Origin of the sequence: Escherichia sp. E1130 (genome assembly GCF_005781065.1) — a bacterium.
Taxonomy (GTDB): Bacteria; Pseudomonadota; Gammaproteobacteria; order Enterobacterales; family Enterobacteriaceae; genus Escherichia.
Window position 1 is genome coordinate 1 of record NZ_VATL01000029.1, and the last position, 57671, is coordinate 57671.

Sequence of the window (57671 nt, forward strand, 5' to 3'; positions counted from 1 at the left end):
GCATTTCATGCAGCGGAAAATGTTTAGATTCAGCGATGGTGGAAATAGATTTTGTACCAAAACGTGAATCGAGTAGTTCCGACCTTAAATCCGTTACTTGCTTCTTATCCATTTCAAACTCCTTAAAATGATTGGATCGCAATAAAAAAGTAGGATTTATCGATAAAGTAAGCAAGCTCAATGGTCTGGGTTTTAAATAACAAAATCCTAATCTTGTTTGGTTTTTGACAATAATTGCATTATGTTTTTTTAAGTAAAAACAAAAGGATGAGCAATATACTAATGATAATTTCGATCTTTTTAGCGTTATTTTAATGTGTTTTTTTACCTGCCGTTATTATCACGTAAAAATTAGCCAATAAAATATCATTATTAGTTAGTGGTTAATTTTTGTTGAACGTTTTTAAAGATTATCGAATAAAAAAGATATAATTACCAGAATCCCCGCCAACATTGTTCGTGGGGTAAGTTGTTATTTCGGCAGTAATACTACGATACAGGTAACTGCGTGAAGGAGTTGTTGCCCTGGATGTAAGCTGATTTTTACCCTACGTGTCATATGGACGTTCACTTATTATCTTTGAAGGCCAGGCAAGATAACGTCAATACGGCGTTGGGGATCGTTTACACGCCAACTTCCGAAACTGATAAGTCTTCCTTTTAATTAATAGTGTAAAATTCAGGTATAACTCTGACAGGAGGAAATATGCGTAAATACATCACCAGCAGCGAATGGGCGCTTTTTTTTAATGCTATAACGGGTACGCGAAATGAAATCCGTGATAAAGCATTGCTACATATAACTTACATTCATGGACTTCGCGTCAGTGAGTTGATAGACCTTAGACTGGGAGATCTTGATATGACTGAAAAAATTGTTTTTATTAGGCGTCTGAAAAATGGATTATCAACTTCACATCCATTACAGCCAGAAACAATAGAATTATTGCAACGCTGGTTCCTGATTAGAAAAAGATACGCTAAAGGTAGTCAGGATGATTATCTTTTTCTGTCAAGCCATGGAAAAAAAATTTCCAGACAATGGATTTATAAACTCTGCGCACGATATAGTCAGCGTGCGGGTCTGAGAATTAAGGTTCATCCGCACATGTTGCGTCATGCCTGTGGTTATGCTCTTGCTAATCAGGGACTGGATACCCGTCTGATTCAGGATTATCTGGGTCACAGGAACATTCATCATACTGTACTGTATACGGCCAGTAATCCAGGTCGTTTTCATCGGGTCTGGCGCAGTTAAATTTTTACGCAAGGAGTGAGGAATTGCATATCCATAATATTTTTATTATCTGTTCTGTGAAATAGTGTATATATAGGTCCTCTTTTTAAAACACATTTATTAATACACAGCGCCCCCATGGCATCATATATATGAAAATCAAAAATCTCTTTGTATGTCCCAGTAAATTCCTGGCTGGCATATAAACCATCAGGAAGAAGTGTCTCTGGTAGGGAAAAACTGTTTATTTCTTTAAAAGTATAAATTAGTTCAGAATCTGTTTCTCTGGAGGGTATCATTTCACCTGAAATCATAAAATCAGACATTTCATTAACAGGATCATAAATTGATACTATGGACTGAAAAAGGTTACGGTTATAAATAAAATGATCGCCGCTCTGGGTATGGATAAAGTCCATTCCCAGATTCACAGGCATTTTAAGGTTTGGAACAGAAGGATGATTGCCCTCAGCTATCTCAATCATTCTGAATTTTGTGCACAGTGTGGTTCTGTACAATACGGGCTGGGCATACTGCATATCCCAGGCATCCGCATTGCGATACTGTACTGGTGACACCTTGAACTGTTGCCTGAAAGCACGGGAAAAAGCCTGGGGCGAACTGAACTCATACATTAGTGATATATCTGTTATCCGGCGACTGGTATGACGCAAAAGTAAAGCGGCAAGTGTTAGTTTTCTGCGACGTATGTATTGCGCCACACTGATCCCCGTTACATCCTGAAACAGTTTGTACAACCAGCGTTCTGAATAGCCTGAACGTTCAGCAAGAACTTTTACTGACAGTGAGCTGTTCAGATTCCCTTCGATAATTCCCGCCAGTTGCTGGATTAAATTCATTTGCTGTACCTGTGGGTCCATGCCAGTTGACTGTTCTTAAGAGCAATCGGTGTTTTATTCTGCTTTCCTGACTTTAGCACGTTTAGCCATAGCCTGATGGGGGCATCGTGTCACTCTTGACCGCTCTGTTTCATCTGACCGGAGCCATTAATGTCTTCCCGAAAATTTCTTACTCACCATGAAGTCAGCCTTTTGCTACAGGCGGTGCTGAAGGGGCGCCACCCGGAACGTGATGCCTGCATGATACTTCTTGCCTTTATCCACGGACTCAGGGTCAGCGAAATGCTTTCGTTACGTCTTGCTGATCTTGAGCTCGAGTCCCGAAAACTGTGCGTCCAGCGCCTGAAAAACGGCTTCAGCACTGTGCACCCCTTACTGACTGAAGAAGTACAATGTATCAGGAACTGGCTCAAAGCCCGGGAAACTATGAAATTACCTACAACAGAAGAAGAGAGGGACTGGCTGTTTATTTCCAGATCAGGGCGTCCGCTTACCCGTCAACGATTTTATAACTTGCTGGCTGAAGCAGGAAGAAATGCCGGGCTGGCTGTTGCTGTCCATCCACATATGCTGAGACATGGGTGTGGTTACGCGTTGGCTGATAACGGCATCGATACACGCCTGATTCAGGATTACCTGGGACACCGGAATATCCGGCATACGGTGATTTATACAGCTTCAAATTCGGCCCGCTTTGAACGGTTATGGAAGCCGTCAAAAAGGGCGAAAAAGCAACTTTTTGACCCAAACTGTAAACTGCCTGTATTGCGGTTGCAAATGTTAAAAAACACATGTTATGCAAACAACAATTAATTAAAGATCATTTGATTTAAATCAATAAAACCCCCGTATCAATTCCCTTCTGTAACAATATGGCATTGATGTCTGTCAGTTTTCTAAATTTTCCAAAACTCCATCAATAGTATAAATAGCCAAAAACATCACATAACTAAGAAAATAAAACCAGATAAAAGCAAAAATTTAGTTTTTTAATCCAATGTTGTCAAAATGGGTCATTTTGACAACAACAGATCCTCTTCTTGTGCACCTGTATTGCGCATTACTCAGCACTGATAACCCGACACAAGCGGCAACAGATGTCTGTTGTCATTATTGGGGGGAGGGATGTCAGTGCTTCTTAATTCATACTTCTGACGGAGAGATATTCAGGTGGCGGGTATGCCTGAGAGACGCAGACGAATAAAGAGACATTTTTTCTGTCCTGAGTGTGTTCAGGACATGCAGGCTCGACCACTGTATATCATCGTGACCTTCTGGGGGATGCGAACCGGCAGGTTACTGACAGTTGAGGCGGTCAGCCGGGAGTTTCATATACCCCAGAGAACAGCAAAAAATATTCTGTATTACATTGAGCACGAGGGACGAAACCATATCCGCAGCAGGCGCTTCATACAGAACGAACCGACAACGGGACGAAGACGCGCTCTGCGGATCCTGGATATACAGGATCCGCAGGAAATCCCGGCAAGTTCAGGGGCAGAACTGGATGTTCTGTTGGAACCTGTTGCCCCCGCAGCAAAGCAGTCACTCAGGCCACAGACAAAATTTCAGAAACTACGTCAGTGGATGGTATCGAGAAAACAGAATGAACAGGCTCCTCTGGAGCTGACAGAATACGGATGAAACAGATATTTTTGATGAGTCAGTGTCAGTACACCCGCCTCGGGCTTTTTGCAGTGATGGAAAGTGCCGGGCAACATGCTGTTCAGGTTATTTCCGTGGAAACACCGGAGCAGATTGTGTCGCATATTCTGTCTGATAGACACCTCCCCGGGAAACAGCGTGTCATTGTGGTAGATCTCACCTGCTATGAGTCATCAGTGACTGTGAGGGCGCTGTGGTTTTTGTGGAATCTGTCAGTCCTTTATTCTGAACGCCACGAACTGAGAGGGACTCCATGCATTTTATTTGGCTATCAGGGAGGGCTGAATAATATCAGATATCCTTTTACCTGGATTTCTCCGTCACAAAGCTTTCATCAATTGAAAAATATTTTTCTGCGCATTCTGGCCGTGCCTTCTCGCTATATAAGCAGTGGGTATAGATTTCAGCGTTTAAGTGCTAATGAGCGACATGTGATAAATGCACTTCTTGGCGGTGAAACTGTAAGTGATATTGCAAAGCGTATGCAGATACATTACAGCAATGTGTGTTACTACCGACAAAAGGCGATATTTAAAATCGGTCTGAGAAACCGGAATGATATTGCATGGATTATGAACAGGAAGTTTTTGTAAGCGCTGTAACAGTACGTACTGACCGGATACACTTCCGAAATTGATAAGTCTTTCCGCACGTAAACTGTAAACTAACTCCTGCGCGTAGCCGGAAGTAATGCAGAGAGCATTTCATCGGCAACGACTAAAGTCGTTTTAACCATAATGGAATGCGCGAGGTGTGACATCGTGAGAATATCATATGTGAACTCCTCTCTGCTATTACAGAAGAATATCAGAACCGTGCGATGGGTGTTACTCATCATAAGAAAGACACTTCAGTTATATTTTTAGCGTACTCATCGTGCTTTTCAACGCTTATATATTTTTGAAGGTGAAAATATGTCAACGCTGAAGAATACATTTTTTATCCCTCCGCCTGATACGCCAACGCAGGCAGGGCCTGAAAATATTTTTTATGACTTTAATGATGGTGCACGTGTATTGCTTCCTGAAGGGAAATGGCACGTGCGTCTGCTGGATGCGGATTCAGAAAATATTCTTTTCTGCTGCGATGTGGATAAAGGCTGGGTAACCAGCAGTAAGAAATATTTCGTGCGCTTTCGTATTCAGGTATTCCGTCAGGGGGAAGAAACGCCCCTGCTGGATGAAACACTGAAACTGAAAGACCGGCCTGTACTGATTTCATTCCCGACCGGTACGCTAGGCGATTTGCTCGGCTGGTTTCCTTATGCGGAACGCTTCCAGTCCCTGCATAAGTGCAGTCTGGAATGCACGATGGCGCAGGACATTATTGATCTGCTGGCGCCTCAGTATCCGCAGATACAGTTTTCCACGCCGGATAAGCCGCGCACGGTGGCGCCTTATGCCACGTATCGCGTGGGGCTTTATTTCGGTGGCGATACAAACAATCAGCCGGTGGATTTTCGCAAGGTCGGTTTCCACCGTTCTGCAGGCTACATTCTGGGCGTTGACCCGCGTGAAGCCCCCGTCCGGCTTGACCTGTCCGCGCCCCGGGTTATCCAGGAGCCTTATGTGTGCATCGCCACACAGTCCACCTGTCAGGCGAAATACTGGAACAACGGCACTGGCTGGAGTGAGGTCATCGCACACCTGAAATCACTGGGTTACCGGGTGCTGTGCATTGACCGGGACGCCCACTATGGCCAGGGCTTTGTCTGGAATCACATCCCGTGGGGAGCCGAAGACTTTACCGGCAAGCTACCGCTGCAGGAGAGGGTGAACCTGCTGCGGCATGCCAGTTTCTTCATCGGCCTGCCAAGCGGTCTGTCATGGCTGGCCTGGGCTACCCGTATTCCGGTGGTGCTGATAAGTGGCTTCAGCCTGCCCAACAGCGAATTTTATACCCCATGGCGGGTATTCAACTCCCATGGCTGTTATGGATGCTGGGACGATACATCGCTGAATTTTGACCACCACGATTTTTTGTGGTGCCCGAGACATAAGAATACTGACCGGCAATTTGAATGTACCCGGCTGATAACCGGCGCCCAGGTCAAGGGCGTCATCAATAAACTTCACCGTTCTTTAACTGAGCAGGGTGTTGAGGACACTCTGGAGAAAGGAGTAAGCAATGAATAAGGTTTATAACACTGTCTGGAATGAATCCACCGGGATGTGGGTGGTCACTTCAGAACTGACCCGTAAAGGAGGCCGGCGCCCCCGGCAAATCAAGCGTACCGCGCTGGCAGGGCTGATTGCCGGTTTGCTTTTGCCGTCACAGCCTGTACTGGCGGCCTATGAGAATCAGACCGTCAATAGAGGTTCAGAGCTGATAGTTTACAAGGGGAACAGTGCGATCAATACCACAGTTAATGATGGTGGTTCTATGCATGCTAATGGGAATGTCATTAGTGCAACTATTAACAGTGGCGGGATAATAGACATCACTTCAGGCGGCGTCGGTACCAACATCATCGTTGATGGAGGCAGATTGGCCGCCGGTGCTTCTTATAGAAGTGGCGGCACCGTTATTGACACCATTATCAATAATGGCGGGCAACTTGAGGTCTTAGGCCAAAACACTACCAATATGATTGCTGGTAGTGCCATCGGTACTACTATTTTTAATGGCTATATGTATGTCAAATCAGGAGGATCTGCTACCGACACTACAATCAATAGCGGCGGGATGATGTTTGTTGGTGACGGTAGGAAGGTATCTATAGCAATCAAAACCATGCTAAACGACGGAGCACTTTTTAGGGTAGCTTCGAATGGAAGTGCACAAGATACCTCCATTAACAGTGGTGGGGTTCAGATTGTAAGTTCTGGTGGTAGTACAACCAGCACCACGGTCCACAGCGGCGGTGTGCTTCAGGTGAACGCCGGTGGTTCTGCCTCGCTGGTTACCCAGAACAGCGGTGGGGCTATCGTGACCAATACCAGCGCTGTTATAGACGGGACTAACCAGAATGGCAGCTTCAGTATTGCCGCAGGCAGTGCCAGCAATATGTTGCTTGAGAATGGTGGTTCTCTCGCTGTACTCAATGGGCATCAGGCCACAGGTACCACTATTAACAGTGGTGGAGATATGATGGTCGAGGGCATCGCTACTGACACAACCATTAACAGCAATGGCTTACTGCATGTATCCAGCGGCGGTAGTGTCACTGGCACCATCGTTAATAACGGTGGCCGCGAGAATATCAATTCAGACGGCAGTGCTACGAGCACTACCCTTAATAGTGGTGGTATCCAGGCAGTCTCCAGCGGCGGTGTTGCCACGAGCACCCTCGTTAACAACGGAGGGAGCCAATATGTCTACAGCGGCGGCAATGCGTTGAACGCCTCTGTTAATGACGGTGGGCGTCAGTTTGTCTCCAAAGGCGGTATCGCCATTGCTACTTCTATTAATAGCGGAGGTCGCCAGTATGTACGTATCGGCGGCAGTGCCACGGACACCGTAATTAACAATACTGGGCGCCAGTTTATCTCCAGCGGCGGCAGTACCACTAACACTACAATTAATTCCGGTGGGGGGCAGTATCTCTACGGCGGAAATGCCACGAAAACTACTGTTAACAACGGCGGACGCCAGTACGTCTCCAGTGGCGGCAGTGCCACTGACACAATCGTTAACAGTGGTGGACGTCAGCATGTTTACATCGACGGTAATGTCACAGAAACGACTATTACAAGCGGCGGCATGCTACAGGTTGAGGCCGGAGGTTCAGCCTCTAAGGTTACCCAGAACAGTGGCGGGGCTGTTGTCACCAATACCAGTGCAGCCGTGAGTGGTACCAACGATAACGGCAGCTTCAGTATCGCTGGCGGCAGTGCAGCCAATATGCTGCTGGAAAATGGTGGATACCTGACGGTGTTTGACGGTCATCAGGCCAGCGATACGATGGTTGGCAGTGACGGTACGCTGGATGTCCGCAGCGGCGGTGTGCTCTACGGCACCACCACCCTGACTGATAAAGGGACGTTGGTCGGTGACGTAGTCACAAACGAAGGCAACCTGTATTACCTCAACAACAGTGCTGCGACTTTCGCAGGCACCCTGACGGGGACCGGTACCCTGACGCAGGAAGGCGGTAGCACCCGTTTCAGCGGCCTGTTGTCTCAGGACGGTGGGATTGTCCTTCAGAGTGGCGGGGCCATGACGATGGATGCCCTTAAGGCGAACGCTAATGTGACGACACAGTCAGGCACCACCCTGACGCTGGATAACGGGACCATCCTGACGGGGAATGTTGCGGGGGACAACACCGGTGCAGGTGACATGGCGGTTAAAGGTGCTTCTGTCTGGCATCTCGATGGTGACTCCACTGTCGGCGCATTAACGCTGGATAACGGGACCGTTGATTTCCGTCCGTCAACAACCACGCGCATGACGCCAGCCTTCCAGGCGGTATCGCTGGCGCTCGGGAGCCTATCGGGTAGCGGGACGTTCCGGATGAACACGGATATTGCATCACATACTGGAGATATGCTGAATGTCGTGGGCAATGCCAGCGGTAACTTTGTGCTGGATATCAAAAACACCGGTCTGGAGCCAGTATCTGCTGGAGCGCCGCTTCAGGTGGTGCAGACTGGTGGCGGTGATGCCGCTTTTACCCTGAAAGGCGGGAAAGTCGATGCCGGTACCTGGGAATACGGCCTGAGCAAGGAAAATACCAACTGGTATCTGAAGGCTGATACTCCGCCTCCGGTTACTCCGCCGACCAGCCCGGATGCTGGTAACAACCCGGATGCTAGTAACCCGGGCACAGGTAACCCGGATGCAGGTAATCCAGGTACAGGGAATCCGGATGCAGGTGTATCGTCTCCAGTGCGTCGCACAACAAAATCGGCCGACGCGGTACTGGGTATGGCGACCGCACCGGCATACGTCTTCAACAGCGAGCTGGATAATCTGCGTTTCCGCCATGGTGATGTGATGCAGAATACCCGTGCACCAGGGGGCGTATGGGGTCGTTATACCGGGTCAGACAACCGCATCAGCGGCGGGGCCAGCTCGGGCTATACCCTGACTCAGAACGGTTTCGAAACCGGCGCCGATATGGTCTTTGACCTGGGTAACAGCAGTTTAGCTGTAGGTACTTTCTTCTCTTACAGCGACAACAGCATTAAACATGCCCGTGGAGGAAAGAGTAAAGTCGACAGCACCGGTGGTGGCCTGTACGCAACCTGGTTTGATAATGACGGCTACTACGTGGACGGTGTGCTGAAATACAACCGCTTTGATAATGAGCTGCGTACCTGGATGAGTGACGGTACGGCGGTGAAAGGGGATTACAGCCAGAACGGTTTCGGCGGTAGCCTCGAAGCGGGCAGAACCTTCGGTCTGAATGAGAATGCATGGGCGCAGCCATACGTGCGGACAACGGCATTCAGGGCGGATGAGAAGGATATTCACCTGAATAACGGTATGAAGGCCAAAGTCGGTGCGACCAAATCCCTGCAGGCTGAGGCTGGCGTGAAACTGGGGATGACCCTTGACGTTGGAGGAAAAGAAGTCAAGCCGTACCTGTCGGCGGCGGTGAATCATGAATTTTCGGACAACAACAAAGTCCGTATCAATGACACCTATGACTTCAGGAACGACATCTCCGGGACGACCGGGAAATACGGACTGGGCGTCAGTGCGCAACTGACCCCAAATGCTGGCCTCTGGGCTGAGGCTCGTTATGAAAACGGTAAACAAACCGAGTCTCCGGTCACGGGCAGTGTCGGGTTCCGTTTTAATTTCTGAGACGTGTCCTGAACAGAGCAGGGATTAAACCATGCGCTGCGGGCGGAAGTTAAAAGGCTTCCGCCCGCGTTTAAATACTTGCTGCCAGAATTCGTAAAAAAACTCACGGCCTGTAGCGATGCAAACTGTGTGGACAATGAAGCTAAGCCAGATGGTCAATGTGATATCTGAGGGGATACAACAAGGGTAAACAGGTTTCCATGTCCATTAGAACTATTGGCTCAAAAGGTATTCATCTCTCGATGCAGAATAAATTACCATTTAAGTGATACTACGTAAGTGTGAAATTATTTAAAATGTTAATGTTTTTTATCCTTTCGGTGTTTCTATATTTTAATGGTGGCAATTTGTATTTTTTAGCGAAAATCCGAGTAAAGGTCTGTTGTGAATCGAACCCATATTTATAGGCGATGCTCATCATAGACTCATTAGTCTCGACAAGATCTTTAGCTGCAAGACTAAGTTTTTTATCTTTGATATATTTCCCAAGGCTAACTTTTTTTATCTGTACAAAAATCCGCTGAAGATGCCACTTAGAGTATCCAGCCCGCGTAGCAACATCGTCTATCTTCAGCGGTTTATGTATGTTTGAATCAATCCATTGAGTTACCTCATCGATAATATCTTCTGTTCTGGACATAAGACGACGCTAACTATAAGAGGGCTGTGACATATATTGTTCAAAATGCTAATTACTTACTTATAGATTTCAGCAACCCCGTGCAACCGGTTATTCCCCGTGGTTGACAGAATTTTGAATGATGTTGCTCCTTGATCATCAGCTTTACGAGAAAGCGCATTCGATAATTCATCAAGCGTCAGGGCATTACTGGCTGAGACTACACCAATCTTTTCTTTGCCATCTGCATGACGAATCTCCTCAGCAGCAGATGCAGTATTTACCGAAATGAATCCCATGAATAATGCAGTAATTAGTAGTGCTTTCATATCTGATACCTGTTTTAAACGATGTATTTGGAAGTTGACGAATATCAGAAGGAGCTTCCTCCTTCTTGATCTGTAAATATACAGTTCTAAGCTGTCATAAGACTGACTGTCATATGACAACGTTGTCAGATTTTTGAATTTTTTGAATACAGATTCAGGTCGTTAATAACGCACTCAGGTTCTTCAGTAAGGGGCATATTGTCTATATCGAAAACCCCATCATTTTTTTGGGGATTATCACTCTGCAGCTCTGCAAACAGAGGAGTGAGATCCTGCTGTGCTTCTCCTCGCTCTGCGACCAGTTCGAACGTTTTATTTTTTGCCGCATCATTGCTCAAGGCCGTTACCAGTACCCGGGCGATTTGTTCCCGGGAGATAACACCATCTTCCGGCGTTCCCGCATGGCGTTTATCCCCCTGAAGCATGACGATTCTGTGCTCATCATCATTGTTGTAATCAAACCAGCCGGGTCTGACGATAGTGTAGATATGCCCGCTGGCTCTGACCAGGCGTTCAGATCGTCTTTTCCAGTCATGAACTTCAGTACGTTGATTCCAGCTACTGAGCCGCTCAGTAACGCCAATCGTTGTCATCAGGGCGATGCGAATAGGTGTATCCATGAATATTCGCAAAATGTTACGTACACCGCCGTAATCTATCGCTCTGGCACCAATACGTCCCTGACCATCGGAGCCGAGTGTAAAAATGATGGCATCAATATCTTTCGGTAAATCGGTGAGTGTTTCAGGTATTGAAACATCGCCATAGAAAATATCTGTTCCACGAGGGAGTAACTTGATTTTCCGCCGATTCCTGATCAGAGCCACTGGCTGATGACCCATTGCAATAGCAGTATTCACAACATGAATACCAATGCTTCCTGTTGCGCCAGCAACGAGTATTTTCATGATAAACCTTCTGATAATTCAGCCTTATTTTTGATACAGCCAGAATATCAATTATCATTATTGCCAGTAATGAGGCTAAAATGATTGTGTCTATGAACGCCCTTCATGAATGCGCTTTGAAGGGAATGCTTCTACAAGGAAATCGTCAATGCTTAAAGAAAACTTCAACGAACTGCAAATCTTTCTTGTGGTGGCAAGAGAGCGAAGTTTTACCAAAGCAGCGAGCAAACTCGGCGTCTCTCAGTCTGCACTTAGCCATGCAATGAAGGCACTGGAGGAAAGGTTAAATATCCGTCTCTTAACCCGAACTACCCGTAGCGTGGCTCCCACGGAAGCAGGGGAGAGAATAATTGCCTGTCTTGAGCCACGTATAGATGAGCTTGAGCGCGAGCTGGAATCACTTATCCAACTGAATGGCACGCCCACCGGGAATATTCGTTTATCAGCCGGGGAACATGCTGCGCGCAGTCTGGTCTGGCCGAAGCTAAAACCGTTCCTCAGGGAATATCCCGAAATCAATGTCGAACTGGTGGTGGATAACGGTTTTGTCGATATTGTTGAAGGTCGTTTTGATGCCGGGATACGGCTGGGTGAAAGTGTGGATAAGGATATGATTGCAGTGCGAATTGGGCCGGATATGCGGATGGCCATGGTGGGATCGCCGGCGTATTTTGCTGCAAACCCTGCGCCTGAAACGCCTCACGAACTACAAAATCATCGCTGCATCAATATGCGTCTGCCAACTGCCGGTGGACTTTATCACTGGGAGTTTGAACGCGAAGGGAAACCGTTACGGGTCAGAGTTGATGGGCAACTGACGTTTAATTTGCTGCCAGAAAGAATTGATGCCGCATTATCAGGATTTGGTATCGCCTGTGTTCCCGAAGACGCGATTCAGGATTATGTAACGTCAGGCGAGCTTATTCAGGTTTTACAGGAGTGGTGTCCAACTTTTCCCGGATATTACCTTTACTATCCCAGCCGTAAGCAGCATCCGCCTGCTTTTGCGCTGTTGATTGATGCACTTCGCTACGCGGAATAACGTGTCCACATTTTGCTGTGGGCCTTGCGCGGGCATAATGACCTTTTTCACTGCACGCCTGTAAATACAGCGAAGGCCAGCGCTTCAGTAACGTTGAAAGCTTGATACAGCAGTGAACAGAGCAAACATCTTCGAGGCTCTGAATCTCCATCAGAAAAAGCTACACAATACGATGAGCGCCCACTGAAGGTTAGGCGCTCTATTAAACGTTTAAGGTGATCTTCTAAAATGGCTATTGCAGATTTTTCTCTTTCAAAAACCGACTCACCAAATCAGCGATCTGCACATTATTCAGGTCGGAAAACGGGAAGTGGGTATTACCTCTGATTCCAGCCTCAGGCAGATGCGTCACCGTCACATCCCCACCATGCTTGTTAACCACGTCACGCCACTTACGCGCCATTGCCAGCCGTACTCGCCAGCTGTCCTGTGCGGGCATGGCTACAGGTTTATCCGGTATGTTATCGCCGTAAATAATCAAAATCGGGATTTTAGTCAGCGCCATAAACTGTTCCATTGGCACGGATTCACCCTTCAGCGTGTCGAACGCACTAGGCATAGGGGCAGGGAGTTCTTTTTCCGGGAACACAAAACCGCTGCCTGGCTCGAAGGCGACAATGGCTTTGACCTTGTTGTTTTTCATCGCGGTATACCAGCCTGGTCCACCCCCCTGAGAGTGAGTAAAGAGGATTGCCGGGCCTGATTTATCCACTACGGCAGACATCGCATCAGAGATGACATTGACATCAAATGGCCCTGTATTCGGAGTCATCTGGCGGAAATACTGATTTAGTGCCTCTTTGTCGTGGGAAAACTGGACGCCTTTAAAATACTCTGGCCACACGCCAACACGGAACTGGTTAAACCACATCTGCTCATCAGGTTTTGGTGTAACCGTACCTTCTACAGTGGTACGTCCGGCATCACCCCGACGCGGCTGATCGACAATATACGTGGAGAATCCGCGGCGCAGGAATATGTTCTGGAACCCTTCTCGACCATCCGGCGTACTTTCCCAGGTACGAGAAGACTGGCCCGCGCCATGCAGCATAACTATGGGATATTTATGCGGATTCTCCGGTATTTGATAGAACACCGACGCATGATCGCCATGATAAGTTTGACCTGCAGAGTCCAGCGGCTTTTTCGCATCAAATGTTCCCGGGGCGGTGATGATGGTGCCTCCGGCAGAAAAACTTCCTTGCTCCTGAATGACCAATGGTTCGGCGTATACAGACTGCGCCCCCAGGCCTCCTGCCATCATGCAGATGGCCAGCATTTTTAAGACCGTTTTCAAAATCACATCCTCTGTTATGGTTGCCGTTTAATCATATCTGAGTTGCCAGCATTAATTATTTCTCCCCCTTGATTGCCTTTATTTGGCGGATTCATAAATGCAGAGGATGAATCACGTATGTGCACTGCCCAGGGGAGAGTCTGCATGACGACCGTCTCTATTTGTTCTCAAGCGCTTTTCGCAGTGCCTCTTCAGCTCTTGTGGCTGCATCATTGTCGCCATGTTCACGCAGAACCTGTGCTAACTGTCGTAACTGCGCTGCCGTCAGACCGACTCGCATACTTGCTCGCGTATGTGACAGTAACTGGGCTTCAACGCCTGGCGTAGCGGCTAATGCGCCAACTGTTGCCAGTTCACGGCTTTGCCAGTCGAGGTTATCGCGAGCGAAAATATCGCCGAACAGATGTGTTTGCAGGAATTGATTTATTGTTGGCGCAAAATCAAACAGTGGCCCCTGAACAGGCGCGCCTGAGATTTTCGTCTGGTTTGCGGTACCGACACGGCGAAGCTCATCCCCGACGGGAATCGGGGCGATCGGCGCTTTACCTTCAATGTCTTCGATGCCACGTTGTTTACGTGTTTCGACGACTTTCATCAGCTCATTCAGTGCATTCAGGCTGCGGGGGAATCCCGTATAGGCATAGAGCTGGATGAGAATTTCTTTAGCTTCGTTTATCGTGAGTCCTGTATCAAGTCCTTGATTAAGCGCTGCATTCAGCTTATCCATCTGACTGCTGGCCATTGATGCGGCAATCAACGGAATGGCCTGCTGGCGAGCTGACAGCGTATCTGAAACCGTATATTCATGATTCATTTCGGTAACTCCTTTATTGATGAGCGCAGCATTTGCGGTAAGCGCAAAACCAAAGGTTAGCAGTACCGCTACCGTTAATATCTTAATGGGCGTGGTATTGTTCATCTGTCACTAACTCCTTCCAGTTAACGCTTTTGCCATCCACCACGCCGGTTATTGCCAGATGTGTCATCGCACTACCGGGGGCCGCCCCATGCCAGTGTTTAACGTCCGCCGGACAAGAGACAACATCGCCAGCACGGATCACCTGCACCGGCTTGCCTTCTTGTTGGGTGAGTCCAACACCAGAGGTCACAATCAGTCGCTGGCCTGCTGGATGCGTATGCCAGGCGGAGCGGGCACCAGGTTCAAAGGTGACATAAGCTGCGGAAACACGGATGTCGTTGTCAGCGTTGAACAGAGGATCAACCCGGACACGACCGGTAAAATTCTCCGCCGAGCCATACACCGCAGTCTGGCTTCCGGCGGGGGCGATATGGACAGTGGAATTTTGCTCCGCAGCCCATGATGAAGTTGTGAAGAGAGGCAGTAGTAGCCCAAGGTAATGTAACTGTCTGATCATACAACGCGTCCTTATCTACGGTGACAGGAGGGGAGACAATGATTCTATTCAGACGGACATGTCGTCAGGCTGACGCCTCGCTGACAATTTTGTCAGTTAACGTTGCTCCAGACTCAGTGCCTGAAGGCGCATTGCTCACCGTTTTATCCGCTTTCAGCGCAAAAGTGAGGCCAAATGTATTGATGTCGCCTTCACTACGGGCAAAGACATCCCCCTGGTGCATAATAGCGACGGCACGCACGATCGACAGGCCCAACCCATGATGGGCATCACTCCTTGCTCGTGAAGTGTCGATGCGATAAAACCGCTCAAAAAGCCGATGTAAGTGTTCTGGTGCTATCGGATTGCCTGGATTGGAAACTTCAACACAGGCCTGATTATCCCTTTCGCTTAAGCGCACAGTAATAGTGCTATTGGAAAGGGAATGTCTTGCGCTATTTTCCAGTAAATTGGCCAGTGAGCGGTGGAACAGCCGCCGATCGATAAACGCAGTAACATCGCCTTCAACATCCAACGAAAGCTGTTTTTCAGTAAATGAGGGCTCGACATATTCTGCTGTCTTAAGGGTTTCTTCTCGCAAGGAGACTTGTGTAAGCTGAGAAGCATGTTCTCCCGCGTGGGCATGAGACAGGAACAGCATGTCATTGACGATGGACGTCATACGTTCAAGTTCTTCCAGATTCGAGCCCAGTAATTCTTCCAGTTCCTCATGAGAGCGTCGTCGTGATAGCCCCAGTTGCGTCTGGCCAATCAGGTTAGTCAGCGGTGTGCGGAGTTCATGAGCAACATCGGCATTAAAACTTTCGAGTTGCCGCCAGGCGATTTCCTGGCGCTCCAGCACGCCATTAAATGATGAGGCCAGTTGTTGTAACTCTTCGGGTAAGGCTCTGGCGTCCAGTCGCTGTCTATGGTCCCCAGGGGCGAGATGTTGCGCCTGCTTACTGAGCATACCCACCGGACGCAGGCCAATCTTTGAAACAACGTAGCCTAGCAGGGCGACGATCGCTACGCCCAGAGCCGCAATGATCAGCAGTGTCCGCGTAAAGGCATTGAGCGTTCCCATGTACGGCGTGGAATCAATGGCGACCACATAACGTAACTCAGGTCTTTCATCGTTTGCCGGGATCGTTTTCACTAACAAAAACAGTGAACATGCGCTCTCTGATGTGCCGGGTACTTTATTAAATCCCTCCCGTAAAGAAGACCACTGAACTCCCACCGGCGGCATTCCTCCCACGCTAAAACGCGGGTTATCGCTGACAATCCAGTAGCGAACACGCTCACCTTCGGAGTTGGCTAATACGGTGAATTTATTGGCAAGCGTGGACCAACCATCGGCCGAGGTTCGCGCGGTGATCCACGGGCTCATCAATGATTCCCTGAACAACAGTTCGTTGTGCATCTGTTTTTGCAAGGAATCATGCAAAGAGCTTCTGAGCAGGATGCCAATTACGGAAACAATCAGCAGCGCAGATAAAGCAAACATCAGCGCCAGGTGGACAGAGATAGAACGCTTAACCATGCTTATCCTCTTTATTTACTCAGGCCGGACTTCGAGGACATACCCCATGCCGCGCACGGTATGAAGTAGCTTAACGTCGAATGGGGCATCAACTTTGGCGCGTAAACGTTTAATGGCGACTTCAACTACATTGGCATCACTATCAAAATTCATGTCCCAGATTTGTTCGGCAATCATCATCTTTGACAAAATCTCTCCCTGATGACGAGCGAGCAGACTCAGCAGGGAAAATTCTTTTGCGGTTAGTTCCAGTCTCGTTCCACCGCGAAATACCCTGCGCGCCAGTAAGTCGAGATGCAAATCCTGAATGTGAAGTTGAGTGATGTCTGCGCCATCGGTAGGGCGGCGACGTACCAACGCCTGAATACGCGCCACCAATTCAATGAGTGAAAAGGGTTTAGGAAGATAATCATCCGCGCCCATACGAAGCCCTTTGACGCGTTCGTCGACCGAGCCCCGAGCTGACAGCATCAGCACGGGTGTCTGTTTTCTGGCCCGGACGCCTTCCAGCACTTGATAACCATCCATTCCCGGTAGCATCACATCAAGAATTATCGCGTCGTAGTCTAATTCCAGCGCGTAATGAAGCCCTTCAGCGCCATCGGCTGAAATATCAACGATGAACCCCGATTCTTTTAATGCACGACTGATATACGTCGATGTTTTCTCTTCATCTTCTATAATTAAAAGGCGCATAATATTCATCCCTCTACATCTATGGCTTTAGGGTGCTGATTTATTTATCGAGTCCTTTATCGTGTAACCACGATGCCAGTATCCCGGCAATCTCCTGATTATTTTTTTCCGCCATCAGGAAATGAGAATTGCCTTTGATGCCAATATCAGGAAGATGGACAAGGGTGGCGTCTCCACCGTGACGATTAACTGTCATGACAAATTGCTTTGCCATTTCATATTCACTTCTCCATTTATCCGGGCCAACGGCAGCATCCGGTTTTTCAGCAATAAAATCGCCATAATAGATAACGATTGGGATTCGCGTGAGTTTGAGAAAATCGTTCATGGGAACTCCCATCGCGGAAGCGCTCAATGGTGCAAATGTCGTCTTCACCGGTGCTGGCATCTCATTTTCCGGGAAGATAAATGGTGTTCCGCCTGGCTCATAAGCAACAATGGCTTTTACATTGTCGGTATAAAAGGGCGTTCTCCAGCCAATAGTGCCGCCCATCGAGTGAGTGATTAAAATACCCTGACCAATTTTTTCAAATAACTGTGCAAGTGTTTTCGCATTCAGGTCATTATCAAGTTCTCCTGAATAGGGATTCCAGGAACGCTGGAATGCTTCAATACTTGCAGGGTTGTCAGGGAACTGCGAATTTTTAAAAACACCCTGTTCATTGCCAACACGGGACAACAGAAAAAACGTCTTGTCGGCATACATAGGATTGCCCGCCCAGGGATTTTTACCCGCATCATCTTTGGTCGATAAACCGGCTTCACCCATGCGTGGTTGATCAACGAGATAAACACTATAATTTTTTTTCAGAAAAATATTCTGAAATCCATCGCGTCCATCTGGTGTACTTTCCCATGTTCTTTTTGTTTGAGCACCGCCATGCTGGAAGACCAGCGGATATTTATGTGCATTTACCGGAATTTGGTAGAAGACATAAGCATGATCGCCATAAGCGGTTTGACCATCAGGGGAGAGAAAATTTTGTTCTGAAAATGTTCCTGAATGCTTGACTGTTGTGCCTCCCACAGCAAAACTTCCCTGAGTTTGTAATACAATATGCGGTTCTGTACTTTGGCTCTGAATGCTGTGCGTTGCGCAACCAGAAACGGCAAATATTAGTCCGGACAACAAGATATTACCGACCGTTTTTTTGAAAGGAGTGTTATGGTTCATATATTATCTCTGATGGTTTAAAATAGCGTTCCTGGTTTATCCAATACCCGTCATCATTGCCACGAGAGGCATCGTAATAAGTGACACCAGTGTGGTTAATGTCGCACCTTTAAGAGCTAACGGATAAACTTTTTTATTTAACATCTGAGCCAATAAGGGCGTTCCTGCACCAGCTGGCGTTGCTACCGCAGCAAGCAGGACGCCCAACAGTAGCCCATCGTTAATGAATAACTTCATTATTAATATAATAACAAGCGGAATGATGACCATTTTAAAAAAAGTGAATATCCATACTTTCACATCTTTAAAAACAGATTTCCATTCGATGTCTAACAGGAATGAGCCTATCAGTAGCATTGAAACCGGGCCAGTTATTGCGCCAAGCATTTTTATTGGTTGTGCAATGATGTAAGGAATATGCACATTTGAAATATATAAAAGCAAAGCAAGAATACAGGCAACAATCCCCGGATTGATAACGTTTAACATATTTTTCAAGCTAATGGTTTCAGCATTACCACTCTGGTCTTTCATGCAGTAATAACCATATGAAAAGAACAATAAGTTATATGGGAGTAAAAAGACAGTGATATAAATCATGGCGTTGGCGCCATATAAAGAATATATCATTGGGATCCCCATCATGGAAACATTAGTAAATGTTGTCATGACAGTAATCACACCATAGTATTCTCTTTCATAGCGTAAAACTCTTGCCAGCATACGACTGCAAATAATCAGTAAAATAAGTGTAGTGAATGCGGATGCAAGTACGATGGAAAGTTCCTTTCCGGAAATATGTGGCTGGTCAGTCGTAACCCCGGAAAGTATAATAGCTGGCATCGCAAAATTAAAAACAAGAGATGTGAGTTGGGGCGTGTTTCCCGGTGTAATAACTCCCACTTTACGTGCTATAACGCCAATACCAATAAGAAGAAAGAAAATAATAAGTTGCTCAAGTGTCGCCATATTAATATCCTTGTCATGGTATATATAATAGTTATCAACCAGGACGCTGCGAATTTTATTCGTCGAAATGTTATGAGTGACTTATTTTATACGGGGTATATCACGGCCGCTTAAGTCAGAATGAGTATATACTCGTCATACTTCAAGTTGCATGTGCTGCGTCTGCGTTCGATCACCCCAGTCACTTACTTATGTAAGCTCCTGGGGATTCACTCGCTTGTCGCCTTCCTGCAACTCGAATTATTTAGAGTATAGCAACATATTTATGTTCATTTGAGAGAGCTTTACCGATAGGGTTAATCAGCCTGATTCATAAATCAGACCCGGGAAAGCGTATTTCAACCGTCCTCAACGGAAAACACGATGAGCTGGGGACTTCCTGACAAAAATGTTATTTAGCGGTCATGATACTGACAGTTTTTTCTCTCTACTATGTCGCAGGCAAGGTCAATATCCATCCTGTGAAATATGATCTGCATGGCATTCAGATTGCAGCGAATGTGTATACACCTGCTAACTATGACCCTGCGAAAAAATATCCGGCAATAGTGGTGGCTCACCCTAATGGCGGTGTAAAAGAGCAGGTCGCCGGATTATATGCCCAACGCCTGGCTGAACACGGATATATTACCATCGCCGCCGATGCTGCTTATCAAGGGGCCAGCGGAGGGCTGCCACGTAACGTAGACAAACCTGCGAATCGTATTGAAGATATCCACGGTATGGCTGATTTCATCAGCCAGTATCCCGGTGTTGATAGCACCCGTATTGGTTTGTTGGGGATTTGCGGGGGAGGAGGGTATTCACTTGCTGCCGCCGAGACGGACAAACGATTCAAATCGATTGCAACCATTAGCATGTTTAATTCAGGACTTGTACGGCGCAATGGTATGCAGGATTCACAGTTGGATACTATTCAACAACGTCTTCAGCAGGCTTCAGATGCACGAGCTCAGGAAGTGGCCGGTGGCGAAGTGCTTTACTCCGGTGATGCCAACCTGACTGATGAACAGATCGCTAAATTACCTTTTGCGTTATATCGCCAGGGCTACGAGTACTACTGGAAAACCCACGCACATCCAAACTCAACGTTTAAATACACCACGAGCAGTCTGTTAGACTTGATGAACTTTGACGTGACGGACCATATCAACCTGCTCAATAAACCTCTGCTAATGATTGCCGGTTCCAAAGCGGATACGCTCTATATGACTAAAGATGCGTTCGCTAAAGCTACCGGTACGAAGGACAAAGAGCTCTTCCTGATCGATGGTGCTACCCACATTGAGACATATTGGGTGCCAGAATACGTTGACCAGGCGACGCAAAAGTTAGACGTTTTCTTCCATAAGAATATCTAGTTACCCTCCAGGGGATCCCCAGCCGTAAAGGCTGGGGGGATATCCATCAACTGTAGCCACTGTCCACTTGGCGGGGTAGTTAGAAAATTGAAAGAGAGCTCCAGCATCCTGGGGAATCAAGATTCCGACAATAGGGTAGTCATTTGCTGACTCCACGAGGCGAGACGTGGGTGTAAGACGTTGCTTATCCAATCCAATTCGTCATTTAACATAATATACATTATGCGCACCAACATAAACAAAGGGAAAATCCAGTCTTTAGCGGTCATGATTGTCCTGCTCATTAGCAACGACCAAACCCCACATCTCACTTAATTCCGTATTCTCGGCTTAACCGACCGTGCAACCTCAACACATTGGTTTCAATTGCTGTCACCACATTCTCCGGAAAATCTGCCGGTAATGAAGTCTTCACGTTATCCAGTGCTGCGGGAATCATTCTGGCAAAGTCACTCAGGATTTCATGCATCTGCACTTCCGGGAATTTCAGCGCCTTTGCTGTCGCCAAAAAATGTCGCGGATAAATTTTATCGATTGCCGTTTTTCTGCCTTTGGATGCGTTAAGCCCCATTGCCAGTTTGAGATCGCTGATGTGTATTCCCGCGCCACCCAATACCGGAAATGCTGAAATGATGTCGTAAAATGGCGTGAGTCGATAACTGCCACCGGCCTGGATAAAAACCGAAAAATTTTTCGCATGGCCGTCCGTCGCGCCAATCAACCACTGGAATACCTGGAATTTCATAAAATCATAACGATCGCGAAGCGCCTCGCTGGACCCCATTAAAAACGCCATGATCCGCGCAATGCCCGGGCCTCCGTCAGATTCATATTTCACCGATGAAGGTAAACCGAATGTCTGACACATATCCTCCTGTGGCAAGCGAAGTAAAATCGTTCGTTCAGTATTCCAGCGCCTGTCAAAGCGTTCGACCGCTAACGCGCGCACTCTACCCGCTTTTATGATTTCTGCGTCCGGAACATTCAACCCGAGTTCTTTCGCCAGCAGCAGACAGTAATATTCATTATCCACGCTTTGACTGAGATCGAGCGTCGCGTTGGGCTGCCTGATTTCACCAATCGGTAATTTAATGATATGCGTCGTTGGCGTTATTCCTTTCGGAATGCACCAGTCATTGCCCATTCTGAGCAGCGCGGTCTTTTCCTGCGCGCCAGCAACCGAGATGCGAAAGTCATTTTCTTCTCTTATCATGCCTAGCGGAATATCTGCTTTATAAGCCGTTAATACTTCTTCAAGTCTGGCGTCAGTAAGCTTTTCCCATGCCATTATCGGGTGCGTTACGGTTTCATCTTCTGGTAATAACGTCACGGCGCCAACGCTGTCTCGCCCTATTTCTGACAATAAATCAAACGGTTGTCTGGATTTAGCATGATAACGTTTAACGATCCGGTCGCGTACAACCGGGCTATCGGGTAACAGGTTATCGAAGAAGTTAAACACGGCATCAGAGGTGATATTCCCCCTCTGCAATGGCAGCGATAGCGACAACGGCCTGGCATAACGGTTGGCTAACCACTCCGGCGCATACCTAAAAGTGTGCGCGCCATTGGCCAACTTCGTTAACTCGCCTACCCGCTGGTTGTTCATCCAAGTGACAAGTTTAGGCATTACCACTCCAGATCTTGCTGTTCTGTTGATTCTGGCGCAGCGTTTTTCGTGTCGCATAGCGTCATTGAGAGTTCAAGTGACTGTAATATCTTAAAAAATGTCGTCAGCGTGGTGTTATCGGGATTATTCTCGAAATTCGAAATCGTCGCCTGCTTAATGCCGATTTTTTTCGCCAGCTCGCTCTGCGTCCAGCCATTTTGCTGACGAACCAGTTTCATTGCATTCGCTAATTGCGTTGGGCTATAGATCATCGGAAAGCTCATCATGCCATACGTCCACAAGAAGTTTATCCGCTCAAGGGGATATTGTCAGTTTTATCCCTTAGTGAGGATAAAGTCAATCTGTAAACGCATTTTATCCGCTATACAGGATAACCGCTGCGATATCCGCGATCGCGGATAAAATGGAGGATTAAAAAACGGCGCTGATGTGCCATTTGAGGTTGCTGACTAAAGTCGTCAATACTAAACCGCATACCATCTTCGGCATGCGGCTTGATACGGTTTAGCAGATATATTTCACTCCCGGCATGCCCAGCCGTTATCAACTAATCCTAATAAAGAAAAGAAATAGGAATACCGATACTCAAAAATTAACAGCCACGGTTATCAGGATGTGGCTGTCAATAAAACTATAACCCAGGCGCTTTCCATAACGATGTCGTCAGTCCGTGATCAACCAGCCCCAGTTGATCCTGATATACAGCCTGCCACTTATCGCGTGAATCCTGATAAAGTTCATGCTTTTCCGGGTCTGGTGTATGCGTCCGTTCCCAGCGTACAAGACGTTCTCCAGTTTCTGCCATTGATGAATAAATCCCGGCACCGACGCCAGCTGCAATGGCACATCCTAATGCGGTGGCTTCTTTGACCACCGGAATATTAACGGGTAATCCCGCGACATCAGCGAGAATTTGACTCCATAATTTCCCTTTTGAACCTCCGCCTGCAAAGACCAGCGATGTGGGATGAATATTCGAAAAATCAGCAATTTGCTGCAAGTTACACGCTGATACAATCGCCGCATTTTCTTCCAGAGCACGAAACAACGTCGCTTTGTTACATTTATCCGGGTCAATGGATAAGTTAATAAAAGAAGGCGCAGCGTGATACCAGGTTTTAAAGCGCATTCTGTCGGAGAATATCGGCATCACGCCCCACGACCCAGGCGGCACCCGGCTGGCCATCTCTTCAAGCAGCGTGTAAGTGTCGATACCTAAACGTTCGGCAATCAGTTTTTCTTCGGCACAGAAAGCATCGCGGAACCAGCGCATGGTGAGTCCGGTAAAAAAGCTTATAGATTCAGCTTGTACCATGCCAGGAATAACATGGGGATTAACGCGCACGTTCATTTCTGGGTCTGTCATCGGCGCGGCTAAGTTGACAACTTGCTGCCAGAATGTGCCGCCAAGTACGGCAGTTTGTGCCGGGCGCACTACACCTAATCCCAGGCAACCAAGCTGTACGTCCCCTCCTCCCACGACCACCGGAGTGCCAGCCTTCAGGCCGCAAAGTTCCGCAGCTTGTGAACTTACCACGCCCAGCAATGTGCCGGTTTCTTTGACAGGAGAAAGAATATCAGCCCGCAGTCCGGCCATATCCAGCAATGCAGGTTTCCAGTCACGGGTGGTTAGATCAAGAAGTCCCGTGGTGCCAGCGTTAGAGGGATCGACCGCCAGTTCCCCACTTAACATATAGGCCAGCCAGTCGCTGATCATGGTGATGGTCGACGCTTGTCGGTAGATATCAGAACGATGATGCGCCAGCCAAAGTAATCTGGGAATGGCGCTTAAAGCCAACGTTTGTCCGGTCGCGCGATAAACTTCGTTTTCAAAGGTATTGTTATGCAGTTCTTTAAGTTCGCTGACTTCCCGCGCCGCTCTGGCATCCACATTGGCGCAGGCCCAGATCGGTGTTCCTTCATTGTTATATAAAACAATACCTTCGCGCATCGAACATGCCGAAACGGCAGCAATATATTCCGGCGCGATACCAGAATTATGTAACGCCTGGCGCATACATTCGCACGCCAGTTGCCAGTTCTTATTCAGATCAAATTCCATTGAACCGGGAACGTCAGGTACTGCCAGATGCCGCCACTCCGCCTGTCCTACTGCGATTTGATTGCCTTCCAGGTCGAAAATCACAGCCCGAATACTTCCGGTGCCTGCGTCCAGCGCCATCAGGTAATGCTTTGATTCTGAAGGGGTAAAGAGTCGAGCCATTAGATTGTCCTCGGCTTAAGCGTTCTGTCTGTTCCTCTATACGTTCTCCATCGTTCCCGGTAATAAGGTGATGCTAAATTAACCACGTAAAATCGCAGCGGCAGTATCCTGGTCGGTAACCAGCGCGTTGATGTAGCCGCCTTTCATCGCAGCGGCGATCGCTTCGGCTTTATTTTCGCCCCTTGCGACACCTACTCTAGTTGGAATAGTTGTCATCGCGGTTAAAGGTAAGCCAATCAGTTCGTTATGTATTTTGATATCCGTGACAACGTCACCTTTAGCGTCAAAAAAGTAACCTAAAATATCGCCAATGGCCCCTTTTCGACCAATCATTAACTGTTCGCCCTGGCTGATATAACCGGAGCGAATAATCGTCGCATTCTCTTTTTGATTCACTGCGCCAATGCCGACAATGGCCACATCCGCAGCTTGTGCGGCTAACAGGACATCTTTGACGCAGTTTTCATTTTTCAGCGTTCGGGCAATTTCAGCCGAAGATGCCCGTAATGGCGCCGGAATGATGTTGACGCTGCACGCTGCGTTAAGTTGCCCGATGCCTGTCATATAAGAGCCGACACCACCGGAGAGCGTGACCAGGCGGATTTGCTGTGACGAAATAAACCCACTTAAACGTTGCAGCGTGTTCATCGTTGCCTCGCCAAAGCCAATCGCCAGCATTTGTTGTGGTTGAAGTAAACTCATCAACATATGCGCCGCGCCTATCCCCAGTCGCCTGCCGACATCAGCATCCGCAAGTCCAGGGATCACCCGCACATGCTGTAATGAAAACTGGCGACGTAATTGCGTTTCATATTCCAGACAGCCTTCAAAGCGAGAATTAATCTGCACGCGAATAATGCCGGACTGATGCCCTTTCTCCAGTAATCGCGACACTTTCAAACGCGTTAGCCCGAGACGATCGCTAATCTCGCTCTGGGTCAGCCCGTCGTGATAGTAAAACCACGCGATCCGCGCGACCTGTTCTTCTTCGCACATTCCCTGTTCTGAAATTGCCGAATCGTTGATTGTCATAATTCATTCTTCACTTTGAACATATTTAAATCTTTAATGCAATTGTTCAGTTCTTGCGCATTTATATCTGTGATAGCAACCACAGTTTGACTATTCGACATGAACAAACGCAAACATAAAAACCAAAATAGCATAAATTGTGATCTATTCGTCGGAATTATGTGCAATAGCCACCTAAGGTTATGAACAAATTAAAAGTAAAAATACATTTGTTCAAAACTCACCTGCAAAACTGAATGGGGGAAATATGCAAACGAGTGATACCCGCGCGTTACCGCTACTTTGCGCCCGCTCGGTTTATAAACAGTATTCAGGGGTTAATGTCCTGAAAGGCATCGATTTTACGTTGCATCAGGGGGAAGTCCACGCCCTGCTCGGCGGTAACGGCGCGGGTAAATCGACGCTAATGAAAATCATCGCCGGTATTACCCCCGCTGATAGCGGTACGCTGGAGATTGGGGGCAACAACTACACCAGATTAACGCCAGTTCATGCTCATCAGTTGGGTATTTATCTCGTTCCCCAGGAACCGCTGCTTTTCCCAAGTCTGTCGATAAAAGAAAACATCCTGTATGGGCTGGCAAAAAAACAGCTTTCTATGCAGAAAATGAAGAACTTGCTGGCGGCGCTGGGCTGCCAGTTTGATCTGCATAGTCTGGCGGGCTCACTGGATGTTGCCGACCGCCAAATGGTGGAAATCCTGCGCGGTCTGATGCGCGATTCGCAAATTCTTATTCTCGATGAACCTACAGCGTCGCTTACCCCTGCGGAAACCGAACGCTTGTTTGGCCGTTTGCGGGAACTACTCGCCACTGGCGTGGGTATTGTTTTTATCTCACATAAGCTGCCGGAAATTCGCCAGATTGCCGATCGGATTAGCGTGATGCGCGACGGAACTATCGCGTTAAGTGGCAAAACCAGTGAGCTGTCTACCGACGACATCATTCAGGCCATTACGCCAGCAATGCGGGAAAAATCTCTCTCAGCCAGTCAAAAGTTATGGCTGGAGTTGCCCGGTAATCGCCCACAACATGCAGCTGGAACATCGGTACTGGCGCTGGAAAATCTGACTGGCGAAGGTTTTATGAATGTCAGTTTTACGCTGAATGCCGGAGAAATTCTTGGCCTGGCTGGGCTAGTGGGGGCCGGGCGCACTGAACTGGCAGAAACGTTATATGGTCTGCGGCCTTTGCGTGGCGGGTGCATCATGTTGAATGGTAAAGAGATCAATAAATTAACTACCGGAGAACGTTTGCATTGCGGTCTGGTTTATCTACCAGAAGATCGCCAGTCCTCAGGATTGAATCTCGATGCTTCGCTGGCGTGGAACGTCTGCGCCCTCACCCATAATCAACGCGGATTCTGGGCAAAAACCGCGAAAGATAACGCCACACTGGAACGATATCGTCGCGCGCTGAATATTAAATTTAACGAATCGGAACAAGCTGCACGAACTTTATCCGGTGGCAACCAGCAAAAAATCCTGATTGCCAAATGTCTGGAAGCTTCGCCGCAAGTATTGATTGTTGATGAGCCGACGCGCGGCGTGGATGTCTCGGCGCGTAATGATATCTACCAGCTGTTGCGCAGCATCGCCGCACAAAATGTGGCCGTGCTGCTTATTTCCTCCGATCTGGAAGAGATCGAACTGATGGCTGACCGCGTGTATGTGATGCATCAGGGTGAAATTACCCACTCGGCACTGACCGGGCGCGATATTAATGTCGAGACCATTATGCGCGTTGCCTTCGGCGATAGTCAGCGTCAGGAGGCGTCATGCTGAAGTTTATTCAGAACAACCGTGAAATCACGGCACTCCTGGCGGTGGTGCTGCTGTTTGTGTTGCCAGGTTTTCTCGACCGTCAGTATTTAAGTCTGCAAACGCTGACCATGGTTTATAGCAGCGCACAAATCTTGATCCTGCTGGCGATGGGCGCGACGCTGGTGATGCTGACGCGCAATATTGATGTTTCGGTAGGCTCAATTACGGGTATGTGCGCGGTGCTATTGGGGATATTACTGAATGCGGGGTATTCACTGCCTGTTGCTTGTGTCGCGACGTTACTGCTCGGCTTGCTCGCGGGATTTTTCAACGGTGTACTGGTCGCGTGGCTAAAGATCCCTGCCATTGTCGCTACGCTCGGTACATTAGGGTTGTACAGGGGCATCATGTTGCTGTGGACTGGCGGTAAATGGATTGAGGGATTACCCGCCGAACTGAAACAACTCTCCGCCCCGCTACTGTTTGGCGTTTCCGCGATTGGTTGGTTGACGATAATTCTGGTGGCATTTATGGCCTGGCTGCTGGCGAAGACGGCGTTTGGACGCAGTTTTTATGCCACGGGCGATAATTTACAGGGCGCTCGTCAACTGGGCGTTCGTACGGAGGCCATTAGGATTGTGGCATTTTCGTTGAACGGCTGCATGGCTGCGTTGGCGGGAATTGTGTTTGCTTCGCAGATTGGGTTTATCCCCAACCAGACCGGTACCGGGTTGGAGATGAAAGCGATTGCAGCCTGCGTGCTGGGCGGTATTAGTTTGCTCGGCGGTTCCGGCGCGATTATCGGAGCGGTGCTCGGCGCCTGGTTCCTCACGCAGATTGATAGCGTTCTGGTGCTGTTGCGCATTCCAGCATGGTGGAATGATTTTATCGCGGGCCTGGTTCTGCTGGCGGTGCTGGTGTTTGATGGACGCCTGCGTTGCGCGCTGGAACGTAATCTGCGGCGGCAAAAATATGCCCGCTTTATGACGCAACCGCCATCCGTTAAACCCGCTTCGTCAGGTAAAAAACGGGAGGCCGCGTAATGCGTATTCGCTACGGTTGGGAACTGGCCCTTGCCGCACTGCTGGTTATTGAGATCGTCGCATTTGGTGCAATTAACTCGCGGATGTTAGATCTCAATATGTTGCTGTTCAGCACCAGTGACTTTATCTGCATTGGCATTGTCGCCCTACCGCTGACGATGGTGATTGTCAGTGGCGGGATCGATATTTCGTTTGGTTCGACCATCGGCCTTTGCGCCATTGCATTGGGCGTACTATTTCAAAGTGGTGTGCCGATGCCACTGGCGATTCTTCTGACATTACTGCTCGGCGCATTGTGCGGGCTGATCAACGCCGGATTAATTATCTATACCAAAGTTAACCCGCTGGTGATTACGCTTGGCACGCTATATCTGTTTGCCGGAAGCGCTCTGCTGCTTTCCGGGATAGCCGGAGCGACGGGGTACGAAGGTATTGGTGGATTCCCGATGGCGTTTACAGATTTTGCTAACCTGGATGTGCTGGGACTCCCTGTTCCGCTGATTATCTTCCTGATATGTCTCCTCGTTTTCTGGCTCTGGCTGCATAAAACCCATGCCGGACGTAACGTGTTTTTGATTGGGCAAAGCCCGCGCGTGGCGGTTTATAGCGCGATTCCAGTTAACCGTACCTTATGTGCGCTCTATGCCATGACAGGGCTGGCGTCTGCGGTCGCCGCTGTGCTGCTAGTGTCGTATTTTGGTTCAGCACGTTCCGATCTCGGTGCGTCGTTTCTGATGCCCGCCATCACCGCAGTGGTGCTCGGCGGTGCCAATATTTATGGTGGCTCCGGTTCCATTATCGGCACCGCCATTGCGGTTTTATTAGTGGGATATTTGCAACAAGGTTTGCAAATGGCAGGAGTGCCAAATCAGGTGTCCAGCGCCCTTTCCGGTGCGCTGCTTATCGTCGTTGTCGTTGGTCGTTCCGTTAGCCTGCATCGCCAGCAAATTAAAGAGTGGCTGGCGCGTCGGGCCAATAACCCATTGCCATAAAGGATATCTTCATGACACTTCATCGCTTTAAGAAAATCGCCTTACTTAGCGCCCTTGGCATTGCCGCAATCTCTATGAATGTGCAGGCCGCAGAGCGTATTGCATTTATTCCCAAACTGGTTGGCGTGGGATTTTTTACCAGCGGTGGCAACGGCGCACAACAAGCTGGTAAAGAGTTGGGCGTTGATGTGACCTACGACGGGCCGACAGAACCCAGTGTTTCTGGTCAGGTACAGTTGATCAATAACTTCGTCAATCAGGGATATAACGCCATTATCGTTTCTGCGGTTTCGCCAGATGGTTTATGCCCGGCACTGAAACGCGCCATGCAACGTGGGGTGAAAGTACTTACCTGGGATTCTGACACCAAACCGGAGTGCCGTTCTTACTACATTAACCAGGGAACGCCCGCCCAGTTGGGAGGTATGTTGGTGGATATGGCGGCGCGCCAGGTAAATAAAGACAAAGCCAAAGTCGCGTTTTTCTACTCCAGCCCCACGGTTACCGACCAAAACCAATGGGTGAAAGAAGCGAAAGCGAAAATCGCCAAAGAACATCCAGGCTGGGAAATTGTCACTACGCAGTTTGGCTATAACGATGCCACTAAATCGTTACAAACTGCGGAAGGCATATTAAAAGCCTATAGCGATCTCGATGTCATTATCGCCCCCGACGCCAACGCCCTGCCTGCTGCCGCACAAGCCGCAGAAAACCTGAAAAATGACAAAGTTGCGATTGTCGGATTCAGTACGCCAAATGTGATGCGTCCGTATGTTGAGCGCGGCACGGTGAAAGAGTTTGGCCTGTGGGATGTGGTTCAGCAAGGCAAAATTTCGGTCTATGTCGCAGATGCATTATTGAAAAAAGGTGCAATGAAAACGGGCGACAAGCTGGATATCGAGGGCGTAGGTCAGGTGGAAGTCTCGCCAAACAGCGTTCAGGGCTATGACTACGAAGCGGACGGTAATGGCATTGTACTGTTACCGGAGCGCGTGGTTTTCAATAAAGAAAATATCGGCAAATACGATTTCTGATGTGCATTACTTAACCGGAGTAAGTTATGGCAGATTTAGACGATATTAAAGATGGTAAAGATTTTCGCACCGATCAACCGCAACAAAATATCCCTTTTACCCTCAAAGGTTGCGGTGCACTGGACTGGGGAATGCAGTCTCGTTTATCGCGGATATTTAATCCGAAAACGGGTAAAACCGTGATGCTGGCCTTTGATCATGGTTATTTTCAGGGGCCGACTACCGGACTTGAACGCATTGATATAAATATCGCCCCACTGTTTGAACATGCCGATGTATTAATGTGTACACGCGGTATTTTACGCAGCGTGGTGCCACCCGCGACCAATAAGCCAGTGGTCCTGCGGGCGTCAGGTGCGAACTCTATCCTTGCGGAATTAAGTAATGAAGCAGTGGCGTTATCGATGGATGACGCCGTGCGCCTGAACAGTTGTGCGGTGGCGGCGCAGGTTTATATCGGCAGCGAATATGAACATCAGTCGATCAAAAATATTATTCAGTTGGTCGATGCTGGAATGAAAGTGGGAATGCCGACCATGGCAGTCACTGGCGTGGGCAAAGATATGGTGCGCGATCAGCGTTATTTCTCGCTCGCGACCCGAATCGCCGCTGAAATGGGGGCGCAAATTATCAAAACCTATTATGTCGATAAAGGTTTTGAACGGATTGTTGCCGGATGTCCGGTACCTATTGTTATTGCTGGCGGTAAAAAATTACCGGAGCGCGAAGCGCTGGAAATGTGCTGGCAGGCTATCGATCAGGGCGCTTCTGGTGTGGATATGGGGCGAAATATTTTCCAGTCAGACCATCCGGTGGCGATGATGAAAGCCGTACAGGCGGTGGTTCACCATAACGAAACGGCTGATCGGGCATATGAACTCTATCTGAGTGAAAAACAGTAACTGCGGATTTAAGGAGAAGAATCATGCACGTCACACTGGTTGAAATTAACGTTCATGAAGACAAGGTTGACGAGTTTATCGAGGTCTTTCGCCAGAACCACCTGGGCTCGGTACAGGAAGAAGGTAATTTACGCTTCGATGTCTTACAGGACCCGGAAGTAAATTCGCGCTTTTATATTTACGAAGCCTATAAAGATGAAGACGCAGTGGCGTTCCATAAAACTACGCCCCACTACAAAACCTGTGTCGCGAAACTGGAAGCGCTAATGACCGGGCCGCGTAAAAAACGTGTGTTCAATGGGTTGATGCCGTGAGGCGAATTCATCAGTTTTATCTACAATTGGGGTAACACGCTGACGGGAGTAAAAAAATGTCTGACTGGAACCCCTCTTTATATCTGCACTTTGCCGCTGAACGATCGCGTCCGGCGATGGAGCTGCTTGCCAGAGTGCCGCTGGAGAATGTCGAATACGTTGCAGATCTTGGCTGTGGCCCAGGTAACAGCACCGCCCTGCTGCATCAACGTTGGCCTGCGGCCAGGATAACGGGCATCGACTCGTCTCCGGCGATGATTGCCGAAGCGCGCAGTGCTCTTCCAAAATGTCAGTTTGTGGAAGCAGACATCCGCAACTGGCAACCGAAACAGGCACTCGATCTGATTTTTGCTAATGCTTCACTGCAATGGCTGCCCGACCACTACGAATTGTTTCCTCATCTGGTTTCATTACTTAATCTCCATGGTGTGTTGGCAGTACAGATGCCAGATAACTGGCTGGAGCCGACCCATGTGCTGATGCGCGAAGTCGCCTGGGAACAAAATTATCCAGATCGCGGGCGTGAGCCGCTGGCTGGCGTTCATGCATATTATGATATTTTGAGCGAAGCCGGATGCGAGATTGATATCTGGCGAACCACTTACTATCACCAGATGCCGTCGCACCAGGCGATTATTGACTGGGTGACCGCAACCGGATTACGCCCATGGTTGCAGGATCTGACTGAGAGCGAACAGCAGCATTTTCTTACGCGCTACCATCAGATGCTGGAAGAGCAGTATCCACTCCAGGAGAACGGGCAGATACTGCTGGCATTCCCGCGACTTTTTATTGTTGCCCGACGTACGGAGTAATTATCACGTCAGCTGGTAACGGCGATCGGGAAGAATTTTCGCTGGAATTTCTGCTTCATCGTTCATCTGTAACAGGTCAATTTCAATAGCGTTGCAGATAGCATCCAGTGGTAAATCGTTGTTTTCTGTACCGAACGGATCTTCCAGTTCTTCCGCCAGACAATCCAACGAAATAAAGGTGTAGGAAATCAGCACAGAGATAAAAGGCGTCATGTAATGCAGATCCACGACCAGCGCGAACGGCAGCATGATACAAAACAGATAAACGGTACGATGCAAAATCAGGGTGTAGGCAAAGGGAATTGGCGTATAGGCAATGCGCTCGCAACCTGCCAGAACCGCTGAAATATCATTAAGCCGATCGTTGAGGCTAATAAACAGGATATCTGAAAGTTGTCCATTGCGTCGCTGAACCGCCAACCACTCCCCCATTATCAACAAGATACGGTTAGCTGGAGTGTTTGAAGCCAGTACACGCTGAAGATCTTCGGCATTGAGATAATGTGCCAGCACTTCCGCCTGTGGTTGTTTGCGTAACGTCATGCGTAAACAGTGGGCGAAGGCGATTTGCAGTCGGGCAAACTCCCTTACACTTGCCGAATCTGGCAATGTCGTTTTTACCTCACGCAGTAACGACCGTGAAGCAATCATCAACTGCCCCCAAAGTTTGCGCGCTTCAACATAACGGGCATACCCCGCGTTATTACGAAAACCCAAAAAGATGGCGATGGCGACACCGAGAATGCTGAACGGTGCAAGGGTGAATTTGATGCCCAGATGCGTGTACCAGGGCAGCATGAAAATAACAGCGATAGAAAAGAGAAAATTGAGTAGTAAGCGCGAGGATATCTTGGATAATACTGAACCGTGCCAGACAAAAATACGGCGCAGCCAGTGTTGTTGTGGACGAACAATCATGGTTATCTTCAGGCGTGGAAAAGTCGCCCTATTAAACGTGATTACGATCACATTCTCAAGATGCTACTTACAAATTACCTACAAGCTTACAACATTAACAGGTGCTGCATGTGGCACCTGTTAATGATAAAGGCACATAGGATGTTGTAACTAATATAGTGAAATAAGAAACCCGGTCGAAACCGGGTTCAGAGTTTTAGCACAACGGACGTACAGCTTCGCGCATCCCTTTTTCCAGAATGGAATCCAGGTCATTAGCAACCAGTTCGACCAGGCCAGGCACTTGCGTCAGGTCCTGTTCCCAGTGGTCTTTTTCTGCCAGCACAGTAGCGACCAGCTCTTGGGTGTCGATGATACGGTCACGATGCTGACTCCAGAGCTGCTGATAACGTTCCAGCCAGTGGGCATCATCCTGTACCGGATACGCTTCCCCGTTACGTTCTCCACGATAGAATGCAATCAATGCCGCTAGCGCGAAGGTCAGTCGGGCCGGAAGTTTACCGTTCACCTTCTGCCCTGCCAGCAACTGAGGCAGAATTCGGGTACGGAACTTGGTCATACCGTTGAGCGCGATGGAAAGCAACTGATGTTTGATATACGGGTTACGGAAACGCCCGGTTACCGCACTGGCGAAAGATTCCAGTTCATCACGTGGCAAATCCAGTACTGGAATAATTTCTTCGTAGATGGCTTTCTCAACGAATGCGCAAATTTCAGCATCGTTCATCGCTTCGCCTACAGTATCCAGCCCTGCCTGGAACGCAACTGGCACCAACGCGGTGTGTGCACCGTTGAGGATTGCCACTTTGCGCTCTTTATACGGTTTAATATCGTCAACAATCAGCACGTTGAGCGGATATTTGTCCAGACGTAATTCTGAAGCTAAAGATTTCGGCCCCTGAATTACAAACAGGTAAAAGTGTTCAGCGGTATCGAGGAAACCATCGTGATACCCCAGTTCTTCTTCCAGTTTCGCCACTTCATCACGCGGATAACCGGTAACGATACGGTCCACCAGCGTTGAACAGAAGCTATTAGCCTGATCCAGCCATTGAATAAATGCTTCTGGTAGCGCCCACTCCTGCGCGTAGCGCAGAACCAGTTCACGCAGCGCATCGCCGTTATAGTCGATCAGTTCACACGGGATGATAATCCAACCTTTATCCAGCGCACCGTTGAAATGGCTAAAACGTTCGAACAACAGGCGAGTCAGTTTTGCCGGATAGCTTACCGCTGGCGCGTCATCAAATTTGTCGCCTGCATGGTAGCTGATACCTGCTTCGGTGGTGTTAGAGAAAACAAAGCGCATTTCCGGGTTGTGCGCCAGTTTCAGGAATTCATCGTATTCACTGTAGACGCTGATTTCACGATTAACAGAACGAATCAGACGCGCATCGCTGACCGCCTCGCCCTTCTCATTCAAACCACGAATGATGGTGGTGTACAGACCATCCTGAGTGCTCAGTGACGGCGGGAATGAAGTTTCAATCGGACGAACTACGACCACACCAGAATTCAGATCGGTGTGCTCATTCAGGAGATCAATTTGCCAGTCGACAAAGGCACGCAGGAAGTTACCTTCACCAAACTGAATGATACGTTCTGGATACTGTGCACCGGGAAAATCGCGACGATTTAGTGTTTTCACAATGGGTTCCCTTTTGATTAGTCATACAACCTGTTTGAATTGGTACGACAGGTTAGCAAACTTTGATACGCTGAACCCCTGTTTTGATCAACTCGCGGCGAACAATTCACGTTTTTTGGCGAAAAATGTGCTGTTGGTCAAGGTTCCGGAAAGTGAAAGCTTGTAATCATGATTTCCGGTAAAAATGGGAAATGACAAAATTGGTAGAACAAATTAGATGTTCACCGCAAAAAAATCACAACCTGTCAGACAACTTCTTCGCCATAATGCATAGTGCTGGTTCGATTTCGCCCGTCTTTTTTCGAGCGATAAAGGCAAGTATCAGCTTCTACCATCAACTTGTTGAAATCATCGATTAACGTACGAAATGTTGCACTCCCACTTCCGACACCAATGCTAACCGTCAAATAAAGCGTTTTTTGTTGCCAGATAAACGGTTGCATTTCTACGCCTTTACGGATTTTTTCCGCCATCAGCAGACCATCCACAGGATTCACTGAAGGCACTGCAACAGCAAATTCTTCGCCGCCCATCCGCGCCACCAGCCCTTTATCACCAACTATCTTCTGTATATGCCGGGCAAACACGCTTAAAACTTTATCGCCACATTCATGACCATAGTTGTCGTTTATGCTTTTGAAATAGTCGATATCAAGCAGCATCACCGTCAGATGTTGTGTCTGTTGTAGTGACGGATTTTTTAATGCCTCAAAAAGACCTGAGCGCGAGTAAACCTGGGTGAGAAAATCAAAATCGGCACGCAGAGAAACTTGCTTAACCAGCGAGTTAATTGCCGCCACGCTAAAGGAAACCATGATTGGGCAAATTGCCATGGTAGCAATCCCCAGACGAGCGGAGAACATTTGTGGGATAGAGAACGGCGAACCGACGGCGATATCTATCACCGAATTTGCCACCAGCACGATCTCCACCGCGCCCGTCAAAAAAGTCAGCAAACACGTTACCTGCGGGGTATAGCGTACCGCACACCAGATCAATGCAGGCAATGGGAACGCCAGACTCCCCGCACCGCCAATAACTACCGAGGCAATGACCGATACAATGAGCGCAATAAACGGCATCATCTGTTCTGCTTTAAAGCGTGGCAACGCCCTAGGGATCGCCAGCGTCAACATACACGGAACAATTAACACGCCCGTCGAAAACTGTTCGCTAAACCAGTCAGCAAGTAAGGGCCAGAAATCCAGACTATCAATACTTACTGAACCAACCGCCCCGACAATTGCGCATAATAATGCGGCTATAAGGCAATAATTAAACAAGCGTAAGGCACTTACTGGCTCATACTTATTTTTCCCCAGTCGCTTATCCCTCAGCACTAACCGAGCCACGGTCACAATAAACATCATATTGGACAAGTTGATGACCAGTGAAACTAAACCCCATTCGGTAGTCATCGCATCATAAGCCATCATCGCCACGTAACTGATTGCATAGTAATGCAGCCGATTGAGCCAGACATACCGGGCAAAAACCCCTGCCATCACACCATTCAGCGGCCAGAAGAGAGAGAGTTCATGAACCAGACGTAACTCTGCACCAACAAAATAGAACAGCGTGGTTAGCGCAAAAATCGCGATGCTATTACGTAGCAAATGGCCTTCCAAGAACAAATGGAAAGTTGAGATGGGGTGTACACGCATTAATTATCTGTCCATACAATTGCAGGCTGCAATTATTTTAACGCAATAAGTAAATTCTCATAAAGGATAGCATGTTCACTGGCAGCGGTGACAAATAAAGATATTAATCCGATACGGCTTTGTCGAAATCTGACATTCTTATGGCTGATTCATCTGAATAACCAGCCAGTGGTAGATAACCGTCACAATATAACGTTGTTGTTCCTCACTTAACGAAACACCCTGCGGAATGTTGTGCCACTTAGCCAGACAGCCGCGACAACATGTTGCTGTAGCATGCTGGGCAATAAACACCGGATGCCCGCGCATCGGAGTTTGCTTGCCATCGTTCGCCGGTAAGGCCGGGGCAAGACGTTTAGCGACAAAATCCGCCGCATGTTGTTCGATAACCGGCGCGCCCTTCTCCAGACAATACTGACGCTCCTTCACACCTAAACGAAAGCGGGAGCGAAATTTTGAACGGGATAAACGCGCGAAGAGTGGATCAAGAGACTGCATTAGTAAACCGAGCGTCCTAATTGTTTCGTCAATTGTTCAAGTACTGCAATACCGGCAAGAGAGTTACCTGCGTCATCCAGTTCCGGACTCCAGACCGCAATGGCCATTTCATGTGGGACGATCGCCACAATACCGCCACCAACGCCAGATTTCGCCGGAAGTCCCACCCGCCAGGCAAACTCGCCCGCGTTCTGGTACATACCACTGGTTGCCATCAGCGCGTTAATTTGTCGCGCCTGCATTGGCGTTACCACCGGCTCATCGATATGAATAGCCTTCCCCTGATTTGCCAGAAAGACAAACGTTCGGGCCAGCTCAACGCAGCTCATTTTTAGTGCACAGTAGTGAAAGTAGTTTTGCAGTACTGTTGTCACATCATGATGGAAATTGCCAAACGACTTCATCAGCCAGGCTATCGCCGCATTTCTCGCAGAATGCTCGAACTCTGAACGCGCTACCACCGTATCGTAGGCAATATCAGACACGCCGCTTAGTCCACGCACCACTTCCAGCATACGTTGCCGTGGGGCGCTTAATCGCCCTTGCAACATGTCGCAGACCACCAGCGCACCGGCATTAATAAAAGGATTTCGTGGAATACCCTGCTCCATTTCCAGTTGCACCAGGGAATTGAATGGCGATCCCGACGGATCTTTGCCCACACGTTGCCAAATCTCTTCTTCGGAGTAATGACGCATTGCAACAACGAGGCTGAGCACTTTGGAAATAGACTGAATTGAAAAACGCTCTTGCGCGTCTCCGGCCTGAAAAAGCTGCCCGTCAACGGTACAGATAGCAATGCCCAGTCGGGAACCCTCTACCGTTGCCAGTGCCGGAATATAATCCGCGACTTTCCCCCGACCAATTAGCGGTCGTACTTGCCGCAAGATGTTTTCTAAGATTGCATTATCCATGGCGACTGCCACTCTCTGCTCCTTGCTCGCAGGTCTGAAAAGACCTGCGAGTATAACAGAGCTAAATATGTGACGTCAGATCCGGTCTTTCCATACCGTCTGGATATTACAGAACTCATGTAACCCAAAATGGGAAAGCTCACGACCAAAGCCGCTCTTCTTCACACCGCCAAACGCTACCCGTGCATCACTGGCGCTGAAACCATTGATAAACACCCCTCCACATTCCAGACGTGCTGCCATTTGTTTCGCCAGTGCTTCATCAGAGGTAATAATGGTTGCAGAAAGTCCAAACTCGCTGTCATTAGCCAGTTTAAGCGCATGTTCAGCATCTTTCGCAATGGTGATTGCCGCGACGGGTCCAAACAACTCTTCACGAAACGCGGTCATTTCTGGCGTGACGTCTGCGAGAACCGTTGCCGGATAGTAGTTTCCTGCGCCAGCTACCTTTTCCCCTCCGAGTAACAGACGGGCGCCCTGTGCCAGTGATTTTTCAACCTGATGATGTAGCTCATCACGCAAATCGAAACGCGCCATCGGCCCGAGGTCGTTATCCTCATGACTCGGATCGCCCATTTTCAACGCCGCTACCGCCGCCACAAAACGTTCGGTAAATGCAGAGGCAATCCCCTCTTCGATGATAAAGCGTTTTGCTGCTGCACAAACCTGCCCGGTATTCTGATAACGTCCGGCAACTGCGGCTTTCACGGCAAGGTCCAGATCGGCATCGTTAAGCACAATAAATGGGTCGGAACCGCCCAATTCAAGCACACATTTTTTCAGCGCCGCCCCAGCCTGCGCGCCAATGGCTGCTCCCGCACGGACACTTCCGGTGACTGTAACCGCAGCAATGCGCGGGTCTTTAATCATCTGGCTTACACCGTCATTGTCGGCATTCAACCAGCCATATACGCCTTGTGGGATACCTGCATCGTTAAAGACCTGAGCAATTAACTGTGCACAGCCCATCACATTTGGCGCATGCTTAAGCAAATAACCGTTACCTGCCAGGATAATGGGAACAGCCCCTCGCATCACCTGCCATAACGGAAAGTTCCACGGCATAATCGCCAGGATCGTCCCCATAGGACGATATTCAATAACCGCTTGCTGATTTTCTACCTGCGTAGGTTCGCTCTTCAGCATTGCCGGACCATGCTCTGCATACCAGTCGCACAAGTTTGCTGATTTCGCCACTTCGGCACGCGCCTGTTTGATCGGTTTCCCCATTTCTCGAGTGATCATTTGCGCCATCTCTTCGCTACGGGCGCGCAAAGCCTTACCGAGATCACGCAGTTTTTCTGCGCGATAATCTACGTTTGTTACGCGCCAGTCGCGAAAGCCTGCCGCTGCAAGCCGAAGTGCGTGTTCAATATCGTCAGCGCCAGCCCACGGCAGTGCAGAAAGTTGTTCGCCATTGGCTGGATTTATTGAAATAGCATGGGTAAGCGGAGTAATGGTCATCCGGGTATCTCCTTCGTGAGTTATGGTGTGAAGATACGCAGCTTTACTCTTTCGTGAAAATGAATAATATTAAGTCACTTGTTCACGAATCGAGAATGCTATGGATCTGACCCAGCTGGAGATGTTTAACGCCGTTGCCGAGGCTGGCAGCATTACCCAGGCGGCAGCAAAAGTGCATCGTGTGCCATCTAACCTGACTACCCGTATCCGCCAGCTGGAAACAGAACTCGGCGTTGAACTGTTTATTCGCGAGAATCAGCGTTTACGTCTCTCTCCTGCCGGGCATAATTTTTTGCGCTATAGCCAACAAATTCTCGCGTTGGTCGACGAAGCGCGAAATGTTGTTGCTGGCGATGAGCCACAAGGCTTGTTTTCTCTCGGTTCGCTGGAAAGCACCGCAGCGGTACGCATCCCAGCTACACTGGCAGAATTTAACCGTCGTTATCCTAAAATTCAGTTTTCCCTTTCCACTGGCCCTTCCGGAACTATGCTGGACGGTGTACTTGAGGGAAAACTGAATGCGGCATTTATTGATGGTCCGATTAACCATACAGCCATTGACGGGATGCCGGTGTACCGCGAGGAGTTGATGATCGTTACGCCGCAAGGACATACTTCCGTTACCCGCGCCAGTCAGGTTAATGGTTGTAATATCTATGCCTTCCGCGCTAACTGCTCGTATCGCCGCCACTTTGAGAGCTGGTTTCATGCCGACGGCGCAGCGCCGGGGACAATTCATGAGATGGAGTCATATCACGGTATGCTGGCCTGTGTAATCGCCGGAGCGGGAATTGCGCTTATTCCTCGTTCCATGCTGGAAAGTATGCCGGGGCATCATCAGGTTGAAGCCTGGCCATTAGGTGAGCAATGGCGTTGGTTAACGACATGGCTGGTCTGGCGTCGTGGCACGAAGACTCGTCAGCTTGAGGCGTTTATTGAACTGCTTGACACATCGCTGGAACAGCAAGAAGCGGCAAAATGAGATGTGGATCACAAAGTCATTGTATTCACATCATTAACCGTTTTAAGATCATTTCATCACCTTTTCGCAACTCACCCGATAATCTGTTATGACAACAAACACTGTTTCCCGCAAAGTGGCGTGGCTACGGGTAGTTACGCTGGCAGTAGCCGCCTTCATCTTCAATACTACCGAATTTGTCCCTGTTGGCCTGCTTTCTGACATTGCGCAAAGTTTTCACATGCAAACTGCTCAGGTCGGCATCATGTTGACCATTTATGCATGGGTAGTAGCGCTAATGTCATTGCCTTTTATGCTAATGACCAGTCAGGTTGAACGCCGCAAATTGCTGATCTGCCTGTTTGTGGTGTTTATTGCCAGCCATGTGCTGTCATTTTTATCGTGGAGCTTTACCGTTCTGGTGATCAGTCGAATCGGCGTTGCTTTCGCACATGCTATTTTCTGGTCGATAACGGCGTCTCTGGCGATTCGCATGGCACCAGCAGGTAAACGAGCGCAGGCGTTGAGTTTAATCGCTACCGGTACAGCACTGGCAATGGTATTAGGTTTACCCATTGGTCGAATTGTGGGGCAATATTTCGGCTGGCGAACGACGTTTTTTGCCATTGGTATTGGAGCGCTTATCACTCTGCTATGCCTGATTAAGTTACTTCCATTACTCCCCAGCGAGCATTCCGGGTCGTTGAAAAGTCTTCCGCAACTGTTCCGCCGCCCGGCATTGATGAGCATTTATTTGTTGACGGTAGTGGTGGTTACCGCGCATTACACAGCATACAGCTATATCGAGCCTTTTGTGCAAAACGTAGCTGGGTTCAGTGCCAATTTTGCTACAGCATTGCTGTTAATGCTCGGAGGCGCAGGCATTATTGGTAGTGTGATTTTCGGCAAACTCGGCAATCAGTATGCGTCTACGCTGGTGAGTGCGGCAATTGCGTTATTGCTGGTGTGCCTGGCGCTACTGTTACCTGCAGCGAACAGTGAGATGCACCTCGGCGTACTGAGCGTTTTCTGGGGGATTGCGATGATGATCATCGGCCTTGGGATGCAGGTAAAAGTGCTGGCGCTGGCACCGGATGCTACCGACGTTGCGATGGCGCTATTTTCGGGGATATTCAATATTGGTATCGGCGCCGGGGCGCTGGTGGGTAATCAGGTGAGTCTTCACTGGTCGATGTCGATGATTGGCTATGTTGGCGCGGTGCCTGCTCTCGCTGCGTTAATATGGTCAATTGTCATATTCCGCCGCTGGCCAGTGAAACTCGAAGAACAGACACAATAGTTGAAAGGCCCATTCGGGCCTTTTTTAATGGTACGTTTTAATGATTTCCAGGATGCCGTTAATAATAAACTGCACCCCCATACACACCAGTAAGAAGCCCATCAGGCGGGAGATCGCTTCAATTCCCCCCTTGCCCACCAGCCGCATAATTGCGCCAGAGCTACGTAGGCTTCCCCACAAAATGACCGCAACCAGAAAAAAGATCAGCGGCGGCGCAACCATCAGAACCCAGTCTGCGAAGGTTGAACTCTGACGTACTGTGGACGCCGAACTGATGATCATCGCAATGGTCCCCGGTCCAGCGGTACTTGGCATTGCCAGTGGAACAAAGGCGATGTTGGCACTGGGTTCATCTTCCAGCTCTTCGGATTTGCTTTTTGCCTCTGGTGAGTCAATCGCTTTTTGCTGGGGGAAGAGCATACGGAAACCAATAAAAGCGACAATTAAGCCGCCAGCAATACGCAGACCGGGAATCGAAATCCCGAATGTGTCCATCACCAGTTGTCCGGCATAGTACGCCACCATCAAGATGGCAAAAACATATACCGAGGCCATTAATGACTGACGATTACGTTCGGCGGTGTTCATGTTACCCGCAAGCCCGAGAAACAACGCTACGGTGGTTAACGGGTTAGCTAACGGCAATAACACCACCAGCCCCAGGCCTATCGCTTTAAACAAATCTAACATTGGTGGTTGCCATCCTGTGTCGCTAGTTATCTGCGAAAAGTATAAAGGGTAAACAAGGAGAAAGTTTCACTCTTTAACTAATCTTGCAGCACACTGCGCAATACTTGAACCGATTTAGCAAATCGTGGCATCGAGGGATTCATTCGTTTGACTTATACTTGCCTGGGCAATATTATCCCCTGCAACTAATTACTTGCCAGGGCAACCATTGTGAAAAGTACCAGCGACCTGTTCAATGAAATCATCCCATTAGGTCGCTTAATCCATATGGTTAATCAGAAGAAAGACCGTCTGCTTAACGATTATCTGTCACCGCTCGATATCACCGCGGCACAGTTTAAAGTGCTCTGCTCTATTCGCTGCGCAGCATGCATTACTCCAGTTGAGCTGAAAAAAGTTCTTTCGGTTGACCTTGGCGCGCTGACCCGCATGTTGGATCGCCTGGTTTGCAAAGGCTGGATTGAGCGGTTGCCGAACCCGAATGACAAGCGCGGCGTTTTGGTGAAACTCACCAGCAGTGGCGCGGCAATATGTGAACAATGCCATCAATTAGTTGGCCAGGACCTGCATCAAGAATTAACAAAAAACCTGACGGCGGACGAAGTGGCAACGCTTGAGCATTTGCTTAAGAAAGTCCTGCCGTAAACAAAAAAAGAGGTATGACGATGTCCAGACGCAATACTGACGCTATTACCATTCATAGCATTTTGGACTGGATCGAGGACAACCTGGAATCACCACTGTCACTGGAAAAAGTGTCAGAGCGTTCAGGTTATTCCAAATGGCACCTGCAACGGATGTTTAAAAAAGAAACCGGCCATTCATTAGGTCAATACATCCGCAGCCGTAAGATGACAGAAATCGCGCAAAAGCTGAAAGAAAGCAACGAGCCCATCCTCTATCTGGCAGAACGTTATGGTTTCGAGTCACAGCAAACGCTGACTCGCACCTTCAAAAATTACTTTGATGTTCCACCGCATAAATATCGGATGACCAATATGCAGTGCGAGTCGCGGTATTTGCATCCATTGAACCATTACAACAGTTAATAAAAATGTGACAACGTCACTGAGGCAATCATGAAACCACTTTTATCCGCAATGGTAACCGCGCTTATTCTGTTTTCCGCGCAGAGCTTTGCGGAGCAAACCTCGCAACCGGTCGTTACTTCCTGTGGCGATGTGGTGATTGTTCCCCCATCGCAGGAACAACCACCGTTCGATTTAAATCACATGGGTACAGGCAGTGACAAATCGGATGCGCTGGGCGTGCCCTATTATAACCAACACGCCATGTAGTTTATTCAGGCCCCGGCATATCGGGGCTTGTTAGCCTCTCACCTTCACCGCTTTACGCCACCGCAAACCAAACACATTGATATACAGTCCGGTCATAATAAGCACGGCACCTAAGAATTGCAGACCTGTTAGGCGTTCATCCAGCAGTAACGCTGCACTTGCCAGACCGACTACCGGCACCAGTAATGATAAGGGGGCGACACGCCATGTCTCATAGCGTCCAAGCAGCGTACCCCAGATCCCGTAACCAACTATCGTCGCCACAAATGCCAGATACATCAACGCCAGAATGGTGGTCATGTCGATAGTGACCAGACTGTGAATCATTTTTTCGGCGCCATCGAGAATGAGCGAGGCGACAAAAAACGGGATTATCGGGATTAATGCGCTCCAGACGACCAGAGACATCACTGCCGGACGGGATGAATGAGACATGATCTTTTTATTGAAGATATTGCCACTCGCCCAACTAAATGCCGCCGCCAGGGTCAAAATAAAACCGAGCATCGCCACATGCTGACCGTTAAAGCTATCTTCGATTAACACCAGTACACCAAAGATCGCTAACGCAATCCCCGCCAGTTGCTTACCGTGCAGCCGTTCGCCAAAAGTAAAAGCACCGAGCACGATAGTAAAAAACGCCTGAGCCTGTAAGACCAGCGAGGCTAGCCCTGCCGGCATACCGAAGTTAATGGCGCAAAAGAGAAAGGCAAACTGCGCAAAACTGATGGTTAAACCATACCCCAGCAGTAAATTCAGCGGTACTTTTGGTCGCGCCACGAAAAAGATTGCCGGGAAGGCGACCAGCATAAAGCGTAAACCGGCCAGCATCAGCGGTGGCATGTTATGGAGCCCCACTTTGATGACCACAAAATTAAGCCCCCATACAACGACGACTAATAGCGCCAACAACCCATCTTTCCGCGACATTTTCCCGCCTCTGAATTTTCATTTTTTGTCAGCAATCAACTTAGCTGAATTTACTTTTCTTTAACAGTTCATTCGTTAATCACCGTTTACCACGGCATTAATGGCAAATAAGTCGCTATACTTCGGATTTTTGCCATGCTATTTCTTTACATCTCAAAAACAAAACATAACGAAATGCATTGTCGGACAGCCAAATGAACTTATCTCTGAGACGCTCTACTTGCGCCCTTCTCGCCTCGTCGTTGTTATTAACTATCGGACGCGGTGCCACGCTGCCATTTATGACTATTTACTTGAGTCGCCAGTACAGTCTGGGTGTCGATCTCATTGGTTATGCGATGACAATTGCGCTCACTATTGGTGTCGTTTTTAGCCTCGGTTTTGGTATCCTGGCGGATAAGTTCGACAAGAAACGCTATATGTTACTGGCAATTACGGCCTTCGCCAGCGGTTTTATTGCCATTCCCCTGGTGGACAGCGTCACGCTGGTGGTACTGTTTTTCGCGCTCATCAACTGCGCCTATTCCGTTTTTGCCACAGTGTTGAAAGCCTGGTTTGCCGACAATCTTTCATCCACCAGCAAAACGAAGATCTTCTCGATCAACTACACCATGCTCAATATTGGCTGGACCGTCGGCCCGCCACTCGGCACGCTGTTGGTCATGCAGAGCATCAATCTGCCCTTTTGGCTGGCAGCTATCTGCTCTGCGTTTCCCATGTTATTCATTCAAATTTGGGTAAAGCGCAGTGAGAAAATCATCGCCACAGAAACAGGCAGCGTCTGGTCGCCAAAGGTTTTGTTACGGGATAAAGCGCTGCTGTGGTTCACCTGCTCTGCCTTTCTGGCCTCTTTCGTGAGCGGTGCCTTTGCCTCTTGTATCTCGCAATATGTGATGGTCATAGCGGATAGTGGTTTTGCAGAAAAAGTGGTCGCAGTGGTTCTGCCTGTTAATGCCGCTATGGTAGTTACGTTGCAGTATTCCGTTGGGCGGCGTATTAACCCGACCAACATACGCGCGCTGATGACGGTAGGCACACTCTGTTTTGTCGTCGGTCTGGTCGGTTTTATTTTTTCCGGAAACAGCCTGCTATTGTGGGGAATTTCAGCCGCGGTATTTACTGTTGGTGAAATTATTTATGCTCCCGGTGAGTATATGTTGATTGACCATATTGCGCCGCCTGGAATGAAAGCCAGCTATTTTTCCGCCCAGTCATTAGGCTGGTTGGGGGCAGCGGTAAATCCATTAGTGAGTGGTGTTGTGCTGACCACTCTCCCGTCTTCCTCGCTGTTTATCATCCTGGCGGTAGTCATCATTGCCGCGTGGGCGCTGATGTTAAAAGGTATTAACGCCAGACCCCAGGGGCAGCCAGCACTCTGTTGACATTCGTGCCGTGCCACTACTGGCACGGCTTTGCTAATCATTATTCTGAGGCAAAGGCATAGCCTTCATCTTCCCAACCGGTTATCCCGCCGAGCATGATTTTAACCGGCTTTCCGAGTCGAGCCAGTTTGAGTGCCGCACGGTCTGCACCATTACAATGTGGCCCCGCGCAATACACCACAAATAGCGTATCGTCCGGCCATTCGGCCATTCTTTCTGCGGTCATTTGCTTATGGGGTAAATGGAAAGCGCCTGGGATATGCCGACGAGCGAAGTCCTCTTCACGACCAACCACATGAAGTAAAACGAAATCATCGCCAATATAAGCCAGAGAGTCATGAACATCGGCACAATCTGTTTCGACACTCAAGCGCGCGAGAAAATGCGCCTCAGCAACCTCTGGCTTCGCTGTGGTAAATTCAGTGACATAACGCATAGTGCTTTTTCCTTTTGGTTTGTTGTGTTAACAATAATGTAACCAATCTACTTTTCACTGACCGCCTCCCGATATGCCAGAAAAGAGCAAAATGATGACAACGTTACAACGCCCGCTGGTCGTTGCACTGGCTTATGACGGGCTATGTACTTTCGAATTTGGCGTAGCCGTTGAAATATTCGGCCTGCCACGACCGGAACTGGGCGATAACTGGTATCGTTTTGCCGTTGCTGCGGTAGAGCCTGGTGCGCTGCAAGCCACCGGGGGGATCCACGTGGTGGCAGATGGAGGGCTGGAATTATTGCCCAACGCCGATATGGTTATTATTCCTGGCTGGCGTGGAATAGATGCAAAAGTGCCAGAGATGCTATGTCAGTCATTGCGCGAAGCACACCAGCGCGGTACCCGCCTGGTATCGATATGCTCTGGCGTGTTTGTCCTTGCCGCTGCGGGCCTTCTTCACCAGCGAAAAGCGACCACCCACTGGCGCTACACTGAACAACTCCAGCACCGTTACCCTTCAATCAGCGTAAGTGACAATGTGTTATATCAGGATGAAGGACAAGTGATGACCTCCGCCGGAAGCGCCGCGGGGATCGATCTGTGTTTACATATCGTGCGCAAAGATTTTGGCCATGAGATTGCTAATAATGTCGCCCGACGGCTGGTCATACAGCCACATCGCCAGGGGGATCAACCACAAAATCTGACGCGCCCAATGGCCTCACCGCGTGAAAGTCAGACGTTAGGTGCATTATTCGACTTTTTGCAGCAGAATCTGGCACAAACACATACGGTGTCTTCCCTCGCCGAGCGGGTAAATATGAGTCCGCGCACTTTTTTGAGACGTTTTGAGGCCTTAACCGGCATGACGCCCGCCCGCTGGCTGCTCAATGAGCGCTTAATACGAGTTCAGGATTATCTGCAAAATTCGGCTTTTAACATCGATAAAATTGCCGAGCTGACGGGTTTTGGCAATTCAGCGTTATTGCGTCATCACTTTCACCAACGTTTTTTATTATCCCCTTCGCAATATCGTAAAAACATCCATTCCCCATCACAATAACCGCCTGATTCAGCCTTTGTTTAGGTAATCTCTGCTAATATCTTTCTCATTGAGATGAAAATTAAGGTAAGCGAGGAAACACACCACACAATAAACGGAGGAAGATAATGTTGGGTAATATGAATGTTTTTATAGCTGTTCTGGGAATAATTTTATTTTCTGGCTTTCTGGCCGCATATTTCAGCTACAAATGGGATGACTAATGAACGGAGATAATCCCTCACCTAACCGGCCCCTTGTTACAGTTGTGTGCAAGGGGCCTGATTTTCTGACCGCAAAAAAAACCGCCAGTAAACCGGCGGTGAATGCTTGCATGGATCGATTTGTGTTTTGCTTTTACGCTATCAGGCATTTCTCTGCGCTGGTAACGGTTCTTTGACACAGTAGCATTATTTTTCTCAATGAATGTTAAACAGAGCTTAAACTCGGGCTATCACACTCTGCTCGTCAATAAACATGCAGCGATTTCTTCCGGTCTGCTTGCCTTCGTACATTGCTCTGTCAGCCCTTCCAATAACCACATCCAACGGTTCTTCAGGAAACGCGCGGCTCACGCCAGCGGTCACTGTTATTGGGATATGTCCGCCAGGATGCGCTATGGCATGGTTATCGACTAACTGACAAATACGTACCCCAGCACGACACGCCTCAGCATCATTTTGCGCTTTGATGATAATAATAAACTCTTCACCACCATAGCGATAAACCGTATCGTAGTCACGCGTCCAACCGGCTAAGTAAGTCGCCAGGGTTCGTAATACCACATCACCGATTAAATGTCCGTAGGTATCATTAACCAGTTTAAATCGGTCTATATCCAGCAGCATTAAATAAAGATTTAATGGTTCAGCATTACGTAATTGATGCTCAAAGGATTCATCAAGTACCCGACGGCCAGGTAATCCCGTCAATACATCCATATTGCTACGAATAGTCAGCAAATAAATTTTGTAATCTGTTAATGCTGCGGTAAAAGAAAGCAACCCTTCCTGAAATTCGTCAAAATGAACTTCCTGCCAGCGATTTTCGACAATAGCCAGCATTAATTCCCGGCCACAGTTATGCATATGCTGATGGGTAGAATCTATTATCCGAACGTAGGGTAATTCATCACTATCGAGTGGTCCATGATGATCAAGCCACCGACCAAACTGGCACAGTTCATAAGAATGGTTATCCGTAATTTCTGGCTGACTGGTATCCCTCGCTACCACGCTATGAAACATACTCACCAGCCACTGGTAATGGGCATCGATAGCCTTATTGAGATCTAACAAGATAGCATCGATTTCCGTTGTCTTCTTGATCATTGCCACTCCTTTTTCACAATTCCTTGTGCGCTCTATTATAACGAGAGAAAAGAAAATTTATGTCAACAATTCCATAGAAAAAACATTAATTAATGGATAAAAATATAACAGCGTGATTTAAAACAAAATAAACAGAAAAAAGTGATTAAATCTGTCAGAACACGTTAAATTCAAGCCAGAAGATATAATACCGATTATGCCAAAGAGAAGAAGGTAATGGCCTGAAAGATTAGGGCTTTTGGCAGTATTATAAATCCAATTATTTCTGCAAATGTACGCAGATCCCGGATAACTAAAAAAGAAATGAACAGCATATTATAATATAGCACCGGACTGGATGTAGCCCGGTGCTATATGGGGGAATTATACGTTCAAGCCGCGATGTTGCAGCATCGGTGTAATCTGTGGTGCCTTACCTCGCCATTGGCGATACAGGTGTTCTAAATCTTCGCTATTACCTTTGGAAAGGATAGCGTCGCGAAAACGTTGCCCATTTTCACGCGTTAAACCACCCTCCTCGACAAACCATTGATAACCATCGTCTGCCAGCATTTGCGTCCACAGATACGCGTAGTAACCCGCCGCATATCCGCCACCAAAAATGTGAGCGAAATAACTGCTGCGATAACGCGGCGGTACAGCGGGAAGATCCATGTTTTCCGCCGCCAGCGCCCGAAGTTCGAAATCGTCCACGTCGTGGCGTGCTTCATTCTCCTCCAGACAATGCCAGCGCATATCAAGAAGTGCTGCGCTAAGTAACTCGCTCATCTCGTAGCCCTTATTAAACAGGCTGGCATTGCGCATTTTCTGTTGTAACTCTTCCGGCATGGTTTCTCCGGTTTGGTAATGCCTCGCATAGCGAGAGAATACCTGCGGATTTGTCGCCCAGTGTTCGTTTATTTGTGAAGGGAACTCGACGAAATCACGTGGCGTGTTGGTGCCAGAAAGCGTCGCATAACGTTGGCTGGCAAACAGGCCGTGCAGCGTATGACCAAATTCATGGAATAAGGTTATAACATCGTCCCACAATAACAATGCAGGTTCGCCTGTCGCTGGTTTCTGGTAATTGCAAACATTGTAAATAACGGGACGTGTGTCATTGAGCGTAGATTGCTCAACAAAATTCCCCATCCACGCGCCGCCGCTTTTGGAATCACGGGCAAAGAAATCACCGTAAAATAGCGCAAGCCCGACTCCATTATGGTCAAATATTTCCCATACGCGCACATCCGGGTGATAGACAGGTATATCAAAGCGCTCGACAAATTTAATGCCGAAAAGCTGGTTGGCAGTCCAGAATACTCCCTCATTCAACACCGTGTTCAATTCGAAATAAGGTTTGAGCTGCGCTTCATCGAGACAGAATTTCTCGCGTCTTACCTGCTCAGCATAAAATGCCCAGTCCCACGGCTGGACGCTAAATCCGCCTTGCTGCTTTTCGATAACCGCCTGAATAGACGACAGTTCATCGTCTGCTCGCTTACGCGCGGCCGGGACAATTTCACGCATGAAGTTAAGTGCTGCTTCGGGTGTTTTTGCCATCTGGTCGGCGATTTTCCACGCAGCATAATGAGGGAAACCAAGCAGTTTCGCCTGCTGCGCGCGGATCTCCACCAGCCGTTGAATAATGGCACGGGTATCGTTAGCGTCATTTTTTTCTGCCCGCGTCCAGCTCGCAGTAAACAGTTTTTCACGCGTCGCGCGATCGCGCAGTTCGGCAAGCGCCGGTTGCTGGGTGGTATTCAGTAGTGGGATAAGCCACTTGTTATCCAGACCTTTCTCGCACGCTGCATCCGCCGCCAGGGCAATATCTTGCTCACTCATCCCCGCCAGTTGCTCAATATCGTCAACCACCAGCCCACCGGATTTGTTCGCCGCCAATAACCGCTGGTTAAACTGACTGATGAGGGTCGCAGCCTCTGTATTCAGCACTTTTAATTTTGCCTTATCGGCCTCTGCAAGTCTGGCCCCGGCAAGAACAAAACGTTGATGAATCACCTCGAGCAGTCGAATGGATTCGCTATCAAGACTCAGAGATTCACGGCGCTGCCAGATGGCATCGACCCGAGCGAACAATTCGCCGTTCAGGTAAATGTCATTAGCCAGTTCCGCAAGTTCTGCCGAGAATTGTTCATCAAGACGCTGTAATTCATCGTTGGTATGCGCCGAGGTCATAGCGAAGAAGACACTGGTCACACGTGTGAGTAATTCCCCGCTCTTTTCAAGAGCCAGAATAGTGTTAGTAAAATCGGGCGTCTGCGGGTTTAACGCTATCGCTTCTATCTCAGCCCGCTTTTGCCGCATCCCCTCGTCGAATGCCGGGCGATAGTGATGATTTGCAATCTGATCAAAATGGGGCGCCATATAAGGCAGCGTGCTCTGCGTAAGAAAAGGATTCGTCGTTGACATTTTCTACTCCTGAAAACGAGGTGTTCCATAGCGTAGGCTTACTGATAACGGAGTGCAATGTTGCAAACCAGTATTACCCGCTCTTAAGCATCACGTGCTATGTTAGTGACACACAAAAGCGTTGAGGAACAGTGAGATGATCGTATTAGTAACTGGAGCAACGGCTGGTTTTGGTGAATGCATTACTCGTCGTTTTATTCAACAAGGGCATAAAGTTATCGCTACTGGTCGCCGTCAGGAGCGGTTGCAGGAGTTAAAAGACGAGCTGGGAGATAATCTGTATATCGCCCAACTGGACGTCCGTAACCGCGCCGCCATTGAAGAAATGCTGGCATTGCTTCCTGCCGAATGGAGTGAGATTGATATTCTGGTGAACAATGCTGGACTGGCGCTGGGTATGGAACCTGCACATAAAGCGAGCGTTGAAGACTGGGAAACCATGATTGATACCAACAATAAGGGCCTCGTGTATATGACGCGGGCAGTCCTGCCGGGCATGGTTGAGCGCAATCGTGGTCACATTATTAACATTGGTTCAACGGCGGGTAGCTGGCCATATGCAGGTGGCAACGTCTACGGTGCGACAAAAGCCTTTGTTCGTCAGTTCAGCCTGAATCTACGCACAGATCTGCACGGTACGGCAGTACGTGTCACAGACATCGAACCGGGACTGGTAGGCGGCACCGAATTTTCCAATGTCCGTTTTAAAGGCGATGACGGCAAAGCAGAAAAAACCTATCAAAATACCGTTGCGCTGACGCCAGAAGATGTCAGCGAAGCCGTCTGGTGGGTAGCCACTCTTCCCGCTCACGTTAACATCAATACCCTGGAAATGATGCCGGTTACCCAAAGCTATGCCGGGTTGAATGTCCATCGGCATTAATTTTTATACCCGGCCTCACCGCCGGGTTATTGCTTGTCACAAAAAAGTGGTAGACTCTTGCGGTTAACCCACTCAAAAGCAATAACGAATGACCGTCGAAACACAACTTAATCCCACACAGCCTGTCAATCAGCAAATTTATCGTATTCTTCGTCGCGACATTGTGCATTGCCTGATTGCACCAGGTACGCCGTTGTCGGAAAAAGAAGTTTCTGTTCGTTTCAATGTGTCACGTCAGCCGGTTCGCGAAGCCTTCATTAAACTGGCTGAAAACGGCCTGATTCAAATTCGCCCGCAGCGTGGCAGCTACGTCAATAAAATCTCCATGACCCAGGTTCGCAATGGCAGTTTTATTCGACAGGCCATTGAGTGCGCGGTGGCACGGCGGGCAGCGAGCATGATCACTGAAAGCCAGTGCTACCAACTTGAGCAAAATCTTCATCAGCAACGCATTGCCATTGAGCGCAAGCAACTGGATGATTTTTTTGAACTTGATGACAACTTCCATCAGCTCCTGACTCAGATTGCTGACTGTCAACTCGCGTGGGATACCATTGAGAATCTGAAAGCGACCGTTGATCGCGTACGCTATATGAGTTTCGACCGCGTCTCCCCACCAGAAATGCTGTTACGCCAACATCTCGATATTTTCTCTGCTCTGCAAAAACGTGATGGCGATGCCGTAGAACGTGCAATGTCGCAACATTTGCATGAAATCAGCGAATCTGTGCGCCAGATCCGCCAGGAAAATAGCGACTGGTTCAGCGAAGAGTAATTCTTTACCTCTCATCCCATTCGGGGTGAGAGTTCATCCCCCTTCTTCTGGTTTATGCAAGCATCAAAAAAGATGTGAACTTGATCATAAACAAAAAAAAATTCACTCGACAGGAGTATTTATATTGCGCCCGTTACGTGGGCTTCGACTGTAAATCAGAAAGGAGAAAACACCTATGACGACCTACGATCGTAACCGTAACGCAATCACTACTGGCAGCCGTGTTATGGTTAGCGGCACCGGTCACACTGGCAAGATCCTGTCGATTGATACTGAAGGTCTGACCGCAGAGCAAATCCGCCGCGGTAAAACCGTAGTAGTTGAAGGTTGTGATGAAAAACTCGCGCCTCTGGACCTGATTCGTCTCGGCATGAACTAAGCGTGTGAATGCCGCCGATGGCGGCATTGCTGTCACTTATCACTTCACCGCATATTTCGCCACGGTCGCTTTCGCGCCATGCGCTAATAAAGACAAATACGCTTCCGTCACCTTTGCTGTGAACAACGCATTGTTCGGCAAATCATCACCAAATATCGCATTAATCGCCATCAAGGACTGCACGCGCACTTGCCCTTCTGCACTACTTTGCACGGCCTCCTGAATGACCGGTAATAACGGGTCACTAATTTCGATGGGATTACCCTGCTCATCAACACCGCCGACATACCGCATCCAACCGGCGACGCCAAGCGCCAACAGATCGAACGCGCTGCCCTGTTTCAGATGCCAGCGAATGGAATCCAGCATTCGCTGCGGGAGTTTCTGACTGCCATCCATCGCAATCTGCCAGGTTCGATGGCGTAACGCTGGGTTACTGTAGCGTTCAATCAGTCGATCCGCATAATTTTGCAGATCCACGCCCTGCACTTTCAGCGTCGGCGCCTGTTCCTGCAACATCAAGGCATGTGCCGCACGGCGATAATTTTCATCTTCCATGCAGTCATTAATATGCTGATATCCGGCCAAATAGCCCAGATACGCCAGGAATGAATGACTGCCGTTGAGCATACGCAGTTTCATCTCTTCATAAGGCAGCACATCGCTGACCAGTTCAGAACCTGCTTTTTGCCATTCCGGACGTCCGGCAACAAAGTTATCTTCAATAACCCACTGACGGAACGGTTCACAGGCTACACCTGCTGGATCGCGCACACCGGTGAGCTGCTCTATTTTATTCAGCGTTTCAGCCGTCACCGCCGGGACAATGCGATCGACCATTGTCGAAGGAAAAGTCACGTTTTCGACAATCCATTGCGCCAGTTCCGCATCAACAGCATGCGCATAAGACGTGACAACGTCACGCATTACATGACCATTTTCCGGCATATTGTCGCACGACATCACCGTAAATGCCGGTAACCCTGCGGCCTTGCGCCGGGCCAGCGCCTCCACAATAACCCCTGGTGCCGTTTTCGGCTGGTGGGGATTGTTTAGATCGTCAACGATCATTGGGTGATCCAGCATTAACTGCCCGGTCGCCGGAGAGTGAAAATAGCCTTTCTCTGTAATAGTCAGAGAAACAATTGCAATTTGCGGTTCGCACATGGCAGCAAGCACAGCGTCTAAACCGTCTATTTGCACGTGCAACGCTTTTTTCACTACCCCCACTACACGAGCGGTCCAGGCATCGGCCGACATTTCCGCAACGGTATAGAGATTATCTTGCTGTTTTAGATCAGCTATTTGCTGTTCACCGCCAATCAAGTTCACTTCATAGTAACCCCAATCGCTGTGATGCTCGGCAGCCAGGATGTCGGCATACACACCCTGATGCGCGCGATGAAATGCGCCAAAACCTAAATGAACAATTTTGGGCGCCAGGTTATTACGATCATAACCAGGGAGTGTCGCTCTGGCGTTAAAAAGTCTGTTTTCCATAAGAAGACCTGTTTCTGTCAATTAAACTACGACGTATCTGTTGCAAATATCGCAGTGGTATATTTTTTCTCTTATCATTAGCGAAAGCCCGGCCACACTATCGGAAAATATAACCGGGTAACGAATAAAAATGGATTATTTCATACCTAGCAATGCCGGTAGCCACAGCGAAAGTCCCGGAATATAAGAAACCATAAATAGCAAAATGATATTTCCTGTAATAAACGGAATTACCGCTTTACTGATCTCTCCTAAAGAAACACGGGCAATTCCCTGCGAAACGAAGAGGCACACGCCAACAGGTGGTGTCGTCAGGCCGATAACAAGATTCATTACCATCATTACTGCAAAATGGATTGGATCCATACCGATAGCGGTCGCAACTGATAGTAATGGAGTAAAGAGAATCAATAGTGCTGCGATGGTTTCCATGAACATTCCAACCAACAACAGCAGCAGGTTAATCATTAGAATTAACAAATATTTGTTGCTTGTAATAGATAACATGCCATCAGCAATTTGCTGCGGGATCCCTTCAGATGTCAGGATCCAGGCAAAAACATTGGCGAAACCAACCAGCATCAAAATGCCAGCCGTACCGCTGATGCTTTCCATCATACATCCCATGAATTTGCTCACAGTCAAGTCACCATAGACAAAAAAGCCCACGATCAACGAAAACACAACAGCAAATACAGATGCTTCAGTCGGAGTAAACAGACCAGTAACCAAACCGCCGATAATCATGACCGGCATTAAAATTGCCCAGATCGCCCCACGCGTAGCATGTAACCGTTGACGAAATGTAGCCCGCTCGCCTTTTGGATAACCCCGTTTATGCGCCAGGTACCATGCGATACTGGCCATGGTTAAGCCCATCATTAAACCAGGAACTGCCCCAGCGATAAAAAGTTTACCCACTGACAAACCGGTTAACGTACCAACAATGATCATTGGTACACTGGGCGGAATAATTGGACCGACTGTCGATGCCACTGCAGTTATTGCCCCAGAAAATGGTGCATCGTAACCACTGCGTTTCATTGCGGGGATCATTACTGATCCAATGCTGGCGGCTTCGGAAACTGCCGTGCCGGAAATACCTGCAAAGATCATTGAACCGCTAACGTTGGCCATTGCTAAACCGCCACGAATGTGACCCAGCCATGCGTTACTGAAAGATACAATTCGGTCAGTAATGCCGCCGCCGTTCATTAATCCTCCCGCCAGCAAAAAACCGGGGATACAAAGCAGTACAAAAGAGTCCATACCACTAAAGAACTGATTCGCCATAATGGCGAGTCCCATATCAGTAACCAGTAGATAGAAGATTGACGATAACGCAAGGGAGAAAATAACCGGAACTCCCAGCATAAGTGAAACAAAGAATATCACAAACAGACCAATAGTTGGATTCATGCGCTGTTCTCACATTAGATAATTCTATTTTCGCCCTTGCGGCGTAAAATCCCGAATCAAATTAAACAAAGTAAAAAGCGATATGTTTCCGGTAATGATAATCACCGAGGATGTCACCCATGCCTGTGAAATAGGCAGTGTAGTAGCCATACGCCACATTGTGCTTTCTACATATTCTACGGAATTGATCATTAGAGTAATTGAGCAGGTAAGAATAACCAAATCAATAAGTAGCACCAGATATTTCTTCAAACCAGATGGCAGCAGACTTACTACCAAATCAACGTTCACCAATTCACGTTTACCCGTTGCCAGTGCACAACCAAATGCGACAACGTAAACCAGTAGAAAGCGAGCGACCTCCTCTGTCCATGCTGGCGAACTTATTGGTAATGGCCGAGATATAACCTGGAGCAATACTACACCAATGAGCGCAATTAATAAAACCGTACCAATAGTTAAATAAATTTTTTCTATATATCCATATAACTTATTAAACATATTTTCCCCTCAGTAGCTCAAAAAGGGGGAATATCTCCCCCCGTTTAATATTATTTTGTTGCTCGAGCTTTTTCGTAAAGAGGTTTGATTTGTGGATTAATTGATTTTTCAACTGATTCATTTGCTATCCGAGCAAACTCGTTCTGATGTACATCAACCAGCGTCATCCCTTTCGCTTGCAGAGCTTCAACTAATTTAGCTTCATCCTGTAAATATAGTTCGTGTTCATAGGCCTGTGCCTCTTTGCCTGCATCAATAATAGCCTGCTGGTATTCTGGCTTCAGCTTATTAAACTTCTTCGTCCCCATAACCAGATAGATCCAGCTACGAACATGTTCTGTCCGGTTAAGATACTTCTGCACTTCAAAGAAACTACCACTCATAATCATAGAAAGTGGATTTTCCTGCCCTTCAATCACTCCCTGCTGCAAGCCAGTAAAGACTTCAGAAAATGCCATTGGTGTCGGTTGCGCGCCCAAATCTTTCCAAACGTTGATGAACATTGGTACGTTCGGTAAACGTAGAGTTAACCCTTTAAGTTCTTCCGGATTGGTAATCGGACGGTTAGACGTCAGGTTACGGGGGCCGCGTTCAAACCAGGCGATGGTTTTCAGTTTCACACGCTCTTCAATATCTTTGGATATTTGTGCGCCAACTTCACCATTAACAATTTTTGCCATTTGTTCTGAAGAAGTAATCATATAAGGCACTGCCAGCAATGCCGCAGAAGGTGCCCAGTTTTGTAATGACTCACCTGTAATGGTCATAT

57 protein-coding genes and 1 pseudogene (1 of these 58 running past the window's edge) are annotated in these 57671 nt (G+C 48.3%); 27 read left to right on the forward strand and 31 right to left on the reverse strand.

Annotated features, from left to right (window positions below; all coding sequences use genetic code 11):
- Nucleotides 1–112: hypothetical protein (locus tag FEK66_RS26065; RefSeq protein ID WP_240730951.1), on the reverse strand; the 112-nt coding region annotated here is incomplete at its 3' end.
- A 594-nt stretch (nt 113–706) separates the two neighbouring features.
- Here FEK66_RS26065 and FEK66_RS21810 point away from each other — a divergent pair.
- A complete protein-coding gene (locus FEK66_RS21810) occupies nt 707–1258 on the forward strand; it encodes a tyrosine-type recombinase/integrase (RefSeq protein ID WP_130219595.1) in 552 nt (183 codons plus the stop codon).
- Here FEK66_RS21810 and FEK66_RS21815 read toward each other — a convergent pair.
- The gene (locus FEK66_RS21815; RefSeq protein WP_130210255.1) at nt 1255–2097 is read right to left on the reverse strand and encodes a helix-turn-helix transcriptional regulator; all 843 of its coding nucleotides are present in this window, start codon (nt 2095–2097) and stop codon (nt 1255–1257) included. The genes FEK66_RS21810 and FEK66_RS21815 overlap by 4 nt on opposite strands.
- Nucleotides 2098–2247: 150 nt before the next feature.
- Here FEK66_RS21815 and FEK66_RS21820 point away from each other — a divergent pair, with 150 nt between their 5' ends.
- The 5 genes from FEK66_RS21820 to FEK66_RS21840 all read left to right on the forward strand — a co-directional run bounded on the left by FEK66_RS21820 (nt 2248) and on the right by FEK66_RS21840 (nt 9516).
- Nucleotides 2248–2910, forward strand: a complete 663-nt coding sequence (locus FEK66_RS21820) for a tyrosine-type DNA invertase (RefSeq protein WP_135406619.1) — start codon at nt 2248–2250, stop codon at nt 2908–2910.
- A 366-nt stretch (nt 2911–3276) separates the two neighbouring features.
- The gene (locus FEK66_RS21825) at nt 3277–3741 is read left to right on the forward strand and encodes a CaiF/GrlA family transcriptional regulator (RefSeq protein WP_135492639.1); all 465 of its coding nucleotides are present in this window, start codon (nt 3277–3279) and stop codon (nt 3739–3741) included.
- On the forward strand, nt 3738–4355 hold the full coding sequence (locus FEK66_RS21830) for a LuxR C-terminal-related transcriptional regulator (protein WP_135495293.1): 618 nt from the start codon (nt 3738–3740) through the stop codon (nt 4353–4355). The genes FEK66_RS21825 and FEK66_RS21830 overlap by 4 nt, the downstream gene beginning before the upstream one ends.
- A gap of 321 nt (nt 4356–4676) precedes the next feature.
- Nucleotides 4677–5897 (forward strand): autotransporter strand-loop-strand O-heptosyltransferase, encoded by a 1221-nt coding sequence (locus FEK66_RS21835; RefSeq protein ID WP_138211539.1) that lies wholly within the window; start codon nt 4677–4679, stop codon nt 5895–5897.
- The gene (locus tag FEK66_RS21840) at nt 5890–9516 is read left to right on the forward strand and encodes an autotransporter outer membrane beta-barrel domain-containing protein (RefSeq protein ID WP_135495294.1); all 3627 of its coding nucleotides are present in this window, start codon (nt 5890–5892) and stop codon (nt 9514–9516) included. The genes FEK66_RS21835 and FEK66_RS21840 overlap by 8 nt, the downstream gene beginning before the upstream one ends.
- Nucleotides 9517–9787: 271 nt before the next feature.
- On the opposite strand, the gene FEK66_RS21850 is transcribed toward FEK66_RS21840, so the two are convergent.
- The 3 genes from FEK66_RS21850 to FEK66_RS21860 form a co-directional block, all read right to left on the reverse strand.
- The gene (locus FEK66_RS21850) at nt 9788–10156 is read right to left on the reverse strand and encodes a helix-turn-helix domain-containing protein (protein WP_135495295.1); all 369 of its coding nucleotides are present in this window, start codon (nt 10154–10156) and stop codon (nt 9788–9790) included.
- Nucleotides 10157–10212: 56 nt separating this feature from the next.
- Nucleotides 10213–10464, reverse strand: a complete 252-nt coding sequence (locus FEK66_RS21855) for a DUF1471 domain-containing protein (protein WP_135495332.1) — start codon at nt 10462–10464, stop codon at nt 10213–10215.
- A gap of 125 nt (nt 10465–10589) precedes the next feature.
- Complete coding sequence (locus FEK66_RS21860; protein WP_135495296.1) at nt 10590–11372, reverse strand: SDR family oxidoreductase; 783 nt, start codon at nt 11370–11372, stop codon at nt 10590–10592.
- A gap of 148 nt (nt 11373–11520) precedes the next feature.
- Between FEK66_RS21860 and FEK66_RS21865 the strand changes: the two genes are divergently transcribed.
- Nucleotides 11521–12414, forward strand: coding sequence for a LysR family transcriptional regulator (locus tag FEK66_RS21865; RefSeq protein ID WP_135406649.1), 894 nt, complete (start codon nt 11521–11523; stop codon nt 12412–12414).
- 232 nt (nt 12415–12646) lie between these two features.
- Here FEK66_RS21865 and FEK66_RS21870 read toward each other — a convergent pair whose 3' ends face one another.
- The 7 genes from FEK66_RS21870 to FEK66_RS21900 form a co-directional block, all read right to left on the reverse strand.
- The gene (locus FEK66_RS21870) at nt 12647–13711 is read right to left on the reverse strand and encodes an alpha/beta fold hydrolase (RefSeq protein WP_130260643.1); all 1065 of its coding nucleotides are present in this window, start codon (nt 13709–13711) and stop codon (nt 12647–12649) included.
- A 157-nt stretch (nt 13712–13868) separates the two neighbouring features.
- Entirely contained in the window at nt 13869–14630 is a 762-nt protein-coding gene (locus FEK66_RS21875; protein ID WP_135495297.1) for a carboxymuconolactone decarboxylase family protein, read from the reverse strand.
- Nucleotides 14608–15087, reverse strand: coding sequence for a cupin domain-containing protein (locus tag FEK66_RS21880; protein WP_130260642.1), 480 nt, complete (start codon nt 15085–15087; stop codon nt 14608–14610). The genes FEK66_RS21875 and FEK66_RS21880 overlap by 23 nt, the downstream gene beginning before the upstream one ends.
- Nucleotides 15088–15151: 64 nt before the next feature.
- Nucleotides 15152–16609 carry a heavy metal sensor histidine kinase gene (locus FEK66_RS21885; RefSeq protein ID WP_135495298.1) on the reverse strand — a complete coding sequence of 486 codons (1458 nt, stop codon included), beginning with the start codon at nt 16607–16609 and terminating at the stop codon, nt 15152–15154.
- Nucleotides 16610–16624: 15 nt separating this feature from the next.
- Nucleotides 16625–17305 carry a heavy metal response regulator transcription factor gene (locus FEK66_RS21890; protein WP_130260640.1) on the reverse strand — a complete coding sequence of 227 codons (681 nt, stop codon included), beginning with the start codon at nt 17303–17305 and terminating at the stop codon, nt 16625–16627.
- Between the two features lie 40 nt (nt 17306–17345).
- A complete protein-coding gene (locus tag FEK66_RS21895) occupies nt 17346–18479 on the reverse strand; it encodes an alpha/beta fold hydrolase (RefSeq protein ID WP_138211540.1) in 1134 nt (377 codons plus the stop codon).
- A 36-nt stretch (nt 18480–18515) separates the two neighbouring features.
- The gene (locus FEK66_RS21900; RefSeq protein WP_138211541.1) at nt 18516–19448 is read right to left on the reverse strand and encodes an AEC family transporter; all 933 of its coding nucleotides are present in this window, start codon (nt 19446–19448) and stop codon (nt 18516–18518) included.
- A 404-nt stretch (nt 19449–19852) separates the two neighbouring features.
- Here FEK66_RS21900 and FEK66_RS21905 point away from each other — a divergent pair, with 404 nt between their 5' ends.
- Nucleotides 19853–20809: an alpha/beta hydrolase gene (locus FEK66_RS21905; protein ID WP_138211542.1), complete on the forward strand. Its 957-nt coding sequence runs from the start codon at nt 19853–19855 to the stop codon at nt 20807–20809.
- Between the two features lie 307 nt (nt 20810–21116).
- Here FEK66_RS21905 and hipA read toward each other — a convergent pair whose 3' ends face one another.
- The 4 genes from hipA to lsrR form a co-directional block, all read right to left on the reverse strand.
- Nucleotides 21117–22439, reverse strand: coding sequence for a type II toxin-antitoxin system serine/threonine protein kinase toxin HipA (gene hipA, locus FEK66_RS21910; RefSeq protein WP_130260633.1), 1323 nt, complete (start codon nt 22437–22439; stop codon nt 21117–21119).
- On the reverse strand, nt 22439–22705 hold the full coding sequence (gene hipB, locus FEK66_RS21915) for a type II toxin-antitoxin system antitoxin HipB (protein ID WP_135495300.1): 267 nt from the start codon (nt 22703–22705) through the stop codon (nt 22439–22441). Before hipB ends, hipA begins: the two co-directional genes overlap by 1 nt.
- 365 nt (nt 22706–23070) lie before the next feature.
- Nucleotides 23071–24663: an autoinducer-2 kinase gene (lsrK, locus tag FEK66_RS21920; protein WP_135495301.1), complete on the reverse strand. Its 1593-nt coding sequence runs from the start codon at nt 24661–24663 to the stop codon at nt 23071–23073.
- 78 nt (nt 24664–24741) lie between these two features.
- Entirely contained in the window at nt 24742–25695 is a 954-nt protein-coding gene (lsrR, locus tag FEK66_RS21925) for a transcriptional regulator LsrR (protein WP_135495302.1), read from the reverse strand.
- Nucleotides 25696–25942: 247 nt separating this feature from the next.
- Between lsrR and lsrA the strand changes: the two genes are divergently transcribed.
- The 7 genes from lsrA to tam are packed head-to-tail and all read left to right on the forward strand — an operon-like array spanning nt 25943 to nt 32557.
- Complete coding sequence (lsrA, locus tag FEK66_RS21930) at nt 25943–27478, forward strand: autoinducer 2 ABC transporter ATP-binding protein LsrA (protein WP_135495303.1); 1536 nt, start codon at nt 25943–25945, stop codon at nt 27476–27478.
- Nucleotides 27472–28500: an autoinducer 2 ABC transporter permease LsrC gene (gene lsrC / locus FEK66_RS21935; RefSeq protein WP_130224824.1), complete on the forward strand. Its 1029-nt coding sequence runs from the start codon at nt 27472–27474 to the stop codon at nt 28498–28500. Before lsrA ends, lsrC begins: the two co-directional genes overlap by 7 nt.
- Nucleotides 28500–29492, forward strand: coding sequence for an autoinducer 2 ABC transporter permease LsrD (gene lsrD / locus FEK66_RS21940; protein WP_135495304.1), 993 nt, complete (start codon nt 28500–28502; stop codon nt 29490–29492). Before lsrC ends, lsrD begins: the two co-directional genes overlap by 1 nt.
- Nucleotides 29493–29503: 11 nt before the next feature.
- Nucleotides 29504–30526, forward strand: coding sequence for an autoinducer 2 ABC transporter substrate-binding protein LsrB (gene lsrB / locus FEK66_RS21945; protein WP_130224822.1), 1023 nt, complete (start codon nt 29504–29506; stop codon nt 30524–30526).
- A gap of 26 nt (nt 30527–30552) precedes the next feature.
- Entirely contained in the window at nt 30553–31428 is an 876-nt protein-coding gene (lsrF, locus tag FEK66_RS21950; protein WP_000774178.1) for a 3-hydroxy-5-phosphonooxypentane-2,4-dione thiolase, read from the forward strand.
- A 23-nt stretch (nt 31429–31451) separates the two neighbouring features.
- Complete coding sequence (gene lsrG / locus FEK66_RS21955; RefSeq protein ID WP_130209237.1) at nt 31452–31742, forward strand: (4S)-4-hydroxy-5-phosphonooxypentane-2,3-dione isomerase; 291 nt, start codon at nt 31452–31454, stop codon at nt 31740–31742.
- A gap of 56 nt (nt 31743–31798) precedes the next feature.
- Complete coding sequence (gene tam, locus FEK66_RS21960; protein WP_130209239.1) at nt 31799–32557, forward strand: trans-aconitate 2-methyltransferase; 759 nt, start codon at nt 31799–31801, stop codon at nt 32555–32557.
- 3 nt (nt 32558–32560) lie between these two features.
- Here tam and FEK66_RS21965 read toward each other — a convergent pair whose 3' ends face one another.
- From FEK66_RS21965 to sad, 6 genes are all read right to left on the reverse strand, one after another.
- Entirely contained in the window at nt 32561–33475 is a 915-nt protein-coding gene (locus FEK66_RS21965; protein WP_130209241.1) for a bestrophin family protein, read from the reverse strand.
- A gap of 196 nt (nt 33476–33671) precedes the next feature.
- Nucleotides 33672–35123, reverse strand: coding sequence for a tagaturonate reductase (gene uxaB / locus FEK66_RS21970; protein ID WP_135495305.1), 1452 nt, complete (start codon nt 35121–35123; stop codon nt 33672–33674).
- A gap of 245 nt (nt 35124–35368) precedes the next feature.
- Nucleotides 35369–36787 carry a diguanylate cyclase gene (locus FEK66_RS21975; RefSeq protein WP_131161903.1) on the reverse strand — a complete coding sequence of 473 codons (1419 nt, stop codon included), beginning with the start codon at nt 36785–36787 and terminating at the stop codon, nt 35369–35371.
- Between the two features lie 138 nt (nt 36788–36925).
- Nucleotides 36926–37285 carry a DUF4186 domain-containing protein gene (locus FEK66_RS21980; RefSeq protein ID WP_001191034.1) on the reverse strand — a complete coding sequence of 120 codons (360 nt, stop codon included), beginning with the start codon at nt 37283–37285 and terminating at the stop codon, nt 36926–36928.
- The gene (glsB, locus tag FEK66_RS21985; RefSeq protein ID WP_130260621.1) at nt 37285–38211 is read right to left on the reverse strand and encodes a glutaminase B; all 927 of its coding nucleotides are present in this window, start codon (nt 38209–38211) and stop codon (nt 37285–37287) included. Before glsB ends, FEK66_RS21980 begins: the two co-directional genes overlap by 1 nt.
- 63 nt (nt 38212–38274) lie before the next feature.
- Nucleotides 38275–39663: a succinate-semialdehyde dehydrogenase gene (gene sad, locus FEK66_RS21990; RefSeq protein ID WP_135495306.1), complete on the reverse strand. Its 1389-nt coding sequence runs from the start codon at nt 39661–39663 to the stop codon at nt 38275–38277.
- 100 nt (nt 39664–39763) lie between these two features.
- On the opposite strand from sad, the gene FEK66_RS21995 reads away from it, so the two are divergent.
- Together FEK66_RS21995 and ydeA are read left to right on the forward strand one after the other, a co-directional pair.
- Nucleotides 39764–40645, forward strand: coding sequence for a LysR family transcriptional regulator (locus tag FEK66_RS21995; protein ID WP_135495307.1), 882 nt, complete (start codon nt 39764–39766; stop codon nt 40643–40645).
- Nucleotides 40646–40733: 88 nt separating this feature from the next.
- Nucleotides 40734–41924, forward strand: a complete 1191-nt coding sequence (gene ydeA, locus FEK66_RS22000; protein ID WP_130260618.1) for an L-arabinose MFS transporter — start codon at nt 40734–40736, stop codon at nt 41922–41924.
- Between the two features lie 24 nt (nt 41925–41948).
- Here ydeA and marC read toward each other — a convergent pair whose 3' ends face one another.
- Complete coding sequence (gene marC / locus FEK66_RS22005) at nt 41949–42614, reverse strand: NAAT family transporter MarC (protein WP_130209251.1); 666 nt, start codon at nt 42612–42614, stop codon at nt 41949–41951.
- 210 nt (nt 42615–42824) lie between these two features.
- On the opposite strand from marC, the gene marR reads away from it, so the two are divergent.
- The 3 genes from marR to marB are packed head-to-tail and all read left to right on the forward strand — an operon-like array spanning nt 42825 to nt 43912.
- On the forward strand, nt 42825–43259 hold the full coding sequence (gene marR, locus FEK66_RS22010) for a multiple antibiotic resistance transcriptional regulator MarR (RefSeq protein ID WP_130209253.1): 435 nt from the start codon (nt 42825–42827) through the stop codon (nt 43257–43259).
- Nucleotides 43260–43279: 20 nt separating this feature from the next.
- Nucleotides 43280–43663 carry an MDR efflux pump AcrAB transcriptional activator MarA gene (gene marA / locus FEK66_RS22015; protein ID WP_130209255.1) on the forward strand — a complete coding sequence of 128 codons (384 nt, stop codon included), beginning with the start codon at nt 43280–43282 and terminating at the stop codon, nt 43661–43663.
- A 30-nt stretch (nt 43664–43693) separates the two neighbouring features.
- Nucleotides 43694–43912, forward strand: a complete 219-nt coding sequence (marB, locus tag FEK66_RS22020; protein WP_130209257.1) for a multiple antibiotic resistance protein MarB — start codon at nt 43694–43696, stop codon at nt 43910–43912.
- 30 nt (nt 43913–43942) lie between these two features.
- On the opposite strand, the gene eamA is transcribed toward marB, so the two are convergent.
- A complete protein-coding gene (eamA, locus tag FEK66_RS22025) occupies nt 43943–44842 on the reverse strand; it encodes an O-acetylserine/cysteine exporter (protein ID WP_130260617.1) in 900 nt (299 codons plus the stop codon).
- Nucleotides 44843–45036: 194 nt separating this feature from the next.
- Here eamA and ydeE point away from each other — a divergent pair, with 194 nt between their 5' ends.
- Complete coding sequence (ydeE, locus tag FEK66_RS22030; RefSeq protein WP_130260616.1) at nt 45037–46224, forward strand: efflux MFS transporter YdeE; 1188 nt, start codon at nt 45037–45039, stop codon at nt 46222–46224.
- 40 nt (nt 46225–46264) lie between these two features.
- Here the strand turns inward: ydeE and FEK66_RS22035 are convergent, their stop codons facing one another.
- The gene (locus FEK66_RS22035; protein WP_135495308.1) at nt 46265–46660 is read right to left on the reverse strand and encodes a rhodanese-like domain-containing protein; all 396 of its coding nucleotides are present in this window, start codon (nt 46658–46660) and stop codon (nt 46265–46267) included.
- A 94-nt stretch (nt 46661–46754) separates the two neighbouring features.
- On the opposite strand from FEK66_RS22035, the gene ftrA reads away from it, so the two are divergent.
- The 3 genes and pseudogenes from ftrA to FEK66_RS26070 all read left to right on the forward strand — a co-directional run bounded on the left by ftrA (nt 46755) and on the right by FEK66_RS26070 (nt 48031).
- The gene (ftrA, locus tag FEK66_RS22040; protein WP_131161935.1) at nt 46755–47726 is read left to right on the forward strand and encodes a transcriptional regulator FtrA; all 972 of its coding nucleotides are present in this window, start codon (nt 46755–46757) and stop codon (nt 47724–47726) included.
- A gap of 107 nt (nt 47727–47833) precedes the next feature.
- Nucleotides 47834–47929 (forward strand): protein MgtS, encoded by a 96-nt coding sequence (gene mgtS, locus FEK66_RS22045; protein ID WP_064529968.1) that lies wholly within the window; start codon nt 47834–47836, stop codon nt 47927–47929.
- Nucleotides 47929–48031 (forward strand): annotated as a pseudogene (locus FEK66_RS26070) (hypothetical protein). The gene mgtS and the pseudogene FEK66_RS26070 overlap by 1 nt, the downstream one beginning before the upstream one ends.
- Before the next feature lie 114 nt (nt 48032–48145).
- Here the strand turns inward: FEK66_RS26070 and FEK66_RS22050 are convergent.
- Nucleotides 48146–49036: a diguanylate cyclase gene (locus FEK66_RS22050; RefSeq protein ID WP_130260615.1), complete on the reverse strand. Its 891-nt coding sequence runs from the start codon at nt 49034–49036 to the stop codon at nt 48146–48148.
- A 363-nt stretch (nt 49037–49399) separates the two neighbouring features.
- Nucleotides 49400–51445 (reverse strand): peptidyl-dipeptidase Dcp, encoded by a 2046-nt coding sequence (gene dcp / locus FEK66_RS22055; RefSeq protein WP_135495309.1) that lies wholly within the window; start codon nt 51443–51445, stop codon nt 49400–49402.
- 136 nt (nt 51446–51581) lie between these two features.
- On the opposite strand from dcp, the gene ydfG reads away from it, so the two are divergent.
- The 3 genes from ydfG to ydfZ all read left to right on the forward strand — a co-directional run bounded on the left by ydfG (nt 51582) and on the right by ydfZ (nt 53482).
- Complete coding sequence (gene ydfG / locus FEK66_RS22060; protein WP_135410700.1) at nt 51582–52328, forward strand: bifunctional NADP-dependent 3-hydroxy acid dehydrogenase/3-hydroxypropionate dehydrogenase YdfG; 747 nt, start codon at nt 51582–51584, stop codon at nt 52326–52328.
- A gap of 88 nt (nt 52329–52416) precedes the next feature.
- A complete protein-coding gene (gene rspR, locus FEK66_RS22065) occupies nt 52417–53103 on the forward strand; it encodes a DNA-binding transcriptional regulator rspR (protein ID WP_130209269.1) in 687 nt (228 codons plus the stop codon).
- Nucleotides 53104–53278: 175 nt separating this feature from the next.
- Nucleotides 53279–53482, forward strand: coding sequence for a putative selenium delivery protein YdfZ (ydfZ, locus tag FEK66_RS22070; RefSeq protein WP_000214710.1), 204 nt, complete (start codon nt 53279–53281; stop codon nt 53480–53482).
- Between the two features lie 39 nt (nt 53483–53521).
- On the opposite strand, the gene FEK66_RS22075 is transcribed toward ydfZ, so the two are convergent.
- The 4 genes from FEK66_RS22075 to FEK66_RS22090 form a co-directional block, all read right to left on the reverse strand.
- Nucleotides 53522–54982 carry a mannitol dehydrogenase family protein gene (locus tag FEK66_RS22075; RefSeq protein ID WP_135495310.1) on the reverse strand — a complete coding sequence of 487 codons (1461 nt, stop codon included), beginning with the start codon at nt 54980–54982 and terminating at the stop codon, nt 53522–53524.
- Nucleotides 54983–55117: 135 nt separating this feature from the next.
- Entirely contained in the window at nt 55118–56401 is a 1284-nt protein-coding gene (locus FEK66_RS22080; RefSeq protein ID WP_130260610.1) for a TRAP transporter large permease, read from the reverse strand.
- A 24-nt stretch (nt 56402–56425) separates the two neighbouring features.
- Nucleotides 56426–56902 (reverse strand): TRAP transporter small permease, encoded by a 477-nt coding sequence (locus tag FEK66_RS22085; protein ID WP_135410697.1) that lies wholly within the window; start codon nt 56900–56902, stop codon nt 56426–56428.
- 50 nt (nt 56903–56952) lie between these two features.
- Nucleotides 56953–57671: the 3' portion of a TRAP transporter substrate-binding protein gene (locus FEK66_RS22090; RefSeq protein WP_135495311.1), read on the reverse strand. The gene runs 256 nt beyond the window's last position; the window shows 719 of its 975 coding nt (coding positions 257–975); its start codon lies off the right edge, out of view — the gene reads right to left on this strand; its stop codon occupies nt 56953–56955.

Excerpts from the sequence above, each read along its gene's own strand:
- FEK66_RS21810 (WP_130219595.1), top strand. The coding sequence starts at position 707 with ATGCGTAAATACATCACCAGCAGCGAATGGGCGCTTTTTTTTAATGCT.
- FEK66_RS21815 (WP_130210255.1), bottom strand. The coding sequence starts at position 2,097 with ATGAATTTAATCCAGCAACTGGCGGGAATTATCGAAGGGAATCTGAAC.
- FEK66_RS21820 (WP_135406619.1), top strand. The coding sequence starts at position 2,248 with ATGTCTTCCCGAAAATTTCTTACTCACCATGAAGTCAGCCTTTTGCTA.
- FEK66_RS21825 (WP_135492639.1), top strand. The coding sequence starts at position 3,277 with ATGCCTGAGAGACGCAGACGAATAAAGAGACATTTTTTCTGTCCTGAG.
- FEK66_RS21830 (WP_135495293.1), top strand. The coding sequence starts at position 3,738 with ATGAAACAGATATTTTTGATGAGTCAGTGTCAGTACACCCGCCTCGGG.
- FEK66_RS21835 (WP_138211539.1), top strand. The coding sequence starts at position 4,677 with ATGTCAACGCTGAAGAATACATTTTTTATCCCTCCGCCTGATACGCCA.
- FEK66_RS21840 (WP_135495294.1), top strand. The coding sequence starts at position 5,890 with ATGAATAAGGTTTATAACACTGTCTGGAATGAATCCACCGGGATGTGG.
- FEK66_RS21850 (WP_135495295.1), bottom strand. The coding sequence starts at position 10,156 with ATGTCCAGAACAGAAGATATTATCGATGAGGTAACTCAATGGATTGAT.
- FEK66_RS21855 (WP_135495332.1), bottom strand. The coding sequence starts at position 10,464 with ATGAAAGCACTACTAATTACTGCATTATTCATGGGATTCATTTCGGTA.
- FEK66_RS21860 (WP_135495296.1), bottom strand. The coding sequence starts at position 11,372 with ATGAAAATACTCGTTGCTGGCGCAACAGGAAGCATTGGTATTCATGTT.
- FEK66_RS21865 (WP_135406649.1), top strand. The coding sequence starts at position 11,521 with ATGCTTAAAGAAAACTTCAACGAACTGCAAATCTTTCTTGTGGTGGCA.
- FEK66_RS21875 (WP_135495297.1), bottom strand. The coding sequence starts at position 14,630 with ATGAACAATACCACGCCCATTAAGATATTAACGGTAGCGGTACTGCTA.
- FEK66_RS21880 (WP_130260642.1), bottom strand. The coding sequence starts at position 15,087 with ATGATCAGACAGTTACATTACCTTGGGCTACTACTGCCTCTCTTCACA.
- FEK66_RS21885 (WP_135495298.1), bottom strand. The coding sequence starts at position 16,609 with ATGGTTAAGCGTTCTATCTCTGTCCACCTGGCGCTGATGTTTGCTTTA.
- FEK66_RS21890 (WP_130260640.1), bottom strand. The coding sequence starts at position 17,305 with ATGCGCCTTTTAATTATAGAAGATGAAGAGAAAACATCGACGTATATC.
- FEK66_RS21895 (WP_138211540.1), bottom strand. The coding sequence starts at position 18,479 with ATGAACCATAACACTCCTTTCAAAAAAACGGTCGGTAATATCTTGTTG.
- FEK66_RS21900 (WP_138211541.1), bottom strand. The coding sequence starts at position 19,448 with ATGGCGACACTTGAGCAACTTATTATTTTCTTTCTTCTTATTGGTATT.
- FEK66_RS21905 (WP_138211542.1), top strand. The coding sequence starts at position 19,853 with ATGATACTGACAGTTTTTTCTCTCTACTATGTCGCAGGCAAGGTCAAT.
- hipA (WP_130260633.1), bottom strand. The coding sequence starts at position 22,439 with ATGCCTAAACTTGTCACTTGGATGAACAACCAGCGGGTAGGCGAGTTA.
- hipB (WP_135495300.1), bottom strand. The coding sequence starts at position 22,705 with ATGATGAGCTTTCCGATGATCTATAGCCCAACGCAATTAGCGAATGCA.
- lsrK (WP_135495301.1), bottom strand. The coding sequence starts at position 24,663 with ATGGCTCGACTCTTTACCCCTTCAGAATCAAAGCATTACCTGATGGCG.
- lsrR (WP_135495302.1), bottom strand. The coding sequence starts at position 25,695 with ATGACAATCAACGATTCGGCAATTTCAGAACAGGGAATGTGCGAAGAA.
- lsrA (WP_135495303.1), top strand. The coding sequence starts at position 25,943 with ATGCAAACGAGTGATACCCGCGCGTTACCGCTACTTTGCGCCCGCTCG.
- lsrC (WP_130224824.1), top strand. The coding sequence starts at position 27,472 with ATGCTGAAGTTTATTCAGAACAACCGTGAAATCACGGCACTCCTGGCG.
- lsrD (WP_135495304.1), top strand. The coding sequence starts at position 28,500 with ATGCGTATTCGCTACGGTTGGGAACTGGCCCTTGCCGCACTGCTGGTT.
- lsrB (WP_130224822.1), top strand. The coding sequence starts at position 29,504 with ATGACACTTCATCGCTTTAAGAAAATCGCCTTACTTAGCGCCCTTGGC.
- lsrF (WP_000774178.1), top strand. The coding sequence starts at position 30,553 with ATGGCAGATTTAGACGATATTAAAGATGGTAAAGATTTTCGCACCGAT.
- lsrG (WP_130209237.1), top strand. The coding sequence starts at position 31,452 with ATGCACGTCACACTGGTTGAAATTAACGTTCATGAAGACAAGGTTGAC.
- tam (WP_130209239.1), top strand. The coding sequence starts at position 31,799 with ATGTCTGACTGGAACCCCTCTTTATATCTGCACTTTGCCGCTGAACGA.
- FEK66_RS21965 (WP_130209241.1), bottom strand. The coding sequence starts at position 33,475 with ATGATTGTTCGTCCACAACAACACTGGCTGCGCCGTATTTTTGTCTGG.
- FEK66_RS21975 (WP_131161903.1), bottom strand. The coding sequence starts at position 36,787 with ATGCGTGTACACCCCATCTCAACTTTCCATTTGTTCTTGGAAGGCCAT.
- FEK66_RS21980 (WP_001191034.1), bottom strand. The coding sequence starts at position 37,285 with ATGCAGTCTCTTGATCCACTCTTCGCGCGTTTATCCCGTTCAAAATTT.
- sad (WP_135495306.1), bottom strand. The coding sequence starts at position 39,663 with ATGACCATTACTCCGCTTACCCATGCTATTTCAATAAATCCAGCCAAT.
- FEK66_RS21995 (WP_135495307.1), top strand. The coding sequence starts at position 39,764 with ATGGATCTGACCCAGCTGGAGATGTTTAACGCCGTTGCCGAGGCTGGC.
- ydeA (WP_130260618.1), top strand. The coding sequence starts at position 40,734 with ATGACAACAAACACTGTTTCCCGCAAAGTGGCGTGGCTACGGGTAGTT.
- marC (WP_130209251.1), bottom strand. The coding sequence starts at position 42,614 with ATGTTAGATTTGTTTAAAGCGATAGGCCTGGGGCTGGTGGTGTTATTG.
- marA (WP_130209255.1), top strand. The coding sequence starts at position 43,280 with ATGTCCAGACGCAATACTGACGCTATTACCATTCATAGCATTTTGGAC.
- marB (WP_130209257.1), top strand. The coding sequence starts at position 43,694 with ATGAAACCACTTTTATCCGCAATGGTAACCGCGCTTATTCTGTTTTCC.
- eamA (WP_130260617.1), bottom strand. The coding sequence starts at position 44,842 with ATGTCGCGGAAAGATGGGTTGTTGGCGCTATTAGTCGTCGTTGTATGG.
- ydeE (WP_130260616.1), top strand. The coding sequence starts at position 45,037 with ATGAACTTATCTCTGAGACGCTCTACTTGCGCCCTTCTCGCCTCGTCG.
- FEK66_RS22035 (WP_135495308.1), bottom strand. The coding sequence starts at position 46,660 with ATGCGTTATGTCACTGAATTTACCACAGCGAAGCCAGAGGTTGCTGAG.
- ftrA (WP_131161935.1), top strand. The coding sequence starts at position 46,755 with ATGACAACGTTACAACGCCCGCTGGTCGTTGCACTGGCTTATGACGGG.
- mgtS (WP_064529968.1), top strand. The coding sequence starts at position 47,834 with ATGTTGGGTAATATGAATGTTTTTATAGCTGTTCTGGGAATAATTTTA.
- FEK66_RS22050 (WP_130260615.1), bottom strand. The coding sequence starts at position 49,036 with ATGATCAAGAAGACAACGGAAATCGATGCTATCTTGTTAGATCTCAAT.
- dcp (WP_135495309.1), bottom strand. The coding sequence starts at position 51,445 with ATGTCAACGACGAATCCTTTTCTTACGCAGAGCACGCTGCCTTATATG.
- ydfG (WP_135410700.1), top strand. The coding sequence starts at position 51,582 with ATGATCGTATTAGTAACTGGAGCAACGGCTGGTTTTGGTGAATGCATT.
- rspR (WP_130209269.1), top strand. The coding sequence starts at position 52,417 with ATGACCGTCGAAACACAACTTAATCCCACACAGCCTGTCAATCAGCAA.
- ydfZ (WP_000214710.1), top strand. The coding sequence starts at position 53,279 with ATGACGACCTACGATCGTAACCGTAACGCAATCACTACTGGCAGCCGT.
- FEK66_RS22075 (WP_135495310.1), bottom strand. The coding sequence starts at position 54,982 with ATGGAAAACAGACTTTTTAACGCCAGAGCGACACTCCCTGGTTATGAT.
- FEK66_RS22080 (WP_130260610.1), bottom strand. The coding sequence starts at position 56,401 with ATGAATCCAACTATTGGTCTGTTTGTGATATTCTTTGTTTCACTTATG.
- FEK66_RS22085 (WP_135410697.1), bottom strand. The coding sequence starts at position 56,902 with ATGTTTAATAAGTTATATGGATATATAGAAAAAATTTATTTAACTATT.